This window comes from uncultured Shewanella sp. (assembly GCF_947497935.1).
Classification (GTDB): Bacteria; Pseudomonadota; Gammaproteobacteria; order Enterobacterales; family Shewanellaceae; genus Shewanella.
The window spans coordinates 460,576-508,521 of the sequence record NZ_CANMIO010000001.1; the positions used below are offsets into that span (position 1 = coordinate 460,576).

Annotated in this window: 39 protein-coding genes (1 of these 39 only partly in view); 28 read left to right on the forward strand and 11 right to left on the reverse strand. The window is 43.5% G+C overall.

Annotation, left to right across the window (positions count from 1 at the left end):
* The 3 genes from thrB to Q1A86_RS02000 all read left to right on the forward strand — a co-directional run.
* Positions 1-647, forward strand: partial view of a homoserine kinase gene (thrB, locus tag Q1A86_RS01990; RefSeq protein WP_299802164.1) — the 3' portion only. The gene continues 289 nt to the left of window position 1, outside the view; only the last 647 of its 936 coding nucleotides appear in the window; its start codon lies beyond the left edge, outside the window; it ends in the stop codon at positions 645-647.
* 34 nt (positions 648-681) lie between these two features.
* A complete protein-coding gene (thrC, locus tag Q1A86_RS01995; protein ID WP_299802165.1) occupies positions 682-1,968 on the forward strand; it encodes a threonine synthase in 1,287 nt (428 codons plus the stop codon).
* A 296-nt stretch (positions 1,969-2,264) separates the two neighbouring features.
* Complete coding sequence (locus Q1A86_RS02000) at positions 2,265-2,540, forward strand: hypothetical protein (RefSeq protein WP_299802247.1); 276 nt, start codon at positions 2,265-2,267, stop codon at positions 2,538-2,540.
* A gap of 78 nt (positions 2,541-2,618) precedes the next feature.
* Here Q1A86_RS02000 and nfo read toward each other — a convergent pair whose 3' ends face one another.
* Positions 2,619-3,473: a deoxyribonuclease IV gene (nfo, locus tag Q1A86_RS02005; protein ID WP_299802166.1), complete on the reverse strand. Its 855-nt coding sequence runs from the start codon at positions 3,471-3,473 to the stop codon at positions 2,619-2,621.
* Positions 3,474-3,710: 237 nt separating this feature from the next.
* On the opposite strand from nfo, the gene Q1A86_RS02010 reads away from it, so the two are divergent.
* Positions 3,711-4,250 carry a hemerythrin domain-containing protein gene (locus tag Q1A86_RS02010; RefSeq protein ID WP_299802168.1) on the forward strand — a complete coding sequence of 180 codons (540 nt, stop codon included), beginning with the start codon at positions 3,711-3,713 and terminating at the stop codon, positions 4,248-4,250.
* Between the two features lie 61 nt (positions 4,251-4,311).
* Here Q1A86_RS02010 and Q1A86_RS02015 read toward each other — a convergent pair whose 3' ends face one another.
* The 5 genes from Q1A86_RS02015 to Q1A86_RS02035 form a co-directional block, all read right to left on the reverse strand.
* Positions 4,312-4,497: a DUF3545 family protein gene (locus Q1A86_RS02015; RefSeq protein ID WP_012154330.1), complete on the reverse strand. Its 186-nt coding sequence runs from the start codon at positions 4,495-4,497 to the stop codon at positions 4,312-4,314.
* Positions 4,498-4,721: 224 nt separating this feature from the next.
* On the reverse strand, positions 4,722-6,359 hold the full coding sequence (pgi, locus tag Q1A86_RS02020; RefSeq protein ID WP_299802171.1) for a glucose-6-phosphate isomerase: 1,638 nt from the start codon (positions 6,357-6,359) through the stop codon (positions 4,722-4,724).
* A 17-nt stretch (positions 6,360-6,376) separates the two neighbouring features.
* Positions 6,377-7,333, reverse strand: a complete 957-nt coding sequence (gene tal / locus Q1A86_RS02025) for a transaldolase (protein ID WP_299802173.1) — start codon at positions 7,331-7,333, stop codon at positions 6,377-6,379.
* Between the two features lie 283 nt (positions 7,334-7,616).
* Complete coding sequence (locus Q1A86_RS02030) at positions 7,617-8,714, reverse strand: OmpA family protein (protein WP_299802175.1); 1,098 nt, start codon at positions 8,712-8,714, stop codon at positions 7,617-7,619.
* Between the two features lie 236 nt (positions 8,715-8,950).
* Positions 8,951-11,317, reverse strand: coding sequence for a phosphoketolase family protein (locus Q1A86_RS02035; protein ID WP_299802176.1), 2,367 nt, complete (start codon positions 11,315-11,317; stop codon positions 8,951-8,953).
* A gap of 421 nt (positions 11,318-11,738) precedes the next feature.
* Here Q1A86_RS02035 and Q1A86_RS02040 point away from each other — a divergent pair, with 421 nt between their 5' ends.
* The 4 genes from Q1A86_RS02040 (at position 11,739) to Q1A86_RS02055 (ending at position 15,721) form a co-directional block, all read left to right on the forward strand.
* Positions 11,739-13,226, forward strand: coding sequence for a sodium:alanine symporter family protein (locus Q1A86_RS02040; protein WP_299802177.1), 1,488 nt, complete (start codon positions 11,739-11,741; stop codon positions 13,224-13,226).
* Positions 13,227-13,512: 286 nt separating this feature from the next.
* Positions 13,513-14,286: a peroxide stress protein YaaA gene (gene yaaA / locus Q1A86_RS02045; protein ID WP_299802178.1), complete on the forward strand. Its 774-nt coding sequence runs from the start codon at positions 13,513-13,515 to the stop codon at positions 14,284-14,286.
* An 851-nt stretch (positions 14,287-15,137) separates the two neighbouring features.
* On the forward strand, positions 15,138-15,452 hold the full coding sequence (locus tag Q1A86_RS02050) for a metalloregulator ArsR/SmtB family transcription factor (protein WP_202720391.1): 315 nt from the start codon (positions 15,138-15,140) through the stop codon (positions 15,450-15,452).
* 80 nt (positions 15,453-15,532) lie between these two features.
* On the forward strand, positions 15,533-15,721 hold the full coding sequence (locus tag Q1A86_RS02055) for a hypothetical protein (RefSeq protein WP_299802181.1): 189 nt from the start codon (positions 15,533-15,535) through the stop codon (positions 15,719-15,721).
* Between the two features lie 94 nt (positions 15,722-15,815).
* Here Q1A86_RS02055 and rpsT read toward each other — a convergent pair whose 3' ends face one another.
* Positions 15,816-16,082 carry a 30S ribosomal protein S20 gene (gene rpsT, locus Q1A86_RS02060; protein WP_220759688.1) on the reverse strand — a complete coding sequence of 89 codons (267 nt, stop codon included), beginning with the start codon at positions 16,080-16,082 and terminating at the stop codon, positions 15,816-15,818.
* Positions 16,083-16,337: 255 nt separating this feature from the next.
* On the opposite strand from rpsT, the gene murJ reads away from it, so the two are divergent.
* The 12 genes from murJ to Q1A86_RS02120 all read left to right on the forward strand — a co-directional run bounded on the left by murJ (position 16,338) and on the right by Q1A86_RS02120 (position 30,260).
* Entirely contained in the window at positions 16,338-17,897 is a 1,560-nt protein-coding gene (gene murJ / locus Q1A86_RS02065) for a murein biosynthesis integral membrane protein MurJ (protein WP_299802185.1), read from the forward strand.
* 65 nt (positions 17,898-17,962) lie between these two features.
* A complete protein-coding gene (gene ribF / locus Q1A86_RS02070; RefSeq protein ID WP_299802187.1) occupies positions 17,963-18,898 on the forward strand; it encodes a bifunctional riboflavin kinase/FAD synthetase in 936 nt (311 codons plus the stop codon).
* Positions 18,899-18,929: 31 nt separating this feature from the next.
* The gene (gene ileS, locus Q1A86_RS02075; protein ID WP_299802189.1) at positions 18,930-21,752 is read left to right on the forward strand and encodes an isoleucine--tRNA ligase; all 2,823 of its coding nucleotides are present in this window, start codon (positions 18,930-18,932) and stop codon (positions 21,750-21,752) included.
* Between the two features lie 118 nt (positions 21,753-21,870).
* Positions 21,871-22,383: a signal peptidase II gene (lspA, locus tag Q1A86_RS02080; protein WP_299802191.1), complete on the forward strand. Its 513-nt coding sequence runs from the start codon at positions 21,871-21,873 to the stop codon at positions 22,381-22,383.
* Positions 22,384-22,388: 5 nt separating this feature from the next.
* Positions 22,389-22,811 (forward strand): FKBP-type peptidyl-prolyl cis-trans isomerase, encoded by a 423-nt coding sequence (fkpB, locus tag Q1A86_RS02085; protein ID WP_299802192.1) that lies wholly within the window; start codon positions 22,389-22,391, stop codon positions 22,809-22,811.
* Between the two features lie 2 nt (positions 22,812-22,813).
* Complete coding sequence (gene ispH / locus Q1A86_RS02090; protein ID WP_299802194.1) at positions 22,814-23,743, forward strand: 4-hydroxy-3-methylbut-2-enyl diphosphate reductase; 930 nt, start codon at positions 22,814-22,816, stop codon at positions 23,741-23,743.
* A gap of 237 nt (positions 23,744-23,980) precedes the next feature.
* Positions 23,981-24,538, forward strand: coding sequence for a type IV pilus modification protein PilV (pilV, locus tag Q1A86_RS02095; protein ID WP_299802195.1), 558 nt, complete (start codon positions 23,981-23,983; stop codon positions 24,536-24,538).
* Between the two features lie 3 nt (positions 24,539-24,541).
* Positions 24,542-25,531: a PilW family protein gene (locus Q1A86_RS02100; RefSeq protein ID WP_299802196.1), complete on the forward strand. Its 990-nt coding sequence runs from the start codon at positions 24,542-24,544 to the stop codon at positions 25,529-25,531.
* A 16-nt stretch (positions 25,532-25,547) separates the two neighbouring features.
* Positions 25,548-25,979 carry a pilus assembly PilX N-terminal domain-containing protein gene (locus Q1A86_RS02105; protein ID WP_299802249.1) on the forward strand — a complete coding sequence of 144 codons (432 nt, stop codon included), beginning with the start codon at positions 25,548-25,550 and terminating at the stop codon, positions 25,977-25,979.
* A gap of 2 nt (positions 25,980-25,981) precedes the next feature.
* The gene (locus Q1A86_RS02110) at positions 25,982-29,563 is read left to right on the forward strand and encodes a PilC/PilY family type IV pilus protein (RefSeq protein ID WP_299802197.1); all 3,582 of its coding nucleotides are present in this window, start codon (positions 25,982-25,984) and stop codon (positions 29,561-29,563) included.
* An 8-nt stretch (positions 29,564-29,571) separates the two neighbouring features.
* Complete coding sequence (locus Q1A86_RS02115; protein WP_299802199.1) at positions 29,572-29,964, forward strand: type IV pilin protein; 393 nt, start codon at positions 29,572-29,574, stop codon at positions 29,962-29,964.
* Positions 29,964-30,260: a TapY2 family type IVa secretion system protein gene (locus Q1A86_RS02120; protein WP_299802201.1), complete on the forward strand. Its 297-nt coding sequence runs from the start codon at positions 29,964-29,966 to the stop codon at positions 30,258-30,260. The genes Q1A86_RS02115 and Q1A86_RS02120 overlap by 1 nt, the downstream gene beginning before the upstream one ends.
* Before the next feature lie 45 nt (positions 30,261-30,305).
* Here Q1A86_RS02120 and Q1A86_RS02125 read toward each other — a convergent pair whose 3' ends face one another.
* Together Q1A86_RS02125 and Q1A86_RS02130 are read right to left on the reverse strand one after the other, a co-directional pair.
* A complete protein-coding gene (locus Q1A86_RS02125) occupies positions 30,306-30,842 on the reverse strand; it encodes a GspH/FimT family pseudopilin (protein ID WP_299802202.1) in 537 nt (178 codons plus the stop codon).
* Positions 30,843-31,003: 161 nt separating this feature from the next.
* Positions 31,004-31,516, reverse strand: a complete 513-nt coding sequence (locus tag Q1A86_RS02130) for a GspH/FimT family pseudopilin (RefSeq protein ID WP_299802204.1) — start codon at positions 31,514-31,516, stop codon at positions 31,004-31,006.
* A gap of 243 nt (positions 31,517-31,759) precedes the next feature.
* Here Q1A86_RS02130 and Q1A86_RS02135 point away from each other — a divergent pair, with 243 nt between their 5' ends.
* Positions 31,760-32,098, forward strand: coding sequence for a P-II family nitrogen regulator (locus Q1A86_RS02135; RefSeq protein WP_012154353.1), 339 nt, complete (start codon positions 31,760-31,762; stop codon positions 32,096-32,098).
* A gap of 132 nt (positions 32,099-32,230) precedes the next feature.
* Here Q1A86_RS02135 and Q1A86_RS02140 read toward each other — a convergent pair whose 3' ends face one another.
* Positions 32,231-33,247: a LacI family DNA-binding transcriptional regulator gene (locus tag Q1A86_RS02140; protein WP_299802223.1), complete on the reverse strand. Its 1,017-nt coding sequence runs from the start codon at positions 33,245-33,247 to the stop codon at positions 32,231-32,233.
* Between the two features lie 420 nt (positions 33,248-33,667).
* Between Q1A86_RS02140 and Q1A86_RS02145 the strand changes: the two genes are divergently transcribed.
* Together Q1A86_RS02145 and Q1A86_RS02150 are read left to right on the forward strand one after the other, a co-directional pair.
* The gene (locus Q1A86_RS02145) at positions 33,668-36,277 is read left to right on the forward strand and encodes a TonB-dependent receptor (RefSeq protein WP_299802225.1); all 2,610 of its coding nucleotides are present in this window, start codon (positions 33,668-33,670) and stop codon (positions 36,275-36,277) included.
* 152 nt (positions 36,278-36,429) lie between these two features.
* Entirely contained in the window at positions 36,430-37,956 is a 1,527-nt protein-coding gene (locus tag Q1A86_RS02150; RefSeq protein WP_299802227.1) for a tryptophan halogenase family protein, read from the forward strand.
* A gap of 69 nt (positions 37,957-38,025) precedes the next feature.
* Here the strand turns inward: Q1A86_RS02150 and Q1A86_RS02155 are convergent, their stop codons facing one another.
* The gene (locus Q1A86_RS02155; protein ID WP_299802229.1) at positions 38,026-38,754 is read right to left on the reverse strand and encodes a SapC family protein; all 729 of its coding nucleotides are present in this window, start codon (positions 38,752-38,754) and stop codon (positions 38,026-38,028) included.
* Between the two features lie 780 nt (positions 38,755-39,534).
* On the opposite strand from Q1A86_RS02155, the gene Q1A86_RS02160 reads away from it, so the two are divergent.
* The 5 genes from Q1A86_RS02160 (at position 39,535) to Q1A86_RS02180 (ending at position 47,515) form a co-directional block, all read left to right on the forward strand.
* The gene (locus Q1A86_RS02160; protein WP_299802231.1) at positions 39,535-42,261 is read left to right on the forward strand and encodes a family 20 glycosylhydrolase; all 2,727 of its coding nucleotides are present in this window, start codon (positions 39,535-39,537) and stop codon (positions 42,259-42,261) included.
* A gap of 236 nt (positions 42,262-42,497) precedes the next feature.
* Positions 42,498-43,394 carry an N-acetylglucosamine kinase gene (gene nagK, locus Q1A86_RS02165; protein WP_299802233.1) on the forward strand — a complete coding sequence of 299 codons (897 nt, stop codon included), beginning with the start codon at positions 42,498-42,500 and terminating at the stop codon, positions 43,392-43,394.
* Between the two features lie 30 nt (positions 43,395-43,424).
* The gene (nagA, locus tag Q1A86_RS02170) at positions 43,425-44,558 is read left to right on the forward strand and encodes an N-acetylglucosamine-6-phosphate deacetylase (protein ID WP_299802235.1); all 1,134 of its coding nucleotides are present in this window, start codon (positions 43,425-43,427) and stop codon (positions 44,556-44,558) included.
* 116 nt (positions 44,559-44,674) lie between these two features.
* A complete protein-coding gene (nagX, locus tag Q1A86_RS02175; RefSeq protein ID WP_299802236.1) occupies positions 44,675-45,916 on the forward strand; it encodes a transmembrane glucosamine N-acetyltransferase NagX in 1,242 nt (413 codons plus the stop codon).
* 285 nt (positions 45,917-46,201) lie between these two features.
* Positions 46,202-47,515 (forward strand): sugar MFS transporter, encoded by a 1,314-nt coding sequence (locus tag Q1A86_RS02180; protein WP_299802237.1) that lies wholly within the window; start codon positions 46,202-46,204, stop codon positions 47,513-47,515.
* The last annotated feature ends 431 nt before the right edge of the window (positions 47,516-47,946 follow it).

Below are 47,946 nucleotides of genomic sequence, written 5' to 3' on the forward strand. Positions count from 1 at the left end.
GACTCGGCTCGAGTGCAAGTTCTGTGGTTGCCGCCTTGGCTGCTTTGAACGACTTCTTCGATAAGGCTTTCTCTGAGCAAGACCTGCTACGTTTAATGGGCGAATTTGAAGGCAAGATCAGTGGTTCAATTCATTATGATAATGTCGCGCCTTGCTATTTAGGTGGTATGCAGTTGATGCTAGATACCCCTAAGACAGTTTGCGAAGCTATCCCAGATTTTAAACAATGGTACTGGGTCGTGGCGTATCCAGGGATCTCCCTATCGACCTCTAGAATGCGTCAGTTGATGCCGAATGAGTTTGATAAACAGACCACCATTGATTTTGGGCGTTACTTAAGTGCATTTGTGCATGCTTCATATAAGCAAGATGCTGAGCTCGCGATTTCGGTATTGAAGGATGTGTTGGCCGAACCTTATCGTGCGCCGGAAATTCCAAATTATCAAAAGGCGAAAGCTGCTTTAGCCCAATTAGGCATGCTAACAACAGGGATCTCTGGCAGTGGCCCCACGCTGTTTAGTATTACCGACGATCTTGATGTGGCCAAACAAGCGCAGCAATGGCTGGACGCGAACTATGTTGAGTCTGGAAAAGGCTTCACTCATATTTGCAGAATCGATAATCAAGGGACTCGTCGAGTCGATTAAGCCTCTTAATAAACAGAATTTTAAGGAAGTCGTCATGGAGTTGTATAATCTAAAGCATCCATCTCAGGTGGTGAGTTTTACACAAGCGGTTAAGTTAGGCCTTGGAAAGGACAGGGGCTTATTCTTCCCGAAAGTCATCCCAGAGTTGCAAGATGTGGATAGCTTATTGGCATTGCCATTCGTTGAGAGAAGTAAAAAAGTCATTGGTGCTTGGTTAGCATCAGAGCTTGGTCAAGATACCGTCGATAGATTGGTAGAGCGTGCCTTTAATTTTGAGCTTCCTTTAGTAAAGGCGGATACTAATCTTTATAGCCTAGAGCTATTTCATGGGCCAACCCTTGCCTTTAAGGATTTTGGCGCACGCTTTATGGCGCAATGTTTAAATGAGTTGGCAAAGTCGGAGAAGATTAACATCCTCACAGCTACCTCCGGTGATACTGGCGCTGCGGTAGCTGATGCCTTCTATGGCTTAGACAATATCAATGTGGTTGTCTTATATCCTAAAGGCAAGATAAGCGTGCTGCAGGAAAAGATGTTCACCACTTTAGGGGATAATATTCATACGGTAGCGGTAGAGTCTGACTTTGATGCGTGCCAAAGCCTAGTGAAGCAATCTTTTGAAGATCTGGATATTCGAGATGGCTTGCACCTAAACTCGGCAAACTCAATCAATATTAGCCGATTACTAGCTCAGATCTGTTATTACTTCGAGGCCGTTGCTCAATTTAAACAGCACAATGAAGGCGAGCCTGTCATTGCAGTCCCGAGTGGAAACTTCGGCAACTTAACTGCGGGTCTATTTGCTAAGGCGATGGGGCTACCTGTAAAACGTTTTGTGGCTGCAACAAACAGCAACGATACCGTACCTCGCTATTTAGATAGCGGTGATTGGCAGCCTGAAGTCACTGTTGCCACTATGTCTAATGCTATGGATGTGGCAGAGCCGAGCAATTGGCCACGTGTAGAGGCAATCGTTGAGGCGATGGACTGGTCATTAGCTGATATCATTGGACTAGGAGTCTCTGAGGCTGATACTGCAGAGTCTGTAAAAGCCTTGAACAGTGCTGGATATTTGTCTGAGCCCCATGCGGCCATTGCTGCCCTAGCATTAAAGCAAACCATGTCTGCAGATGAGAAAGGCATTTTCTTAGCGACAGCGCACCCTGCAAAATTTAATGAGGTGGTGGAAGATATTCTCAATATTGATCTTGCTCTACCAGAACCTTTAGCCCAGGTTGTGCCAAAGAAAATTTTATCGGCAGAGTTACCAGCCGATTTTGGCTTATTAAAACAGCATCTCTTTAAGGTGTTAGCCGACTAAAGTTACTATAAAAGTAGCCATAAACATCGCTACAAACGATAGTCATTACCTAAATAAGGAAGCTGTTAATGCTTCCTTTTTTTTGTTGGTTAATTGTGGGTATTCATTTAAATATACACTTGTATTTGCTCATGCATTTCATGGGGTTGACACTTGATGTTAGTTTTTAACATTTGATACCAAATGTGCAGTCCAAACCTAGTGCTGTGTGATATGTATCACAATTATTGACTAGGAATTTTTATATCTTGCGCCGCAGATTTTAAAAGGCGGGAGTCATTGTGTTACGTTTTGTCATGGGTGTTCTATTAGTAAGCCTATTAAATGGCTGTGCAACAGAAGATTTTGAGCTGTACCATCGAATTAACGAGGCCTATGACTTTGAGGTGACACACTGCGATAGCTTTGCGATGGTCACGGGCTTTGGCCGTGGCGATAATGCATTAGCCGATGCCAGATTAAGTGCCATTAAGCAGGGCGAGGAGCTTAAAGGCACTCATATCGTATGGTTGCAATCTGACTTAGGTGAACCAACAAAAGTGGTCGCAGTGATCTATAAGTGTTTGCTCTAGTCCGTTAGCGCTGCCTTATACCAATCAGCATCAAGATTTGGTCGGTCTGAGTCGATCAACTTCTTATACTGATTGGTATTACTGTTTTGCAAGGTAGCGTAACCAGTTAATCTCCTCTTGCCAGATCTCTGGTCGTACCGTCTCTAAAATGAGCGGGATCCCCTTTACCGCCTCTAACTTCATTAGGCTGGCAAACGCCTCTTGGCCAATTTCGCCTTGTCCTAAAGATTCATGACGGTCAACTCGGCTGTTTAGCGGCGTCTTACTATCATTCAGATGCATAGCCTTTAGGTATCGATTGCCGACGATGTTATCAAATAGCTCAAAAGTCTGCTCACAGCTGGCTTGAGTTCGAATATCATAGCCTGCAGCAAATAGGTGACAGGTATCGATACAGACACCGACTCTCGATTTATCCTCAACCCCATCGATAATTTGCGCTAGTTGCTCGAAGCTATGGCCAAGGTTTGAGCCTTGACCTGCGGTATTCTCGATAACAGCGGTCACACTAGATGTACGTTCCAAGGCTAAATTAATCGATTCACTAATATTGGCTAAGCAGGTGTCGATTGGAATTTTACGCAAATGGCTACCTGGATGAAAATTGAGCAGCTTCAATCCAATCTCTTCACAGCGCTGCATCTCATCATAAAAGGCTTCTCGTGATTTATTGAGTAACTCAGGATCGGGGTGGCCAAGGTTTATAAGGTAGCTGTCATGGGGCAAAATAGCCTCAAAAGCAATGTCGGCTTCGACACAATGCTGCTGAAACAGCGCTACCTGCTTAGGATCTAATGGGGCTGCTTGCCATCTACGTTGGTTTTTAGTGAATAGGGCAAAAGCATTTGCGCCAATTGCTGCCGCGTTAAGGGGCGCATTTGCTATGCCTCCAGCCGAGCTGACATGTGCTCCAATAAGGTGAGGGACGTGCATTTTTATGTATCCTTGTGAGCCTAAGTTTCTTTTTTGACTATTATGCCATGCTAGATTAACCCTGTAGTGGCCATATTTATTTTTAGTCAGTCCAATATCTACAAGCTCTTGTTAGTTATTCCAAAATTCGTTGATCTCTATCATTAACCCCATAGTAAGCAGCTTGTTATATTGGGCGTTATTTATACGGTTTACTAATATAAAAGATAGTGGGTGCGAATTAGGATGGAGATGACTATGCTAGCGAGACTCATGCACGACCATAAGCATATTGCTATTTTGCTTAAGGTTTTAAAGGCTAAATATACGAAGTTGGCCGCAGGTGAAGCGATAAACTATAACGTGGTACGAGATATAGTGGAATATATGCAAAGTTACGCTGAGCATAGCCACCATCCATTAGAAGAAGTTATCTCAGAGTTTTACTGGACCAAACTTGGCCGATCACACATTAATGAAAAGCTAACTTCTGAGCACTTAAAATTAGGTGAAGCCTCAACTTCTCTCATGGCGACATTAAACCTGATTTTAAATGATATTGTGGTATCGAAAGAGCAACTGGTTGCCGATCTAGAAAGTTATGTACGGATGCAGCAGTCCCATATGGAATATGAAGAGTCAACGGTATTTCCCAAGTGGAATGAAGTCATTACCGATGAAGATTGGAAAAAAGTCGCGGTTCTGTGCGACGCGCGTTTGATTGACGATCCTTTGTTTAATGAAAATGATAGAGCGTTATTTGAAGAGCTAAGGGAATACTTAGAAACCGCAGATTAGCTAATCGCAAGTTTTAACAAAAACTAAAAAAGAGCGCTTCAGCGCTCTTTTTGTTTTGTTATCACATCAGGAGGGTATCTAGCTCGCCACTGAAATTATTATCCATTTCTTGAAGCTCCTTAAGTAAGCGGTGCTTCTCTTTTAGAGCTTCAATCTCACGCCACTTCCGCTTTTTATTGGAGCTTCTTGAGCGGCTTGGCTTTTCTACTATACTATCTAGCGCACTACCATAATCGAGTCGATTCATGGCAACCTCCTGTTTTTTATTTTGTCTTCAATTTAATAGCATGATTTTTGCTCATGTTGCAACTAATATGTTTCAAAAATGTTAATTCAGGGTGAAGTTTTAATGTTTTAGTTTAAGCGAGTGGAGGTTGAATATGAATGTGTTTCAAGTTGTAGCGGAATACTCAGCTACTGGAAAACAAAAAAGCCAGTAGAAACTGGCTTTTTTAGGGTAAAACAATCGGCTTAGATATTTCCCTGTCTAAATAGGTTAATTAATCCATTGCTCGATGAGTCGAGCTCTTTGGCGTCAACATCAGCGACTAGGCGTTCGAGCACATCATTGCCTAGTTGCTTGCCCAGCTCTACACCCCATTGGTCGAAAGAATTTATCTGCCAAATAGCGCCCTGAACAAAGGTTCTGTGCTCATAAAGGGCAATAAGTGAACCTAAGGTCGACGGTGTTAGCTTGTCCATCAAGATAGTATTACTTGGCTTATTACCCGGCATCACTTTGTGCTGAGCGATAAGCTGCTTCTGCTCTTCACCCAGATCACTTTTCTTAAGCTCTGCTAATGCCTCATCGAATGTTCTTCCCTGCATCAATGCTTGGGTTTGACCAAAGCAGTTTGAAGCAAGTTGTACATGATGTTCACCCACTGGGTTGTGGCTATTGAGTGGCATGATAAAGTCAGCAGGAACAAGTGCAGTACCTTGATGCAGTAGCTGGTGGTATGCATGTTGTCCGTTGGTGCCTTCACCTCCCCAAATAATTGGACCTGTGCTGTAATCAACATCAGTACCGTTTAGGGTGACAGATTTACCATTACTTTCCATATCGAGTTGTTGGAAGTAAGCAGGTAGCCCTCTCAGGTAATGATCATAGGTCAGCACGACATGAGACTGTGCATTGAAAAAGTTGCCATACCAAAGCGAGAACATACCCATAATCACCGGCATATTGTTCTCTAATGGGGTGTTGGCAAAATGTTCATCCATCTCATGAGCGCCAGCCAATAACGCTTTGAAGTTATCCATACCGATTAGCAGAGCGATAGGTAAGCCAATAGCAGACCATAATGAGTAGCGGCCACCAACCCAGTCCCACATTGGGAAGATGTTGCTGGCATCGATACCAAACTCTGTTGCCTTAGAGACGTTCGAACTTACGGCGACAAAATGTTTTGCCACATCAGACTGCGAAGCGCCTTGGCTTAAAAACCACTCTTTAGCGGTTAGGGTATTAGTGAGGGTTTCTTGTGTGCCGAAAGACTTAGAAGACATCACAAACAGGGTGGTTTGTGGATCGAGCCCTTTGAGCTTTTCAGTGATAGAAGTACCGTCTACGTTTGCCACAAAGTGACAATTTAGCTCTCCCGTCCAGTAAGGGCGCAGGGCTTGAGAAACGATTTTAGGGCCCAAGAAGGAGCCGCCAATACCAATACTCACCACATCGGTAATAGTTTTACCTGTGTAACCTTTCCACTGACCAGAAGTCAGAGACTCGACGAACTCACCCATTTTTGCCAATGTCTGCTGAACTTCGGCGACAATATTATTGCCATCGACATTAATGACTTTGTTAGCAGGGGCACGCAGGGCCGTGTGCAATACTGCACGATGCTCTGTATTGTTTATCGCCTGTCCTGCAAACATGGCCTTTATTTTCGATTCAAGCTGAGAGTCTTTGGCTAAATTAAACAGTAATGACATTGTCTCTTGTGAGGCACGATTTTTAGAGAAATCTAAAAATAGGCCACATGCTTGAGTCGACATATTACTGAAGCGTTCAGGTTCAGAAGAAAAGAGTTCGCGCATATGAGGAAGCGATTTACTGTGCTTCTCAAGTGCCTGCCAGCTAGCTTGTTGAGTGAGTTCTGTCATTGTCTTGTCCTATTCCGTTAAGACGAAAGCTTTTCTTTAAGCATAACTTCAAGCTTGCCCTGATCGATGGCGAAGTTACGAATACCTTCGGCTAGCTTTTCTACTGCCATTGGGTCTTCGTTAAACTCCCAACGGAACTGGGCTTCAGTCATGCTAGCTTCTGGTGCAATCACTTCGGTTGCTGGTAGTAGCTTCTGTACGATAGGAGTCTTGCTATTTTGTAGCTCTTCCAATAGTGCAGGGCCGATGGTTAGTCTGTCACAACCTGCAAGTTCAATGATCTCGCCTGTGTTACGGAAGCTTGCGCCCATAACAACAGTATTAAAACCATGACGTTTGTAGTAGTCGTAGATACTCGTTACTGATACGACACCTGGGTCTTCAGCGGCGCTGTATTCAAGACCTGTGTCTTTCTTGTACCAGTCAAGGATACGACCAACGAAAGGAGAGATTAGGTAAACCCCTGCTTCTGCACATGCTCGTGCCTGAGCGAAGCTAAATAGCAAGGTTAAGTTACAGTTAATCCCTTCTTGCTCAAGTTGCTTAGCTGCACAAATTCCTTCCCAAGTAGACGCTAGCTTAATAAGGATACGAGACTTGTCGATCCCAGCTGCTTGGTAAAGGTTGATAAGCTTGTGGGCTTTTGCAATAGAGCCTTCTTTATCGAATGAAAGGCGGGCATCGACTTCAGTTGAAATGCGACCCGGAACAATTTTTAAGATCTCAAGACCAATATTGACAGCAAGTTTATCACCTGCATCTTCAATCTGTTGCGCTAGTACGTCACTCTGGCCTTTGGCCCAGTCGATGGCGTTTTCAATCAGTGCGCTGTATTCAGGAATTTCAGATGCTTTTAAAATAAGAGAGGGGTTGGTCGTGGCGTCTTCTGGCTGGTAACGTTTTATGGCTTCAATATCACCGGTATCGGCAACAATTGTTGTATAAGCTTTAAGTTGTTCTAATGTGTTGGCCATGGGTTTTACATCCTTACTCTATGAGCAGCATCGATTGGACAATAAATTTAGCAGCTATTAAAAGCCATTTTAATGAACATTCCAACTATATATGAAAAAAAATTACATAAAAGTTGCTAAAAGTCATTTTAAAGGCTCTATTTAGTAATCTAACTACGTGTTCTAGTTTACTGCTGCGGCTTAATAAAAGTCTAATCAAGAAGTATAGCTTTTTTATGAATGCATAAAATTAAAAAAGCCCATGGCTGTGATAACCATAGGCTTTTGTTAAATTGTGTCAGCTTTACTTAAGTACTGGCACTTTTTCAGTACCCGTTACATGGGCTTCGATTCGGCGGTTAGCTTCGTTTGCTTCTGCAGAGCTTCCCTCAATCAGTGGCTGCGTTATACCGTAGCCTTTTGACGACACCTTAGCTGGCGCAACGCCATATTCATTGATAAGGATATCGGCAACCGCTGCGGCGCGGCGCTCTGAAAGTGCCATGTTGTAATCGGCTTTGCCTGTATTTGAAGCATGACCAGAGATAGTCACTTCGGCATTAGGGTGCTGGCTCATATACTCAGCAAGTTCTTTGATATCACCGTATGATGACTTTTGTACCGTGGCGGAGTTGGTAGCGAACTTCGCTTCGATATCGAACTTATCTTCAGCTTCTTGATAAATAGTACAACCGTTAGCATCCACTTTGTGAGTAGATGGCGTATTAGGGCATTGATCCAAATCATCGGTAACGCCATCATTATCAGAGTCTGCGACTATTACTGGTGCAACAATCGGAGCAGGTTTAGCTTTACTGCCAAAGCGGTAACTTAGTTCAAGTCCCCAGTAGTTGCTCTCCATCTCTAGGGTTTTCCACTTATCTTCGTCTAGGTTTTCATAACGACGGTATTTAGCTTGGATCTTAAGGTTATCGGTAATGTTATAACCGATACCTGCACCAACATACGGAGCGACGCCACTGTCGCTGTAGTATTCACTGCCATAGTTCTTGTTGTTAGAGATCAGGTAGTTAAAGGCACCGGCTTCTGCCGATAGGCTCCAATCACCAGCGAAAGGCCAAAATGCCACTAGGCCAAGGTTCATCCCTTTAGCGCCAACGTCATTTAGTTTGTTTGAGTAGTCGACCCACTCGGCTCGACCTAAGTCACGATAACCTAGCTCTGCACCAAAGTAGTCATTAAATAAATAACCCGCGAATACGTCCCATGCATAAGGATCGTCCTTACCACAGCTCTTCATGGTTTTTTGGTCGCAATTGGGTTCATAGTTGTTGATGCCGACACCGCCACCTACATACCAGGGGCTCATGCCATCAGCCGCGCTAGCAGCAAGGGGTAACATCGAAGTAAGCAGAACTGCTTTTAGTGTGTTGTTCATCATTCAAAATCCTTATGTGTTATAAAAACCTCTCCGACTGCCATTATTCAATGTAAGCAGCGCTAGCACTTATCACGGAGCTCCCTTTATGTTTTAGCTAGCTGACACTATTATCTGCTGTAAATGTAATATTTTCCACTTCGATTGTTAAATTGTATGGGTAATTGTAGGTTGTAAAAAAAGGGCGCTTTAAAAAGCGCCCTTAAATTAGCAGTGAAACAAGCTTTCAGGTGAGACTATTATCGTGTCCAGACCCAGTTTTCAATGCTTTCTGGGTCAACCCCGTTGGCTTTGATATAGTTTCTGTGGTCGACTAAGCGTTGAAGCATATCTGTGGTGATAGCGACATGTTGAGTTTCATCAATAACGCTTTGCTGGAATAGCTTGTACGCCATATCGATGACAAGGTGGTAACGTGATGTACCATTACGCACACCCATATCGAATGGTGTTGTTGTTGAGCCTTCCTCTTCATAGCCTTTAATTCTGAAACGATCGCTACCCTTATAGTCAAACACCAGTTTCTTAATGGTGTTTGGATAACCATGATAGTTAAATACCACGCCTTTATCGGCGGTAAAGACTTCATCCATTAACCAAGGCTTACTTTGGAACTCTAGGCTACCTAGGCCACTGCTTGTTAGTTCGGTAACACTCACAAAACGAATGCGTACACGTGGTAAGAGCTCGCGAATGAGTACTAATGCTGCCATTGCTTCTTGAGTGACGTAGTCACCACAACCCACAAGAACTACATCTGGATTTTCATCTGATGCAAAATCCCAAACCATGACACCGTCTTTGGTTTGTTTTCGGGCTTCATCGAGCGTTAGCCATTGTGGCAGATCTTTCTTACCAGCAACTAAGATATTTAACTTGTCTCGATCGGCATAGGCGCGCTCGGTATAAACCAGCGTACTGTTACCGTCTGCAGGTAGATAAGCCGAAATGATCTTAGGGTGCTTCTCTAGCATCGCACCTAGGAAAGACGGATTTTGATGTGAGTAACCGTTGTGATCTTGGCGCTCAAGTAGTGATGACAATACGACGTTACAAGCAGGCACTGGTTTACGGAAGTGCACACCTTGGCTAGCGTAAACGTATTTACAGTATTGGTCAGCCATCGATGAGACAACTTGTGAGAACGCCTCATAAGTTGGGAACATCGCATGGCGGCCCGTTACGGTATAACCGTGTAACATACCGAACAATAGGTTCTCTGACAGTAGCTCGATGACTCTGCCGTCACGGGACATGTCTTCATCCCAGCTTTCGATAGGCCACTGCCATGCTCGGCTTGTTTCTTCAAATACAGCTTGTAGCTGATTTGAGTAGGTTTCGTCCGGGCAGAAAATACGTAGATTGCGTTGGTCGCGGTTGAGTTTAAATGCGTCTCGCATCCACTCCCCCATCTTATACATAGATAAGCCGCGATGACCGCGTGGGGTTTCTGGACCGTAGGCAAGCTTTTCAAGATCAGGTTGTGCCAATGCTCGAACGACTTCACCACCGTAGCTTAAATGTTGGCGACCACAAGTCAGCTCTTTAGGCGGCAGTAGTGATTGAATATCTTGGTCGAAGATCAGCTCACCTTTATTGTTGATACTATATAGTTCGCTAAATTTGTAGCTGGCTAACCATGTATTAAGCGCATCTAGGTGAGCCTTGTCACTAGCACACTTATTAACGATAACTTGGTGAGATTCGCAGTTGCCCTCTAGCTTCTTGCCGTTAAACTCAGCCGTACCCGTCCAGCCTTTTGCCGTACGCATCAAAATCACTGGCCAGCGAGGCTTAACAATGTCTTCGCCTGCGCGAGCTCGGGTCTGGATGTCATTGATCATTTCATATGATTTATCCATTGCCGCAGCCATTTGAACGTAAACGTCTTCCTCTAGCTGATCATCAACAATGATTGGGTGATAACCTAAGCCTCTAAACTCAAGGTCAAGTTCTTCATGGCTCATACGACCCATACGAGTTGGACCAGAGATTTTGTAGCCGTTGATGTGTACGATAGGCAGCACCGCACCATTGTTCTTTGGTGAAACAAGGCGGTTAGCGTACCAAGAGGCTGCAAGTGGCCCAGTTTCAGACTCACCGTCACCAATTAAACAGGCGGCGATCAGATCGGGATTATCTAACACGGCGCCCCAAGCAACAGAGAGCGAATAACCTAATTCGCCACCTTCTAGGATTTGACCTGGCGCTTCTGGGTTTGCATGAGATGGGTAGCCATAGGCTGCTGAGAACTTCTGGCAAATATCGGTAATACCGTCCTCGTTATATGGAATGATATCTGGGTAGAAGTGGCTCAAGGAGCCTTCCATAAATAGGTTTGCTTGAACGGCTGGGAAGCCATGTCCTGGGCCGACCAAGTAAACGAAGGAGCGATTGTGCTTTGTGATAAGCCTGTTGACGTTGGCATACACAAAGTTGATACCTGGGCAGGTTCCCCAGTGGCCAAGTAGCCTTGGCTTGATATCGCTATGTTCGAGTGCGCGTTTATGCAGCACGTTTTTCTTTAAGTAAATTTGTGATGTCGCTAGAAAGTTAGTTGCTCGAACAAATTTCTTTAGTGCGACAATTTCTTGCTGATGTGCCATAAATATCCCCATTTACGTAATCATAAAGTTAAACAAATTTCATAATAGTCACTATATTTGTAATTTTATTACAAAAACGTGGTCTAGCTCCGATTTTTTGAAAGCAATTTGTACAAAAAGTATAGTCATTTGCATGTGAATGTTGTGTTAATTTGGTTATTTTGGGTCGCGTTGTTTGTGTGGAGGTGTGACGCTGATGTCAGGTAAGTGCTTAACTGTGATCTATATCGCTCGGGATTGAAGCAATGCTATGCTATTTTGCTGCGCGTAATACAGCAGGCGTGATGTAGTTTTTTCACGTTTAAGACAATTTGAAAATAAAATCTGCTGTTATTTAAATACTTAGGAAGGTTTAATACAGGGTAGATACCATCGGGGGCAGGATTGGCCCGAATGGGTTTGTCATGGGGATTGAAATAATATGATAGAAACAACGGTTAATTTTCTCAATGCGCTGCTTTGGGGAAAGCTATTAGTATACGGACTGGTTGGTGCCGGACTGTATTTTACAGTTCGACTGGCATTTATTCAGCTTACTCATTTTAAGCATTCTGGTGAAATAATGCTTAAAAGCCGACAAGGCGGAGGCCGACAAGGCCTTTCATCTTTCCAGGTTTTCTGTACCAGTATGGCGGCTCGTGTCGGCGCTGGTAATATGGCTGGTGTGGCGGTTGCGATTACGGCGGCAGGCCCTGGCGCTGTATTCTGGATGTGGCTTATTGCCATTCTAGGTATGGCTACCGCAATGATTGAGTCAACATTGGCACAGGTTTATAAAGTGCGCGATCAAGACGGTCTATTCCGCGGTGGTCCGTCCTATTATATGGAAAAGGGCCTTGGTCAGCGTTGGATGGGAATTTTATTCTCAATCTTCCTGATTATCGCCTTCGGTCTGGTATTTAACGCTGTTCAAGCCAATACCATCACTGGTGCTATGACGCAGGTCTTTAATTTAGATGCGACTTACGTCGGTATCGGGATTGTGATCGCCAGTGCCTTTGTGATTGTGGGTGGCTTGAATAAAGTGGCTAAGATTTCGGAAATTGTTGTTCCGATTATGGCTATAGCCTATATCTTGATTGCTTTTGTCGTTGTTGCTATGAACATCGAGAAGCTACCTGACGTATTTATGTTGGTGATTAAGAGTGCATTTGGCCTGCAAGAAGCCGTTGCTGGTGGTGTGGCTTATACCATTGCTCAAGCTATGCAAGCAGGTATCGCTCGCGGACTATTCTCTAACGAAGCGGGTATGGGTAGTGCGGCGAACGTTGCTGCGAGTGCATCACCAAATCCTAATCATCCAGCATCGCAAGGCTTTGTACAGATGATGGGCGTGTTTGTCGATACTATCGTTATCTGTACTGCGACTGCGGCAATCATTTTGTTAGCAGGCGACTTAGGCTCAGATGGTGATGGCATCAAGCTAACCATCGAGGCATTGACTCAACATGTTGGTCCATGGGGAGGCGGGTTCGTAGCATTAGCAATTTTGTTATTCTGCTTCACCTCAATTATTGCTAACTACTCATACGCTGAAACCAACGTGATTTTCTTATCGGGTAACAGTAAGAAAGCGCTGCCTATCTTTAGAGTGTGTGTATTAGGTATGGTGATGTTTGGTGCTGTAGCTAAGATTGGCTTAGTGTGGAACTTAGCCGACGTGTCAATGGGCTTAATGGCAACTGTAAACATTATCGCCTTACTGCTGCTGTCTGGTTTAGCTATTCGAGTGATTAACGATTATCGCCAACAATTAAAGAATGGTGAAACTCCAACCTTCGATGCTAGCAAGTTCCCTGAGTTGTCTAACTTAGAAGGCGGGATCTGGACGAGTAAAACAGTTGAAGAAGAAGCTAAGGCTCAGGCCAAAGCAGAAGCTCAAGCTGAAGCGGATGCGACTCGTGCTTAATCTATAAGCTTTATCAGTACAATCTAAAAACCACACCGTTAAAGTGTGGTTTTTTTGTTTTTGTTCAGTATGATTGTCTAAACCAATCAATATAAAGACTTGATCGCTAAAACTCACTTTTTAAGAGTGTATTGGCTAGCTACTTCTGTGTTGAATGAACTCATAAGGGAATAACCTTTATCTCATTCACTCGCCTTGAATTAGTCACCAAAAAGCACTCTGAGTAGCTCAACTTCCGATAATGATTGGTATTAGTTTAAGAATTTATCTTTTAGGGACTTAATGCATGCTGATCTTGATCTCTCCAGCCAAAACACTAGATTTTGACAATCCTCCTGGCAGCGAAAACTATTCAATGCCAACCTTACTCGATCAAAGTGAACAGCTGATTGAGGTTTGCCGCAAACTAACACCGACTGATGTGGCAACACTGATGAAGGTTAGCGATAAAATTGCAGGTTTAAACGTAGCAAGATTTAGCTCTTGGCAGAAAGATTTTACGCCGACTAACGCCAAGCAAGCCGTATTCGCTTTTCGTGGTGATGTATACACGGGACTAGATGCAGATACACTTTCCCCTCAGGCGCTAGATAAGGCTCAGCAGCAGTTGAGGATCCTTTCAGGCCTATACGGTTTGCTTAAGCCTCTGGATTTAATGCAGCCTTATCGTTTGGAGATGGGGACGCGTTTAGCCAACGAGCGAGGAACTAATCTCTATCAATTCTGGGGTGATATCATCACCGATGAGTTAAATCAAACAACATCAGAGCAGGGTAGTGAGCTTATTATCAACCTAGCGTCAAATGAATACTTTAAAGCGGTTAAGCCTAAGAAGTTAAACGCAGGCTTGATAACTCCAGTGTTTAAAGACTGTAAAAACGGTCAGTACAAGGTGATTAGCTTCTTTGCCAAAAAAGCTCGTGGCATGATGGTACGTTATATCCTAGATAATAATATTGATTCGTTAGAGGCGTTAACCAAGTTCGATACCGCAGGTTATTACTACAGTGAGAAAGACTCGACAGTAAACGAGCCGGTCTTTCTGCGCGAAGAGCAATAATACTTAAGTTTCGCGAGTCGCAAAAGAAAAGCAGCCAGATGGCTGCTTTTCTTTTTGTAAGGCGATAAAGTTTACTCATCTTCGCTATCAAGCGAAGATTCATTTTGGATTGTCCCACTAGCTTGCTATGACGCGATAAAGCAGATAAACAACGCATAAGCGGAATGTTTTGTTTGAGTGCTGGATTCTCGACCTTGTCTAGCGTGACTTAGTATGTCGTTAGCCTGTGGTGATAATCAAAGTAATGAGTTATCTCTTATTTGAGCGATACAGCCTGATGGCCCTGTCTGATGGAATAGCCGCATCTGAGTCAACAGAAGCTATGTTCTAGGCCATTACTATCTCATTTGCTATCACATCCGTGATCAGCTCTATTAATCTCTTAAATCCTGTCTCACAGGTTCTAAGGCCTACCTGAATGATGGTTTAATACCAAAATCAGCTTTAGTCGAAATACTCGTATTTGTTATAAAGCCATCAAAATGTGGAGGTAATAAATCAGCTGAGCGCTTATACGAGCCATACAGTCCTTTGACTTTTGGAGTCGACTCAACAGGTAAAGATTCAACACGTTCGTCTGTGTAATTAGAGTAAAAGGCTTTTTGTTGTCATTTCGTTGCAACTGGATTGTCGCTATAGTCTGTATAGATGTTTTGATAGCCCTTTAAGCAGAGACAAACTGACCCTAAGAGCGTGTTGAGATAGATGTTTATTAAGAGTTTTCTCTGTTTTTATTACTTATATCCCACTTTTAAAAACAATCTAGCAAAAAGTGTGCTTTACCTCCCGACTATATCTGTAAGGCAACGCTATATTAGGGCGTCGGTTTGTTTTAGGAGAAATGGCTCGTAATGAATATAGAATTAATGCAGCAACGAGCAGACCATGCCGTTGTATTGTTGAAAGCGTTAGCCAATGAACGTCGTTTATTTATCTTATGTTACCTTCTTAATGAAGGCGAGATGTGCGTTGGTGAAATGAACAAGAAATTGGGTTTAAGCCAATCAGCTCTGTCCCAGCATTTAGCTTGGTTACGTAAAGATAATTTAGTAGAAACACGCAAGGAAGCTCAAACGGTTTATTATTCGTTAAAGAGCGATGAAGTTGCTGAGATCATTAAATTACTGAACAACATCTATTGCGATAGCTTAAAGACGGTAGCTTAATTAAAGCTAGGTTCAGTTTTTAGCGGAGGTGGTTTATTTGCTAAGAACTGGTTTCAGCCTGAAAGCTGTCAGCACAGTAGATGAAATATAGAGAGGCTTGCCTCTCTATTTTTTTATCTGCAGATTTTAAAACTATAGGTCTAAAGGCTTTGAGTTTTGAGGCTTTGGATGAGTTAGAGGTGTTTGGGCTGGATTGGATTGGTTTGAAGGGGTTTGAAGGGATTTATCGCACTCAAGCAGAGCACTGTTACTTGTTTGGCTTATATTAGAGCCTTTATTATCTATGATGATGCTGCAGTAGTGAAAATTAGATATAAAAAAACCGGCCAAGGCCGGTTTTTTTCATTTGCTTTAAAACTAAAATTAAGCTGCTAGAGCTTTGATTTTAGCGTTCAAGCGTGACTTATAACGAGCAGCCTTATTCTTGTGAATAAGACCTTTAGTCGCCATACGGTCAACAATTGGTTGTGCTACAGCGAAAGCAGCAGTAGCTGTCGCGTGGTCACCTGCATTGATTGCAGCAATTACTTTTTTAACGTAAGTACGTAACATTGAGCTACGGCTAGCGTTGTGTTGGCGACGCTTTTCAGATTGAAGCGCGCGCTTCTTTGCAGACTTGCTATTAGCCAAGGTGCAACTCCTAAAACTGGGATTGGTATTTTTAAGGTCGAGGAATATGCCCTATTTTTGCCACTTTGTCAATGACAATGATCGAATCAATCTGATTAACTCAAAATAATCCAACCAGCTTGGCTATCTTCAACCTAACTCGTGTAATATGTGGCCCAATTCTAGCAGGTATTACCATGAGACAATAGAGGCAATACCAATTTTTACGTGATATTGCCTAAAGTAATTTAGCTCTATTTCGGAGCAGGGGGCGTTTTGAGCAAGAAGTTAGTGAAGTCAGGCATTATTGTGAGTGCTATGACGTTGATTTCCCGTGTTTTAGGTTTGGTTCGAGATGTTGTTATTGCAAACCTTATGGGAGCGGGAAGCAGTGCGGATGTATTCTTCTTCGCCAATAAAATACCCAATTTTTTAAGACGCCTGTTTGCCGAGGGCGCTTTTGCGCAAGCATTTGTTCCTGTTTTAACTGAATACCAAGAAAAAAACACCAGTGAAGAGGTCAGGGAACTGATCTCCAAAGTTGCAGGTACCCTCGGCATACTCGTTACTATCGTGACATTAGTCGGGGTCATAGCCTCTCCGGTCTTAGCTGCACTGTTCGGCGGCGGCTGGTTTTTAGCCTGGGTGAATGACGAGCCGAATGGGGCAAAGTTTGAACTGGCTTCCTTGATGCTGAAGATTACCTTTCCCTATCTGTGGTTTATCACTTTTACAGCGTTAGCGGGATCGATTTTAAATACCCGTGGTCGTTTTGCTGTCTCAGCCTTTACTCCGGTGTTTTTAAACATCGCCATTATCGCGGCGGCGATCTATCTCGCGCCAAATCTAAGTCAGCCAGAAATCGGCTTGGCTTGCGGCGTGTTTCTAGGCGGTCTAATTCAGTTTTTATTTCAAATTCCTTTCTTGATAAAAGAAAGGGCGATGGTCAAGCCGAGTTGGGGCTGGAGCCACCCTGGGGTGACGAAAATTCGCACATTAATGATCCCCGCACTGTTTGGTGTGTCGGTCTCGCAAATAAACCTCCTACTCGACACGTTTATTGCAAGCTTCTTGATGACGGGCTCAATTAGTTGGCTATATTACTCAGACCGATTACTTGAGTTCCCACTTGGTTTATTTGGTATTGCTATCGCAACGGTTATTTTGCCTGCGTTATCTAAGCGTCATGTGAATGCTGAAAGTCGTGAGTTTGCCAAAACCATGGACTGGGGGGTAAAAGCGATAATCTTGTTAGGCCTACCTGCAATGTGTGGGCTTATCATGTTGGCTAAGCCAATGTTGATGGTGTTATTTATGCGCGGCGCATTCAGTTATAACGATGTTGAAATGGCATCATATAGCTTGATGGCATATGGCAGCGGTCTACTCAGCTTTATGTTGATAAAAATCTTGGCTCCAGGCTATTACTCCAGACAAGATACTAGAACGCCTGTTCGCTACGGAATCATTGCCATGGTCAGTAATATGGTATTTAACCTTATTTTTGCGATTCCATTCGGTTATGTGGGCCTGGCTATGGCGACGTCTATGTCGGCACTGCTTAACGCTGGCCTATTGTATCGAGGGCTGCATAAGGCAAATGTCTATCGAGTCAACAAGGCTACGGTAATGTTTTTAGTTAAATCGGCAATCGCAGCAAGTGTGATGTTACTGGTATTGTTCCAATTTGAACCGACAACACCTCAATGGCTTGACTTCTCTTTTGTCGAACGCAGTTATACCTTGGCAAAATTGATTGTATTTGCAGCAGTCGCTTACTTTATTTGCCTAGTTTGCCTTGGAATTCGCCCTTGGAAGATGAAAGCTGCTGTTTGATTGCTGATTATAAAGACTAGCTGGTATATAATCCGCCCATTTACTCTCATGTGTCGTGTAAGATAATGGAATTAATCCGCGGTATTCATAATATTTTGCCGAAACATCGAGGTTGCGTATTAAGCATAGGCAACTTTGATGGTGTTCACCGTGGTCATGCGGAAGTGATTAATCGGTTAGTCAAGAAAGCAGAGCACCTAGGTTTGCCTGCCGCAGTGATGACCTTTGAGCCGCAACCGCGAGAGTTATTTCAGGGTGAAAGTGCACCGGCTCGTTTAAGTTTGTTGCGAGACAAGATAGTCTTGCTCAACGAACTAAAGATCGATCGCTTATTGTGTGTAAACTTTAATAATAAGTTTTCCAGTTATAGTGCCGAAGATTTTATTGAGGAGCTACTGGTTAAGGCCTTAGGTGTTAAGTACCTAGTTGTTGGTGATGATTTTTGCTTTGGTAAACAGCGCCAAGGTGATTTTAATATGCTGCGCAAAGCGGGTGAAAAACACGGTTTTGCAGTGGTTAGCACACAAAGCTTTATTTTGGGTGATAAGCGCGTAAGCTCTACTGAAATAAGGCAGTTGCTTGCCAAAGGTAATTTAGAGCAAGCAAGACGTTTGCTTGGTCATCCGTTTACCTTGAGTGGCAAAGTCGCTCATGGTGAAAAAATTGGCAGAACAATAGGCTTTCCTACTGCTAATATTGCCTTAAAACGCAAAGTAACGCCAGTTCGGGGCGTGTTTGCGGTCAAGCTATATTGGGATAATAGCGATATCTATGAAGGTGTCGCGAATGTTGGTTTTAGACCCACGGTAAATGGGCAAGTATGTCAGTTAGAAGTCCATTTATTTGATTTTGATGGCGACCTTTATGGGAAAGCTGTTGAAGTTGAATTAGTGGCAAAGATCAGAGACGAGCAGCCATTTGGATCGTTAGATGCGCTGAAAAAACAAATTAAAGATGATGCCAATAGAGCGAAAGCTCTACTTGGTAGCGATGCAGGCTAATTAGCTTAGCGAACAAAACGGTAAAGGATCAATGAGCGACTATAAATCTACTTTGAATTTGCCGGAAACAGAGTTTCCGATGCGTGGTAATTTGGCTAATCGTGAGCCTGAGATGTTAAAATCTTGGACCGAAAATGGACTGTATCAACAGATCCGTGAAAGCCGTAAAGATGCTAAACCGTTTATTTTGCATGATGGCCCTCCATATGCGAACGGTGACATTCATATTGGCCACTCAGTAAACAAAATTCTTAAAGATATTATTATTAAGTCAAAGACCATGTCTGGTTTTGACGCGCCATACATTCCTGGTTGGGACTGTCATGGTCTGCCTATTGAGCTTAAAGTTGAGCAAAAAGTGGGTAAGCCTGGTCATAAGGTTACTGCGGCTGAATTCCGTCAGAAATGTCGTGAATATGCGGCTAAGCAAGTTGATGGTCAGCGTGATGACTTTATCCGTTTAGGTGTATTTGCTGATTGGCAAAACCCATACCTAACGATGGATTACAGCACAGAAGCTAATATCGTACGCTCACTTTCTAAGGTAATTGATAGTGGCCACCTACATAAAGGTGTTAAGCCTGTTCATTGGTGTACCGATTGTGGTTCTGCTTTGGCTGAAGCTGAAGTTGAATATGAAGACAAGATGTCACCAGCCATTGATGTTGCTTTCTCTGTTGTCGATAAGCCAGCTTTACTAGCTAAGTTTGGTCTAAGCGAATACCCACATAACATCTCTATGGTTATCTGGACGACAACACCTTGGACTCTGCCAGCTAACCGCGCGTTATCTGTTGGGGCTAATGTTGAGTACACCTTAGTCGAAATGGTTAAAGAAGGTCAGGCGCAAGCATTAGTATTAGCGACTGACTTATATGAATCATGTGTAGAACGTTTTGGTGCTGAGTCACACACGGTTCTGGGTACGGTTGCGGGTAGCGATTTAGAACTCCTTCGTTTTAACCACCCATTCTATGATTTCGATGTACCGGTTATTTTAGGCGATCATGTAACAGTAGATTCAGGTACTGGTGTGGTACATACCGCTCCTGGTCACGGTCAAGACGATTTCGTGGTTGGTCAGAAATACGGCCTAGAAGTGGCTAACCCTGTTGGTGACAACGGCGTTTACAAGCCAGATACAGAGATCTTCGCAGGTTTACATGTATTTAAAGCTAACAAGAACGTTGTTGAGCTATTAGAAGAGAAGGGCGCGCTACTTAATCATGTACAGATTAAGCACAGCTACCCACATTGTTGGCGTCACAAGACACCAATTATCTTCCGTGCAACGCCGCAGTGGTTCATCTCTATGGATCAAAAAGGTTTACGCCAGCAAGCTCTTGGTGAAATAGAACAAACTCAGTGGATCCCAGACTGGGGCCAAAGCCGCATCGAGAAGATGGTCGAGAACCGTCCTGATTGGTGTATTTCGCGTCAACGTACTTGGGGTGTGCCTATCACCTTGTTTGTACACCGTGAAACAGAAGAGTTACACCCAGATAGCGTGTCTTTGATGGAGCGCGTTGCGGCTCGTATCGAGCAAGAAGGCATCCAAGCTTGGTGGGATCTAGACGCATCTGAGCTATTGGGTGATGAAGCTGACCAGTACCGCAAAGTAACTGATACCTTAGACGTTTGGTACGACTCAGGTTCAACTTTCTCGTCGGTTGTAGCTGCACGTCCAGAGTTTAACGGTCACCCAATTGATCTGTACCTTGAAGGTAGTGATCAACACCGTGGTTGGTTTATGTCATCACTGATGATTTCGACAGCGATGAACGGTAAAGCACCTTATAAGCAAGTGCTTACTCACGGTTTTACCGTTGATGGGCAAGGCCGTAAGATGTCTAAGTCTGTGGGTAACGTAATTGCACCACAGCATGTGACTAACAAGCTAGGTGCAGACATTCTACGTCTTTGGGTTGCGGCAACAGACTACAGCGGTGAGATGACAGTTTCTGATCAGATCCTAAACCGTAGTGCTGATGCATATCGCCGTATCCGTAACACGGCTCGATTCCTATTGGCTAACATCAATGGCTTTAACCCTGAAACCGATATGGTTGCAGTTGAAGACATGGTTGCCTTGGACCGTTGGGTTGTTCGCCGCGCAGCAGCATTGCAACAAGAGCTATTAGAAGCGTACGAACAGTACAATTTCCACTTAGTGACGCAAAAGTTAATGCAGTTCTGCTCTGTTGAGCTAGGTAGCTTCTACTTAGATATCATTAAAGACAGACAGTACACTGCCAAAGAAGACAGCAATGCACGTCGTAGCTGTCAGTCTGCACTGTACCTTATCTCTGAAGCTATGGTTCGCTGGATTGCACCAATTCTAAGCTTTACAGCGGATGAAATCTGGAAGTTACTTCCAGGTGAGCGCGGTGAATACGTATTTACCGAAACTTGGTATGAAGGACTTAAGTCTGTCACACTTGAATCTGACTTAAGCGACGAGTACTGGGATCAATTGCTTGCTGTTCGCGCAGAAGTAAACAAAGTGATTGAGAACGCACGCCGTGAGAAGCAAGTAGGTGGTTCACTAGAAGCTGAAGTGACCTTGTACGCTGATGAAGCGCTTCAAGTAGCTCTTGAGAACTTAGGTGATGAGCTACGTTTCGTATTGCTAACCTCTAAGACTGAAGTTGTTGCTCTAACATCTGCTCCAAGTGATGCAATCGAGACTGAGCTTGCTTCATTGAAGTTAAGCTTGAAGAAGTCAGAAGCAGAGAAGTGTGAACGCTGCTGGCACCATAGAGAAGATGTTGGCGCCGTTGCCGAGCATCCAACACTATGTACTCGCTGCGTAACAAACATTGAAGGCGATGGCGAAACCCGTCAGTTTGCTTAATAAATGATAGCAACGGCTCTTTTATAGGGCCGTTGTTTTTTTATCAGTTAATTTTGTGTTGTTTATCATTCTTTCAAAATAATACGAGTTGATGCTCTCTATGGAAAAGGAACAATTAATGCCAACTAACTGGAAAAACAGTGGTCTGCGTTGGTATTGGGTTGTTGTGTTGGTGTTTTTTGCCGATCAACTATCTAAGCAATGGGTATTGTCGAATTTTGACCTATATGAGTCGATTCAGTTACTGCCGGTGTTTAATTTTACCTATGTACGTAACTATGGCGCTGCATTTAGCTTTTTAAGTGATGCAGGTGGTTGGCAACGTTGGTTATTTACCTTTGTTGCAGTTGGCTTTAGCGTATTGTTATCGGTTTGGCTGCGTCAGCAACCAAGCAAGATGTGGCGCTTAAACCTTGCATACACCTTAGTTATAGGTGGTGCATTAGGTAACTTAATTGATCGCCTACAACATGGTTACGTAGTCGACTTTTTAGATTTCTATTGGAATACTAGTCATTTTCCTGCATTTAATATTGCTGACTCGGCAATTTGTGTTGGGGCTGGACTTATTATTTTAGATTCTTTTGTTGCTGGAAAAGACGACAAAAAATCAGATGGTATAAAGGAGTAACTTAAGTGTCAGAGATGCATTCAGTTTTATGTCATATGAATATCGTACTTGAGGATGGTTCAACTGCAGAGAGCACTCGCTCAAGTGGTAAGCCTGCAAGATTCAACGTGGGCGATGAGAGTTTAAGTCCGGCGTTTGAAGCTGAAATTGTTAACCTTAAAGAGGGTGACAAGCACAGTTTTACACTGCAACCTGCCGATACATTTGGTGAGTCGAATCCGGATGCTGTACATCATATGGACAGGAGTCGTTTTCCTGCAGACATGAAACTGGAACCTGGCGTGATAGTGAGTTTTGCAGGCCCTGGTGGCAGTGAAATTCCAGGCATGGTGAGAGATGTGGTCGCTGATTCAGTCACCATAGATCTGAACCATCCACTAGCAGGTCAAGTGCTAACCTTTGAGCTTGAAGTGGTGCAGGTACTGTAATTATGAATATTCTTCTAGCAAACCCTCGTGGTTTCTGTGCTGGTGTCGATCGTGCGATTAGCATTGTTGAGCGCGCATTAGAGCTGTTCTCTCCACCAATTTATGTTCGTCACGAAGTGGTTCATAACCGTTATGTGGTGCAGAACTTAAAAGATCGTGGCGCCGTGTTTGTCGAAGAGTTGGATCAAGTACCAGACAATAGCATCGTTATCTTTAGTGCTCATGGTGTGTCTCAAGCAGTGCGAGCGGAAGCGAAGAAACGTGGCCTTAAGGTATTTGATGCGACTTGTCCTCTGGTCACTAAGGTGCACCTACAAGTTGCTCGTGCAAGCCGTAAAGGTATTGAGTGTATCTTAATTGGTCATGCTGGACACCCTGAAGTTGAAGGTACCATGGGCCAATACGACAACTCTGCAGGTGGCGTGCATTTAGTTGAATCTCCAGAAGATGTAGCAAAGCTTGTGGTCAAAGATCCTGATAACCTTTGTTTTGTGACTCAAACAACCTTATCTATGGACGATACCGCGGATGTGATCGCATCTTTACAGAAAAAGTACCCTTCAATCGAGGGACCACGTAAGGATGATATCTGCTACGCCACTCAGAACCGTCAAGATGCGGTTCGCAATGTGGCTGAAGAAGTGGAATTGTTTATCGTTGTTGGCTCCAAGAACAGTTCTAACTCAAACCGTCTGCGTGAGTTAGCGGAGAAGAAAGGTACACAGGCTTTCTTAGTTGATAATGCCGATGATGTTGATGCTACATGGTTTAATGGTATTAAACATGTGGCGGTAACTGCCGGAGCTTCCGCTCCAGAAGTATTGGTTAAACAAGTTGTCGATGCGATTGCGAATATGGCGCCTAGCGTAATAACAGAGGTCGAAGGTCAACTCGAAGATACTGTTTTTGCGGTTCCGGCGGAGCTTCGCTAACAAAAAATCGATACGAATTGTGACAAATAATAAAAGAGGCTTAGGCCTCTTTTTTATTGCCTGAAATTTAAGCAGGTTTGGGTGTTAAATATAATATTTCCCTGCTTACTACTAGCTAACATTCGACTAAAGTGCTATTAATCTGTATGCTGTTATGTTGTCATAAGCTACCAATTTTAAACGGTAAAACAACAATCTAGGCGTCAACAATATGGCGTATGCAGGGGAATTGACGGAATGCAAACCAGAGAGAAAGGACTTTCATTAATCGAAGTGTTAGTTGCTTTGGTTATTTTAACCGTCGGCTTGATTGGTGTTTTCAATCTCCACGTGATTTCTAAGCGTGGTAGCTTCGAGTCTTTTCAACAAACACAGGCTGCTTACTTAGCCAACGATATTATTAGTCGTATCAAGTTAAATCGCTCTGAACTTACAGAATATAGCGGAACCTACAGTGGAACGTTATCTATTCCGGGAAAACGTTGTGACGTTTCTGTGGGGCAACCTATTGATACCTGCAATACATTTGAGACTCGATTATGGGATCTTTATCAATTGGATCAGCAAATTTTAGGCTCCTCAGAAGTGCTTGATGGCAAAAGTATAGGGGGCTTGGATAATGTCACTGTTTGTGTTGATGCAAAGGTGAATGGTGAAGTCACTGTTGCACTTAGTTGGCGCGGAATGCATAAAGTCTTGATAGGTGCCACTCAGCCCACTTTTGTACGTAACTGTGGTGGTGCTGAAAACAATAGCCGACGTCGAGTTTACTTCATTAATACGGTAATTCTATAGCTTATGAGTATTCTTAAGAAGTTAAGTAATGGCCAGTCAGGATTTTCGCTTGTAGAGCTTATGATCGCGATGGTCGTCAGTTTATTTTTGACCCTTGGTATTTTTTCAATGTTCGCAATGTCTTCTACGAACGTGACAACAACAAGTCAGTTTAATCAATTGCAAGAGAGTGGAAGAATTGCACTTGCTCTAATTGAAAGAGATATTAGTCAAGTCGGCTTTATGGGGGACATGACTGGGACTGACTTTGTGCTCGGGACTAACACCACTATTAACGCCCCCGCTATTGCTGCTGCCAATGATTGTATTGGTGGCGGAGCTAATAATGCTAGCTTTCCAAATGATGAAACGGCTCATTTTAGACGTATTTGGGGTTATGAACATAGTGCTGGCGGAGGAGGCATGGAATGTATTCCGGATGCTTTGGACGAGACAGATGTACTGCAAGTTAAAAGGCTAATAGGTCCATCAGTAGCGCCAACCACATTGAATTCAAATCGTTATTATATGGCGACAACGTCTAGCCAAGCCGTTATTTTTACGGGAGAACAAGCTGTACCGCCACTAACTAATTCCCGTCTTTGGGAGCTACAACATCATGTGTATTTTATACAAACTGATAATGATGTGCCCGTACTAATGCGCCGAGTATTAGGTAAAGGTGGAATGAACTCTGGAAGTAGTTATGAACAACTCGTTGAGGGAATTGAGAATATCAGGATTATGTATGGTTTTGATAGTAACGGCGATAAGAGTGCGGATAGTTTTAGGCCTGCACAAAACACAACAAGTTTTATGTGGGATAACACCACTTTACAGCGTTTAGTCGCAGTTCGTATTTATGTATTAGTGCGCTCTCTTGAAGAAGATAATAATTATACAAACAACACCGTTTATAAGCTTGGTGACAAAGAAATTTCGGCAAATGGTGATGGTTTTCGTCGCAAGGTTGTTATGACCACCGTTGTGCTTGAAAATCCAATTTTGCTTTAGGACATAATGTATGAAAATCAAAAAACAAAAGGGAGTTGTACTTTTCTTCTCTCTTATTATTTTGCTGATTATGACTGTTATTGGTGTTGCTTTAGCCGTTAATTCGAATCAGTCGATAAAAATGGCTGGTGCAGGCTCAGAAAGAGTAGAAGCGATGATTGAAGCCCATGGCGCATTGGATAAAGTCTTAGCGGCAAAAGCAGGAACTTCTTTAGCAAATATTAATGCTTTGCAAACAGTAGTTGACGATACATTTAATGCATCTAGTACTTTAGCACCTATGGCTGATGGTGATGTGGCTTGTCAAAGGAGTTCGGCGGCAAGTGGCGCAAATTTAATTAGCTGTAGGCGAGTCGAGGTTTCTACAGAAGCAAGCTTCGGGCGTAATAATATGGGGCGGGTCAGTATAGTCACTGGCGTAGAGCAAGAAGTGTTAACAGGGAGTTAGTAATGTTGAAGCAAATTTTAACCTCAATAGCTTTTGCTGTCGTCGTGTTCTCTGGCGCAAGCCATAGTGATGATACTGAGCTCTATGTTTATGAGTCGTCAGCGCGCACAGGGGCAAGACCCCAAGTGCTCATTATCTTTGATAACTCTGGAAGTATGGGGAATATGGTAGAGGATGCTGAGGCATTTTATGATCCAGATATTACTTACCCAGCAGTAGGAAGCGATAATTCTTTACAAGAACGAATGGTCTATTTTACCAAAGGTGGTATTGATAATACTGCAATGCCAGTGCCTGATAGTCCATCAGAAAGCCGCCGTTTTTTATCAGAGATAAACGGTTGTGAGACCTCTTGGGATTACTTGGAAAAGTATGGTGTCTTTACGGGTTTTTTCCGAGAGTATGGCTTTTCGGGACAAAATGGAACATGGCAGGAAGTACCTGATAATAATGGTGCCAACATTACTCATATTGATTGTTTTGATGATATTGAAGGTAAAAAATGGCGTAATGCTCCTAATCAACCTTCAGGGTTTCCAATCGATAGTGCAGGTAAAAAACAAAACCCAATTCGCTATGCAGAAGTTAATGGTAGCTCTAGTCAAGCAGAAATAGATGCCGCTTATGAAAAAGCAAAGCAAACGGCATTTGGCACAGGTCAACCAATTACTCTTTATACGGATAATTACTTGCGTTGGTATCATGGCGACCAAGAGAGTGTGCCCAAGACGCGCTTAGCAATAGCGAAAGAGGTGATTAAAAATACCATTGTCACGACGCCGAGTGTTGATTTCGGCCTAGCTATTTTCAATATTAACTATCCATATGAAGGGGATGGTGATGGAGGTCGGATTATCTCTGGTATTAAAGAGATGAACGAAGCGAATAAAATCTCCTTACTGGATACTATTGATAACTTACCTGCGTCGACCAATACTCCGTTGTGTGAAACATTATATGAAGCTTATCGCTATTTTTCAGGTCAAGGCGTTTATTTCGGTGACAATGATATTAATGTCAATAGCTTAGGCTATAAAAAGGACAACCCTCCTCGTGACACGGACGAGAAGGTAGAGTATGAAGGAAAATATGTTTCGCCATTTAAAGAGTGTCAGAATCGAGCTTATGTTGTCTATATTACCGATGGCGTACCGACATTAGATCAAAATGCTAATCACAAAGTACTAGATTTACCAGGTGTGAGCTCTAGCGATAAATTTATAAACACTGAGCCTCATTTTACCAGTTACCTGCCAGCCCTTGCTGGTTGGATGAATACCAATGATGTCAATACATCGGCTGAATACCCTGATGACCAAAATGTTACGACTTTCACGATAGGTTTTAGCGAAGGCGCGGATGCGGCTGCAGCGCTCCTTAATCAAACGGCAGAGAGGGGCGGAGGGGAATACTTTCCCGCAGCTGATGCATCAGCCTTACAGTCAGCCTTGCAACAAGTCTTTTCACAAATTTTAGAAGTTAATGCAAGCTTTACCTCTCCAGCTATAGCAAGCAATAACTTTGACAGAACTCGCACCTTTGACTCTGTTTACTATGCAATGTTTTTACCTAATAAAGGACCTAGATGGTCGGGTAATTTGAAGAAGTTTAGAGTTACGGGCGATGGTGATATCGTTGATAAAAATGGCGCTAATGCGATAGGGGAAGATGGTAACTTAGTCTCTTCGGCATGCTCCTATTGGACTCCTGATCTAGTTTGTGACGCAGCCAGTGATGGTGGTGACGGTAACGATGTTAGGGTCGGTGGTGCTGCAGAAGCTTTACGAAAAGTCCCACAGAGAACCATTTTAAGTAATATTGGCTCAAATGGCGGCATGGCGACATTTAATAAGTCGAATGCATCTAGCTATGCGGGAGGAGATGGCCAACTTGCACTGCATATGGGCGTGGATGAAACCCAATTACAAGAGGTGTTCAATTGGGCCAAAGGTTACGATACTGATGATGATAATGGCAACTCAGAGACTGAAGATGTCCGGAACCAACTGATGGGAGACCCACTTCATTCTCGGCCACTAGCGATTAACTTTGGTACAGCTAACACTCCTGATATTCGCATCCTAATGGGAACCAATCATGGTTTTTTACATATGTTTAAGGATGAAGGTGCAACCGTGAGCGAATCTTGGGCTTTTATACCCTATGAGTTGTTGCCTAATATTAGGGAGTTGAAGGCAAATGTGCCAACAGGAGTGCATTCTGTTTACGGCCTCGATAGCTCTCCTGTTAGTTACGTCAAGACTGGGAGCTCCGGATTAGAGAAAGCATGGGTGTTTATTGGGATGCGCCGTGGTGGTAAGTCATACTATGCTTTCGATGTTACGAGTCCCGATTCCCCTAGGTTTATGTGGAAAATTGATTCAAATAGTCCGGGAATGGCTGAGTTAGCACAAACTTGGTCTGAACCTGTCGTTACCCATATTCCTGGTTGGCCTACAGGCAATACAGAGCCTAGTAAGGCAAAGCCAGTACTGATCTTCGGTGCTGGTTATTCTCCGTCTACAAAAGATGGCGCCTCTGTGGGGATGAATGATTCAGAAGGTCGTGGAGTTTATATTGTTGATGCTGAAACTGGCACTTTAGTGCATACATTTGGGCCCGACTCATCATCAAGTGCGACTCAACTCCCAGGAATAACAGATAGTATTCCAAACTCTGTAGCAGTGTTAGACAGTAACAGCGATAAATTAACGGATAGGATTTATGCATCTGATACTGGCGGTAATATTTGGCGATTAGATTTACCAAGTGCTAACCCTAAAGATTCAACCAACCCTTGGACTGCATTTAAATTTGCTGATTTAGGAGGGAGCTCTTTAACAAGCGATAGACGCTTCTTTGCTGAGCCGGTTGTTGCTCAAACTGTTTTTACTAACTTAGCCGAAGTGGACGTCACATATGGTGATACAACAACGACGATAAAAACTTATCAAGATATACCTTATGATGCAGTGGCTATTGGAACAGGGCATAGACCGCATCCTTCAGACAAGACTCGTCAGGATAAGCTATTTACTCTACAAGATCGTAATGTGGTTACACGCTCTTTTAATGGAGCCAACGGAAATGAGGTTCCTGAGCCAATAACGTTGGTGGATCTTTATGACATCACGAATAAAGCACCCTCAACAGAATCAGAGAATATTGCCTTTGGCAAAAAGTTTGGCTGGTATTATAGCCTAGGAGCTACAGGTGAAAAAAGTCTAGCGGGCGCATCGATTATTCAGGGCAGGGTGTATTTTACCTCATATGTACCCGGTGATACCTCTTCTACCAACCAGTGTTTGATCGCAGGAATGGGGCGCCTATATCCTTTTGCTCTACACAAGGGAACTCGTACATACACCCAAGAGTATATTGAGTTAGGGGAAAGAGTACCGGATACACCTCCTCCCCTAATTCCTGAAGGGGATATCTATTTCCCTATTCCTGATGCCCCAAGACTACCTTGCGTAGAGGGAGATATTAACTGTCCTAAACCACCAGAGTGTCAAAATGGTGATGATAGATGTGTAGGCTCGGCGCTTGGAATAAACCGAATTTACTACCATGCGAATGACTAAGGTATTTTATGCTTAATGCTAAAGGTTTTACACTTATTGAGTTAATGATTACGGTTGCGATAATAGGGATCCTAGCATCAATCGCCTATCCCTCTTATATTGATTATGTTAATCAATCCGCACGTTCCGATGCGAAAGTACTATTAATAGAAGCGGCCAATAAACAGGAGCAGCTATATTTAGATAGTCGAACTTACACTGCTAATATGACAACCTTAGGTTACTCTGGAAGTCCTACTTTAAGTGAAAATGGTTACTTTAAAATAAGTAGTGAAGTTCCAGCCAAAGGGCAGTTTAAACTGACTGCTACGGCGACTGGAGACCATGCTTATAGAGATCAAGTCTGTAATTCAATGACCATTAATGAGTCAGGAGTGAAGACTCCATTGGAGTGTTGGTAATGAAGAAAATTGTATGTTGCTTGTCTTTAATTTTGTTGTCGAGTTCAGCTGTGATGGCAAAAGAGATGAAAGATTATAAATGCTTTCTTAAAACAACCACGGTTGATCAAATAGGTTTCTATTCTTGGCCCGTTAATAAGTTACAGTTAAGGATGGCAAAGTTACCCGCGAGAAAGGTTCCTGACAGAAATGATGGTAAGCGAGCTTACATTAAAGAGGTTGTCGAGTGTGTCGGACTACATGAAACTTTTGATACGGCTGCTGGTAAAAAGCTAGATAGTGTAACGGTTCGATAACCGTTTTATTTAAAGCAGTAATTTAATTAATTACTGCTTTGTTGTTTAGCTACAGCTTGTCGTTGCTGTTGAAAATCGACTTTTACCCGCTCGACCAACCTCTATGGCTCTCGAATTATCATTGGTTTTACTCGAAGGGCAGTATGACAGAATACCAGAAGTAAACTTTCCAGTTATTAGACCATCAGATGAAAAACTAATAGAATTTTCATCATAAGAAATAAAATCCTTTGAATTAAAACCGTCTATGACTCTGATCACCTTATCGTCAATGCCATTAGTACTATCAAGTGTTCCAAGTGTTCCATTATCGATAAAAACGCTAAAGCCATTTTGCCAGTCTGTTCCACATGACCCCTCTCTTAGTGGGCAAACTGTAACAGTAGAGCCGTAGCTTACAGCTTGGCTTCTGGCTAACTGCAATGATTGCTGAATATTTCTAATGGCTGAATCACTACGAGAGTTTTCATAAAAAGAATTGAAAGAGGGCGCAGCGACTGAAATGAGTATAGCTGCAACAGCAATGGTCACCATTAGCTCTACAAGAGTGAAAGCGCGTATTGTTTTTTTATAGTCTTTCATGGCGATATCCTTTGCCCAATAACATCTGCAGTATATTACAAAACTTACTGATTTTCAGCAGATAAATAGGGCGGAAAACACGCCAATATATTGGCATATAGGCACTTTTGACTTTTTAAACCATTCGAGATTTAGTATAGCCTAACCGCTTCTATTCAATACTATTCGCAACTAATGTTGTTTTTCTGAGAGAATCTAACTCTCCCTGATTGACTCACAATGATGGCTCGAGATTCAGAGTGATTGATTGTATCCGGGCAGTAACTCAATGTTCCATTGGTACCAGAGGCGAGACCATCAGGTAGGAATCTAATCGCTGCACGGTTGTACCCAACATAGTCTTTACTGTTGAATGGGCCGATTTGATAAATTACTTGGTCATTACCGTCAATCAAGTTGGGCTGACCTGAATCGCTGAAAACGGTAATGTTATTGTGCCAGTTTTCGCTGCAATCTAATCCAGTTACAGGGCAAACCGTCACTCTTGAGCCATAGGCTACGGCATGGTTTCTTGCCAATTGTATCGATTGTTGAATTTTTCTTATGCTTGAATCGGCACGTGCGTGAGCATAAAAACTCTTGAACGATGGAATCGCGATCACGATTAAAGTGGTTGCTACTACGAGCGTAACCATAAGTTCAATTAAGGTAAAACCTGCAGTTCTATTTAGCATATTAACTCTTCCTTGAGTTGGTTTATGTATTTACATCCTGTAAATATTGCGGGGGGAAAAGCAAAGTGTAGCTTACAGATGTCTATTGTAAGTGCTCATTGATATATTGTTCGGTTATATGAAGACTGCGTTTAGTTTTGTGCTAAGCCATAAATCACTTTTGGCTTCATAGTTTTACTAGTGCGTGATAAGCTAGCGCGCAGCCAAATTGAGCCTTTCAGCAAGTTTTTAGGGAGTTTTACAATGAAAAAAGTCGAAGCCATTATTAAACCATTTAAGTTGGATGATGTGCGCGAATCACTTGCTGATATAGGTATTACCGGTATGACGGTCTCTGAAGTGAAAGGTTTTGGTCGTCAAAAAGGACATACCGAGCTTTATCGTGGCGCTGAGTATATGGTTGACTTTTTGCCTAAGGTCAAAATTGAGTTAGTGATCCAAGATGAACTTTTAGAGCAGGCATTAGAAGTTATTGTTGATACTGCCCGTACAGGTAAAATTGGTGACGGCAAGATTTTTGTCACTGATATTGAGCGTGTTATTCGTATCCGTACCGGTGAAGAGAATGAAGAAGCGGTATAGCGATTAACGACTTTTTCGCATTATCTGTTCTGACAAATAATGCGAAAAAGTTAGAGCTGTACTAGAAGCCGTACTACGGGCTGGATTAGAAGCTTTACAAGTAGTTGTACATTAAGTTCAATTAAAGCCTAATTAAGCTCTTGGTTTAGCGGAAGAGTCTCTAATTACAGGCTCAGGCTGGAATATTTTAGCCAGATCTGATTTTTCCTCTCTACGTTTCGCAATCAATAATTCAGTCGCAATATGCGCGATCTCTTCATTGGGCTGATGCACAGTTGTCAGCTTAGGCCAAGTCTGACGTGAAAATGGGCTATCCTCGAAACCAACAATAGAGATCTCCGAAGGAATATCGACCCCCTCTAATCTTGCTGCAAACAAAGCTCCCGCCGCGATTTCATCGTTACAGGCGACAATGGCTGTTGGTCGAACACTTTGACTCAATAATTGCTTTGCACCTTGAACTCCAGATTCGAAAGAATATTTTCCATCGATGATATGTTCTTGGTTAACTGAGATCTTGTTGTCTTTTAATGCCTGTTTAAATCCAGCTAAACGTTCTTTGGTTGACTCATGTTCATGATCGCCACTTAAGAAAGCGATATCTCGATGGCCTAAGTCGATAAGATGCTGAGTTATCGATATCGCACCGGATCTGTCATTGACCAAAACGGCTAAACCAGAGCCTTTGTCGGCTTTTTCGCCCGCGATAATCCGTACATAATTCGCCTCGATGTTATCAAGTGCAGCCAAGATCACCGGATCTTCTGACAGGGGGGGTGTTAGCACCAAACCTGATAAACGGTTGTGCTTAACTAGCTTTGTCAGCTCTTCACAGATGTTCTCGGCTCTTGAGTTACAAGGGTGAATTAACAATTCGTAGCCTAGGCCTTTGCAGGCGGACAGGATACCGTTTTGCATATCGATGATGTAATAAGCATTTGGGTTATCATAAATAAAACCAATCACATAGGATGTAGTGCCTGCTAAGTTTCTTGCCGCCAAATTAGGCTGATAGTTCAGCTCGTTAATAGCAGTATTGACTTTATCTATTGTGGCCTGTTTTACCGACGGTTCATTATTGGTAACCCGTGACACTGTTTTAATCGATACGCCAGCATGTTTGGCAACATCATTTATGGTGACTTTCATTAAGCGATATTCTCGTTAGTTACACACTTTGTGCTGCCAAAAGATGGTAACACAAGATTAACAAACAGCGCAGGCAAGGTGCAATTTGTCCGGAAATTTAGCGGTATAGTGCGAAGTTTTAGTCTATTTAGCAATGATAACTAGCCATCTTTTTGCGTTTTCTCACCCTAAAGTAAAAAAGTTCACTTTTTAAACAGTTTGTTTGTTCGTAGTTAACTGTCTGTATTTAAAGGGCAAAAGTATAAGTGTTTTTGCGGTATTGTTATTGAATGCAATTATAATGAGCGCGCTGGTTATTTTGTTGTGGCGCAGCTGTTAATAATTGTGTAATGTTTGCTCTAGACATGACAGCGTTGTCATTCCGCTTCTGGAATGGTTATGGATATAAAAAAAGATAATAAGTTATGGAAGGGAAACGAGATGCGACCATCTACCTTTAAGAAAAGTGTACTAGCTACAAATATCGCGCTGCTGATGAGTGGTGCTATGTCTGTTTCTGCTGTGGCAGCAGAGGCTGATGCGAAAAGCGCAGCAGCAGACGAAAACATTGAGAAGATTGAAGTTCGCGGTATGCGCGCCTCTATGAAAGCCTCAATCAATGCTAAAAGATTCTCAGATTCAGTGGTTGATGCTGTAACCGCTGAAGATATTGGTAAGTTTCCCGATAGTGACGTAGGTGAGTCACTAGGCCGTATTCCGGGTGTTGCCGTTAACCGTCAGTTTGGCCAAGGCCAGCAGGTTTCTATTCGAGGTGCATCAAGCCAGTTAACTCGCACCTTACTTAACGGACATTCAGTTGCATCGACGGGGTGGTACGACCAACAGGCCATCGACCGTAGCTTTAACTACTCTTTACTTCCACCAGAAATGGTAGGCGCAATCGAGGTTTATAAGTCATCACAAGCGGATATTCCTGAAGGCGGTATCGGTGGAACGGTAATCGTTAAGACCCGTAAGCCACTAGATTTGGATGCAAACTCAGTATTTATCAGCGCTAAGGGCGACTACGGAACAATCTCTGAAGAGGTCGATCCAGAGCTTTCTGGTTTATACAGCTGGAAAAATGAAGATGAAAACTTCGGTTTCCTACTATCAGCAGCGGCTTCTGAAACTAACTACCAGCGTAACGGTATTGAATCCCTAGTCGGTTGGGGTGATATCGTTCCAACAACGTTCGAACAAGAACGTGAACGCACAGCTATTAACGGTGCCTTGCAATACCGCCCGACAGATAATCTAGAGTTTGGCTTGAATATCATGAGTCTTGATATGAAAGCTAATAACGCTAATACCTCACTGTTTACCATGTTCCCTGATGATAAAGAAGCGGCTTGTGAGCAAACGAATGCTTCAGGTACTTGTACCTTCTATCGTCGCGATGGTAAGGGTGAGAATCCAGGTTGGGCGCAAACTTGGGCTCGTAAAGCGAGCATGGATTCAAATACTTACGATTTGGATTTCAAATATGAAGCAGATAGCTACACCTTAGAAGGCCGAGTGGGTAACACTAAGTCTGAAGGTGGTACAGACATGACTGCTAACTATGGTTTCTGGTTAGGTCAGCCTGGTGATTATGCCGGAACTTATGATGCGACCGGTGAACAGATAAAAATCGATATCGCTAATAAGTCATTCGGTGCAGAAGATTTTGGTGGCCCACTCTCGCCAGCAGGTTGGTCTCTTAAGAAGCAGCCAAATTCAGATGAAGAGACTTACGCACAGTTTGACGTGACAGTACCAGTAGACCTAGGGGCTATCACCTCATTTAAGACCGGTGTGCGTTGGGCAGACCATGATGTAAAGCAGGAAACTTTCCCTGCTATCGTTAACGCTGATGTGACAGCTAAAGATGCGTCAGCATACTACTCAGGTACAGTCTCTTCAGGTGCTGGTTTCACTCTACCTAAGCCTAATCTTGACGCAATGCTTGCAGATGCAAACGCGGCAATTGGTGACTTTAGTAAAGAAGGTCCTGTTTATAAGTCTGGTTACGGTACAATTAGCGAAGAGAATCTAGCCCTATACCTAATGGCTAGCTTCGAGTCAGATGGTGTTCGCGGTAACTTCGGTCTGCGTTATATCTCAACCGATGCCTCTTCTGATTACTATAAGCTGCAATCTGATGGGTCTTACGCTGACAACCTAAGCACAATGGACGCTAGCTATAGCGATGTGTTACCGAGCGTGAACGTAGCGTTTGATGTGACTAGCGATGTGATTATTCGTACTTCGGCTTCACAAGTTATTTCACGTCCTAACTATGGCGATATGTTTGCTTCTTCAGCATTAGCGGGATATAAGGACGATGTTGTAGGTAACGAAGTGGTCAATACGGGTAACATTGCACTTGAGCCATTTAAAGCGACACAAGCAGATTTAGGTGTTGAATGGTACTTCAGCCCAGACGGGTTAGTTGCGGCGACATACTTTATTAAAGATATCAGTTCGTTCGTTACTTCAGATCAAATCTTAAATCAAAGCATCGGAATTATTGACCCAGGTTCGGGAGAAGACAACTGGACTAAGTCGACTAAGAAGAACGGCACTGGTGGCCAAATTCAAGGTGTTGAGCTTCAGTTACAAGATTCATTTGAAAACGGTCTAGGTTACTCTGCTAACTATACGTTTGCAGATTCAGATGCTCCTGCTGATAACTATCCTGATGAAGTGAGTGTATTCTCTGATTCATCTAAGCATACGGTCAACCTAGTGGGTTACTACGAGATGGAAGACTTTTCTGCTCGTGTAGCTTATAACTGGCGCAGTGAATACATGATCCGTGAGCTTCCTGGTTTCTACGGTAACCGTGAGCACCAAGACTACGGAACAGTTGATTTAAGTGCTAACTACAACATTACTGATTACCTATCTGTGACTTTTGAAGTGGTTAATTTACTTGAAGAAGACAGTGTACAGCTTGGTGTCGCTCCAGACTCTGCCGAAGTTAAGCCTGAGCTTAAGAATGGTTACCCAGCATGGAGCTTCGAAGGTGAAGCGCGTTATAAGCTAGGTGTTGCACTACGCTTCTAAGCTAATAGATAAATGAGTACAACTTAAAGCCCAGCATTTGCTGGGCTTTTTATTGAAAAGATAAAATCAGTTAAAGCTAATTAAACGTTGTTGTTCCTTTCGAAAAAACTATGGTGCATAAGCGCTAGAGCTTGCTGTTTATTGGAGATGAGATGGATATAAAAAGAATAGCGATTGTAGGTGGTGGCACTGCGGGCTGGCTAACGGCAAACCATCTTGGTAAAGCGCTGCTAGCGAATGAACAGCTTTCTATTACTTTAATCGAGTCTCCAGATATCCCTACCATTGGGGTCGGGGAGGGCACCGTACCCGCTATACGTCAGTCACTGCAAAGCTTTGGGATCAGTGAGACCGAGTTTATTCGCCGTTGTGATGTTACCTTTAAGCAATCAATAAAGTTCGTTAACTGGCTGGATAAAGACAAGCATGGCCTGCAGAACTTTTATCATCACTTATTCGATATGCCTGGCTCAGTACTGCAAGAGTTAACTGCGCGCTGGTTAGCGAATAAAGAGAGCCACTACGCCAGATCTGTGTCACCGCAGCATGATGTTTGTGAGGCTTTTAGGGCGCCGAAATCCATTAGCGATCCAGAATATAAAGGAAAGCTTGGTTACGCTTATCACCTCAATGCGGCTAAGTTTGCCGAGTTACTCGGTGAAAACGCCAAAGAGCGATTTCGAGTTGAGCACCTTTGGGCTAATGTGCAGGAAGTTATTCTTGGGCAAGATGGTGAAATAGCATCTCTAGTCACAGATAGTGCTGGTAAGCTGGATTTTGATTTCTATATCGATTGCAGCGGCTTTGCCTCATTATTGATAGATAAAGCGCTCAAGGTGCCTTTTATTAATAAAGCTGAGCAGTTGTTTGTCGACAAAGCCGTTGTCGTACAAGTTCCAACGGTTAATGACGATATTATTCCCCCCTTCACCATTTCAACGGCCCATCAGGCAGGATGGATTTGGGATATCGCTTTGAGCAACCGCCGTGGTGTGGGCTTTGTCTACTCCTCGAAATATATGGATGATGAGACTGCAATCGACAAACTAGATACTTATCTTGAGGGGAAGTTAGCAGGGCATAAATATAGAATTATCCCTATGACAGTCGGCTTTCGAGAGCGTTCTTGGGAGAAAAACTGTGTGGCATTGGGTTTAGCTCAAGGCTTTTTAGAGCCATTAGAGGCAACGTCGATTCTTTTAACTGATTTTGCAGCTGGATTTTTAGCTCAACGCTTCCCAACCTCGACTTGTCAGTTAGCCGCAATACAGCAGCGTTTTAATCATGTGATGGGTTATGCCTGGGAGCGAGTCGTAGACTTTATTAAACTACATTATTGCCTATCCGATCGCGACGATTCACAATTTTGGATAGATAATCGTGACCCGGCAACTATGTCTGACGAGCTAATTAATCGCTTAGCGCAATGGCAAGATTTTGTGCCCAGTAGAGAAGATTTTTTCAGTAAGTTCGAGGTATTTGATTTAGAAAATTACCTCTATGTTCTATACGGCATGCAGCATACCCCTGAGCTGAGGCAAATGAACGCTGAGCTAGGGCCTGAATCGAGTGCTTTACAACACAGGCTCAATACTGTGGCCAAACAACTTGCCGGCGAGTTGCCGCAGCATAGAGAACTGTTAGAGAAGATAAAGCGTTACGGTTTACAGAAGCTATAGTGGCTTAAGATATTTTAGCCAAGTTCGGTAATGCTGAACTTGGCTAATTGAGTGCTGGGGCTGATTGAATTAATGATTCAAATTGTAGTTGTTCTGCTTTTCAATCAGGCGTGAGATCTGTTGTAGCGATACGAGGTGAGCGTAGATTAATGGCAGTAAGCCGTTTTCTTTTAAAGATAAGAACTCTTCATTGCTTAGCTGGTTTAAAGCCTGCTCATCAACCACATATATCCCGTCGATGTTAATTGGCTGCTGACTTTCGGCTAACTTAACTGTCAGCTGTTTTGCGGTGAATAAACTCTTCGATGCTAACAATTGACATATATTGCCTGTTTGTTCATTAAATGCGGCAATTTCTAGCAGCGCTTGAGTTCGTTTCTTAAGATATTCACTCTGCTCTTTGTCATCGTTAAATAAGCGCTGTGCATTCTCGCTTGTTTCAGTCACTAATGGACTCTCTGTATCAACGCAGATAAGCACGTTATCACTTTCTTGGTTGGTTTTAACTAGAGATAAGGGGGCGTTATTAAAGCCTCTTGGCTTTACCATTGCTGGCCAATCACTCGTTTGGCAGTAGAGATTGAGGCTGTTTTTAATTCCCATCATGGCAACAGGAATAAACTGCCCTGTTTCGCTGTTCTTAACAAAGACCAGTGGAAACTCTGTAGCTAATTGATGAAATTCGTGGAACACGACAGGAATAAGTTGTTGCTCGGCAAAACGACGATAGTCTTGAGACTCGGTAACACACATTTGAAGATGGTTATCAGAGTTAAGTGGGACAATTTTATTATTCATTGTTATAGGGTCCTTGAACGTAATCTTGTTTAAACATAAGTAGGCGAACACTTGCATTCATTGTCAATGAATGTTGCAAGCGTGTGTCATTGTTGTGTTTAGATATACGTTTAAGTGACAGCGTTGTCAATTAAAGCCAGCTCGTAATATTTTCGCAGAGTTGAGCCCTATGAATGATTTCCGCGGTTAGTTGATGGCTAGTTGGTAACTGGCTGTTTTTAAAGGCTAAGTAGTTTGGGGTTTAATGCCTTTTAATGTGAGATGTAAAAGGGTCAGAAGTAAAGACAGGCGTATGGGGAAACTTGATTCATAGCGTAATCATATGGATCTCGTGTTTACATTGTTGTTTTGGCTGGTTTTTTTGCTTTTACTGCCTGAGGGTCTGAAATATAAAAAGCCTAAATGTCAGATAAATGTAGCAGTTTTGTACGGAGTTATGTATATTTCAAATGACAGCGTTGTCATCTGCTTGTGTGACAGCTTGTTTGTAAGGTCTACATGGACGGGAAGAGGTCTCCCGTCTCATGTTTTTGGCAAACAGTTATGTTTGTTACTCCTATATAGTCTCTCCCCAGAAACTAGCGTGGGCCGAGTACTTTAAGAGTACTCGGCCATTTTTTTATCTGGCACAATTAGGATAGGTGATAAACGCTTATCTAAGCTATTGAGAGGCAAGAGTGTTTGGACCTAAGATAGAGTTCTCGTTTATTTCCATAAGGGGGAGAAATAACGAGTCAGAGTTCTTCACCTTAGAAAATAATATAAATCAAAGGGAATATAATGAAGATTAAAGTAATAGCCTCAGCTGTAGCGTTAGCATTGACTCTTGGTGCTTGCTCAGAGCAAAAGCGGGTCGAAGAGGTGGCAAATGTCATGTCCCCCATAGAGCAAGGGTCACAAACTCCTGGTCCAATGGCTAACGAAGCTGGTTTGGAACAGGCTTCACTGACTCAAGCTTCATTAACTCAAACTTCACTGAATCGGATTGGTGAAACGCTCGATATTCGTTACCGTGTGGTGACTAACGCTCCCGATGAACACTGCGATCAAGACGCTGCAGATGGCCGCTGTTTCTTGGCTGAAATAGACCTGACTTCTCCCATTGATATCGACAGTAAAGCTTGGTCTATCTACTACTCTCAAATGCGTCCGATTCAAAGCATTGAAGGCGATGAGTTCAGTATTACTCGAATACAAGGTGATTTACACCGAATCGCTCCTGCAGCAGGCTTTGATGGGATTAAAAAGGGCCAAACTAAAACGATTCAATTTCGCGGCGAGCTGTGGCAGTTATCCGAAACTGACGCTATGCCAAACTATTACATAGTTGCAGACGGTCTCGAACCTGTTGTTATCCGCAGCACACAGTTATCGCTTGATCCTGAAACGGGAATGGAAGTACGCCCCTACGTAAGCGATTTTACCGACAGCGAAACTCAATATAAGCGACGTGAGACCGATAAGCTTGAGTGGGCGACAACCCAAGTCTTGTATCGCAGTAACTTAAGTACACCTAGCAACGCAGAGTTAGCCGAAAATACGATTTTGCCGACACCAACCAAGGTTTCTTTAAAGAGTGATGCTAAGTCTGTTTCACTCAAAGGCGGACTAAAGCTCAGCCTCAACGGAGTAGGGGCTGAGGTAGTCGATGCCGCGCTACAGCGCCTAGCTCGACTCGGTGTTGACCAAAGTGATAAGGGGATTAAAACGGTATTACTACCTTTATCAGCCTCCGGAACTCTGGGAGAGTATCATCTCGATATCGCGAGCGATGAGATTAAAATTTTCGCCGCTGATGATGCAGGATTCTCCTACGGTTTAGCCTCATTGGCAGCATTGGTCGATGTCAAAACACTAACCGTTAACCCTATGCTGGTAGAAGATGCACCGCGCTATGATTTTCGTGGCATGCATATCGATGTATCGCGTAACTTCCATAGTAAACAGTTGATTTTAGATCTGTTAGATCAGATGGCAGCATATAAGTTAAATAAATTACACCTGCATATGGCCGACGATGAAGGTTGGCGTTTAGAGATCGTAGGGTTACCTGAGTTAACTGAGGTAGGAAGTAAACGCTGTCATGATCTTAATGAAGATACTTGTCTATTACCTCAGTTAGGGAGTGGTCCTTTTAGCGATACCAACGTGAATGGCTACTATAGCAAGGCTGACTATATTGAGATTTTACAGTACGCGGCAGCAAGGCAGATCCAGGTGATCCCATCGATGGATATGCCAGGGCATTCTCGCGCTGCAATAAAGTCGATGGAAGCGAGATCTCGCAAGCTAATCGCTCAAGGGAAGCTCGAAGAGGCCAAGCAATATCAGCTCTCTGACAGTGAAGATAAAACCATTTACTCATCGATTCAGTACTATAACGATAACACTTTAAATGTGTGCATGGAGTCGACCTTTACCTTTATCGATAAGGTTATCGACGAAATTGCCAAGATGCATAAAGATGCTGGGATACCACTGAATCTTTACCATATCGGCGCCGATGAAACCGCTGGCGCTTGGTTAGAGTCGCCTGTTTGTAAATCTTTCATTGCTAACAATGATAAAGGCGTAACGAACATGGAAGAGCTTGGCGCTTACTTTATCGAAAGAACTGCAAAAATGCTGGCAGATAAAGGCATAGAGGCCGCAGGCTGGAGCGATGGTATGAGCCATACTCGTGCGCATAATATGCCGAAGCAGGCACAGTCTAATATCTGGGATGTCATCGCACATGGTGGACATAAGCGCGCACACCAACAGGCGAATCTCGGTTGGCAGGCGGTGCTCGGGCAACCTGAAGTCCTGTATTTCGATTTCCCTTATGAGGCTGACCCTAAAGAACATGGTTACTACTGGGCTAGCCGTAATACTAACTCTAAAAAAATCCATAGTTTTATGCCAGGTAACTTACCCGCCAATGCCGAGCAGTGGACAGATATCGAAGCCCTGCCATTTGAAGCCGATGATACCCTGAAAGTAGATGAAACTGGCAAGACTACAAGTGGGCCTTTAAAAGCATCATTCAGCTTTGCGGGTATTCAAGGTCAGCTGTGGAGTGAAACAGTACGCAGTGATGAAGTTGCTGAATACATGATGTTTCCTCGACTTATGATGCTTGCCGAGCGTGCATGGCATCAGCCAAACTGGGAAGTGCCTTATCAATACCAAGGCGCTGTCTATAATCAAAATAGTGGCTATTTCACCAAAGAGATGCGCCAAGCTCAAGCCACAGATTGGCAGCGAATGGCTAATACCTTAGGGGCTAAAGAGTTACTTAAACTCGATAAAGCCAATATTGCTTACCGAGTGCCGACACCTGGCGCAGTCATTAAAGAGGGGAAGCTGTTTGCCAATGTTATTTTCCCTGGCCTCGATATTGAATATCGAGACGCTTCAGGGCTGTGGAAGGCCTACACCGAGGGCGTAAAGGTGACTGCGCCAGTTGAAGTACGCGTTATTGCCGCCGATGGCAAACGTAAAGGACGTACCTTAGTTGTTAATTAACAAGTGGTTAACGTGTCTGAGCGCTAACCATGTAAGTGACAACTAAGCCTGAACGTAGCATTGCTCATGGTGTTGCTACGTTTTTTCTGTTTTATTGGTAAGTTAAAAAAACAAATGACAACGCTGTCATTGTTATTGTAACATGAAGTTAACTTAGTGGGCTTTGGTGGCGAATTTAAGCATAAAGTCCAGACCCATTCTGAATTAAAAGAATGAGAACGATAAAGAGGTCTGTCATGGGCATGAGCCAGACGAAAGAAGAGTCCCTATATATTGGAATCGATGGTGGCGGCAGTAAGTGTCGTGCAACAATCTACACTCACGATTATTGCATTCTAGGCACTGGAGTTGCCGGCCGTGCAAATCCACTTCATGGTTTAGCTCAAACGTTCCAGTCAATTGAAGAGTCGACTCAATTGGCGCTTAGCGACGCTGGACTTAAGCCTGCTGATAGTAGACGTTTAATTGCCGGTCTTGGCCTCGCAGGGGTCAACGTTCCTCGTCTCTATCAAGACATTGCTAAGTGGCAGCACCCATTTGCCAGCATGCACTTAACCACAGATCTGCATACGGCGTGTATTGGCGCCCATCAAGGGGAAGAGGGCGCGGTGACTATTACTGGCACAGGCTCTTGTGGTTATGCTCGAGTGGGCGATAAAGAGTTATTTCTCGGTGGGCATGGGTTTGCTTTAGGTGATAAGGGCAGTGGTGCCTGGCTGGGTTTAAAGGCGAGTGAGTCAGTCTTATTAGACTTAGATGGTTTCGGAGAGAAAACCATGTTGACGCAGCGAATACTGCAGCACCTTGAGGTGAACTGTGCGCTCGGTATTGTTGAAAATCTTGCTGGTCAATCTTCTAGTACCTATGCCAAGCTTGCCCACATTGTATTTGAGTGTGCAGAGCTTGAAGACGGCGTAGCATTAGATATTGTTCGTGAAGGCGCTAACTATATCAGCGAGCTGGCGAGAAAGTTATTTGCAATCAACCCGCCTCGATTTTCTATGATAGGTGGCTTAGCTGAACCATTAGCCCCTTGGTTAGCTGAAGACGTACTCACGAAGGTATCTCCAAGCTTGCAGCCACCTGAGTGGGGCGCTGCATTCTTCGCTCAGCAGCAGTACACAAGAGCATAGCTGGTCACTATTTTACTAAGTGGGAATAAGATGAAGCAGACGATAATTGCCGACCGCGTATTCGATGGACAGACATTTCATTCAGATTTAGCCATCACTTTTGAAGATGGTCATATCCTTTCATTCGACACAGCTCAAGGCGTGAGTGAATCTCGCGTTAGTGGCCTAATTGCACCAGGATTTATCGATGTGCAAGTTAATGGTGGAGGAGGAGTCTTGTTTAACGCTTCGCCGAGTGTTGAGGGCATCGAAGCAATAGGTAAAGCCCATGCTAAGTTTGGCACAACAGCTTACTTACCGACACTCATCACTGATGATGTCGATGTGATGCACAAGGCGGCCGACGCTGTAGCATTAGCGGTTGATTCAAACAGTGCTGGCGTGGTGGGAGTTCACTTTGAAGGGCCTCATCTCAGCGTGCCTAAAAAAGGTGTGCATCCACAATCTTATATCAGGCGCATCTCCGATGCCGAGCTGGCAATTTTCAGTCGACAAGACATAGGTATAAAAGTGGTAACCCTTGCACCTGAAAATGTCTCTCCAGATGTGATTCAAGCCTTAGTAAACGCGGGTGTAAAGGTATGCCTAGGTCACTCCAATGCTGATTATGACACGGTCAAAACGGCGCTTGCTGCGGGGGCGACAGGCTTTACCCATCTCTATAATGCGATGTCAGCTCTGGACTCTAGAAACCCCGGCATGGTGGGAGCCGCGCTCGAAAGTACACAAGCTTGGTGTGGCTTGATTGTCGATGGGCATCACGTTCATCCCGCTTCTGCACGAGTCGCTATCAATGCCAAACCTAAGGGGAAAGTCATGCTAGTGACCGACGCAATGCCTCCGGTAGGCGTCGATGAAGAGGTGAGTTTTGAGTTATTTGGCACACAGGTATTAAGGGTCGGTGATAGACTGAATGCGGTCACTGGCGAGCTTGCGGGTTGTGTGTTGGATATGGCGGGAGCCGTGGCTAACACGGTCAATATGTTAGGCCTTGCACCGGATGAGGCGTTGAGAATGGCCTCTTTGTATCCTGCCGAGTTTCTTGGGCTAAGTGATAAAATGGGCAGGCTTCAGGTTGGTGGGCGTGCCGATATGGTGCTACTCGATGACAAATATCGGGTTGAGCAAACCTACATTAGTGGTGAATTGGTTTTTAAAGGCTAACCATCAGTGCTTGTTCTAACTCAAACAGAGCCTCTGCAGTGAATACTAATTTAAAAGACTGTGGAGGCTTTGCTTTATATAAGCTGAGTTAAAAAGTGATAGAAAGGGCTGTTTAGATGACAACAATAATAGATAAACCCCAATCCAACATAGAAAGAATTAACATAGCAAGAGCTGCGGCAGAATCGGGAGCCAAACCTAAAGCTGCAGTTGAGCCCGCAGCTAAAGCCTCAACAAAAGCGGTAGCAAAACCTAGGCTTAAGTCATTAGATGCACTGCGTGGCTTCGATATGTTTTGGATCCTAGGAGGCGAAGCCATATTTGCTGCTTTGCTACTTATATCTGGCTGGGCGGGGTTTATGTGGCTCGATGGCCAGATGCATCATAGTGCTTGGCATGGTTTTACTTTCTACGATCTAATTTTCCCGCTGTTTATTTTCCTTTCTGGCGTAGCCTTAGGCTTATCACCCAAGCGCTTAGACAAGTTACCTCTGCCTGAGCGCATGCCGCTATACCAACATGCAATAAAACGACTGTTACTATTACTGTTATTTGGGGTTATCTATAACCATGGTTGGGGCACTGGCGCACCGTTTGCGCTAGGTGATATTCGCTATGCCAGTGTGCTAGGTAGAATTGCCTTTGCATGGTTTTTCTGCGCCTTGTTAGTGTGGCACACCAGTTTAAGAACCCAGATAGTTACCGCCATAGTGATATTAGTCGGTTACGCCTTACTGCAAACTTTCCCTTTTATGACGCTAGATAATAGCGGCGCTTTTAGTACTACTGGATCAATTAATGCCGCAGTCGATACACGGTTATTACCCGGCATTACTTATCAAAATGCTGCTGTAGATCCAGAGGGGATACTGTCGACGATTCCTGCCGTTGTAAATGGCTTATTTGGTGTGTTTGTCGGACATTTTATTGTAAAGCCACAAGTAAAAGGCGAGTGGTTTAAAGTTGCGATTTTGGCATTATCAGGCTTAGGTTTATTGGTATTAGGTTGGGCGATTTCTCCATGGAATCCCGTGAATAAAACCTTGTGGACCAGTAGCTTTACCTTAGTGACTTCAGGCTGGAGCATACTTTTCTTAGCCTTGTTTTACGCCATTATCGATGTGTTAAAAGTGCAGAAGTGGGCGTTTTTCTTTACGGTTATCGGCTGTAATTCAATCGTTATCTACATTGCAACTAGCATAGTCAATTGGAAGTACACTGCAATGAGTCTGTTTGGTGGGGCTATTTCAAGCCTACCCAATCATGCTCAGGCACTTGGTAGCGTTATTGCTCTGTTGTTGGTGCAGTGGCTAGTGTTGTACTGGATGTATAAGCGAAATATCTTCATTAAGGTTTAAGCTGGCAAGTTTACACTTGGATTAAAGCTCTACGACTTACAGTCGACGGGGGGATAACTTTGCCCCAAATGAGCTGCAAAAGTAAAAATGACAGCGTTGTCTTTTTCGCCATAATGTTTTAACATCGGTGAAACATTAGGCTTAAAATGAGCCTGAGATAGAAAGTGAAGGTCGAGAATATAAGCAGACAGTCGTCTGTATAAGCTAAGAGCTAACAATGAAGGATGGGGTAGCAGTTTAATCTGGTATCATAAAATTAATTACTATAAGAAGCAGGTTTAATACATGACAGCAACGACTCAGGCTCAAGCTGGCCCCAAGAGCAGTTTACTGCCTATGACCATTATTGGTGTGTTATTTTTCATCTTCGGATTTGTGACTTGGCTTAACGGCTCGCTGATCCCATTCCTTAAAATTATCTGTGAGCTAAACGAATTCCAAGCTTTGTTTGTGACGTTTGCTTTCTATATTGCCTATACGGTGATGGCGCTGCCCATGTCATCGATACTCAAGAAAACAGGTTATAAGAATGGTATGGCAATTGGCCTAGCGATTATGGTGGCCGGCTCTTTGCTGTTTATTCCTGCCGCCCAAAGCGCTAACTACACTCTGTTCTTAGGTGCGTTATTTGTATTGGGTACGGGCTTGACCATTTTGCAAACAGCCTCAAATCCTTATGTTGTGCACATTGGCCCCAAAGAAAGTGCCGCGATGCGTATTAGTATCATGGGGCTTATCAATAAAGGCGCTGGTGTTATAGTGCCTATCTTGTTTACCGCATTGGTACTTTCAGGCTTTGAAAACTTCACCGCCGATCACCTAGCGGCATTAAGTGAAGCAGACCGATTAGCACAAATTAATGAATTGTCTTCAAGACTGGTTATGCCATACATCTATATGGCTGTCGCGCTGACTTTCCTTATTGGTTTAGTTAAGTTTTCGTCACTTCCAGAATTAGAGTTTGAAGCTGCTGAAGAACACCAGGAAAAGGGCAGTATTACCCATTTTCCTCAAGTCGTACTGGGCGCAGTTGCTTTGTTTGCCTATGTTGGTGTCGAGGTGATTGCTGGTGACACCATTGGTTTGTATGGTGAAAGCTTAGGTGTTCATAATTTTGCGTCGCTTACTTCTTACACCATGGTGTTTATGGTACTGGGCTACATTATTGGCGTGACCTGTATTCCTAAGTTTATTAGCCAAGAAAAGGCGTTACTAGCTTCGGCGCTTGCCGGTATTGCATGCATTATTGGTGCGGCTTTAGGCTCTCGAGAAAGTACAATGATTGCCGATATTTTATGGGGCTGGAGTGGTATTCCTGTGATCCCTGATACAGTGACTTTCGTGGCTATGATGGGTCTCGCTCATGCACTTGTATGGCCATCAATCTGGCCATTAGCACTAGAAGGTTTAGGTAAGTATACGGCTCAAGGTTCGGCACTGCTTATTATGGGGATCTCGGGCGGCGCCATCTTGCCACTCGTATTTGGTAAGGTCGCTCATTTTGCTGACAATACTCAGGTTGCTTATTGGGTTGGTCTACCTTGCTACCTATTCATCTTATTTTACGCCCTCAAAGGCCATAAGATGCGTAGCTGGTAGAACCCGTTAACGGAAGCTCCTGCTAGGCGGGAGTCGCTATAAGGGAGCCTCAGGGCTCCTTTTTTGTTTTCAGTATTTAGGTCGGATAGACGCGGAGAAAAGCTAATACGGAAAAGCTGAAAAACTAAGACGGTAAAGCGAAGACGGAAAAACCGAAAGAGCAAAGTCGAAAAGATTAAGAACCGTAGGTCGGCATTTATGCCGTCATGATTCTAAAGGATATAGTCGTAGTTATATCTCTTATTTAGGCTGGAGGAGTAATTTACAGATATAGAGAAGCGACTCGAATATGAATGAGACTCTATTGTTGTCGATATAAAATGATATTAATTACAGATACAAAAAAGCCACTCTATTGAGTGGCTTTTTTGTTTTTATGGTGCCGGCACCAAGAGTCGAACTCGGGACCTACTGATTACAAGTCAGTTGCT

Coding starts and splice junctions, on each gene's coding strand:
- Q1A86_RS02155 (WP_299802229.1), bottom strand. CDS start 38,754: ATGAATAATAAAATTGTCCCACTTAACTCTGATAACCATCTTCAAATG.
- Q1A86_RS02145 (WP_299802225.1), top strand. CDS start 33,668: ATGCGACCATCTACCTTTAAGAAAAGTGTACTAGCTACAAATATCGCG.
- Q1A86_RS02100 (WP_299802196.1), top strand. CDS start 24,542: ATGAGTATTCTTAAGAAGTTAAGTAATGGCCAGTCAGGATTTTCGCTT.
- Q1A86_RS02055 (WP_299802181.1), top strand. CDS start 15,533: ATGAAATATAGAGAGGCTTGCCTCTCTATTTTTTTATCTGCAGATTTT.
- nfo (WP_299802166.1), bottom strand. CDS start 3,473: ATGCACGTCCCTCACCTTATTGGAGCACATGTCAGCTCGGCTGGAGGC.
- Q1A86_RS02000 (WP_299802247.1), top strand. CDS start 2,265: ATGGGTGTTCTATTAGTAAGCCTATTAAATGGCTGTGCAACAGAAGAT.
- yaaA (WP_299802178.1), top strand. CDS start 13,513: ATGCTGATCTTGATCTCTCCAGCCAAAACACTAGATTTTGACAATCCT.
- Q1A86_RS02150 (WP_299802227.1), top strand. CDS start 36,430: ATGGATATAAAAAGAATAGCGATTGTAGGTGGTGGCACTGCGGGCTGG.
- ileS (WP_299802189.1), top strand. CDS start 18,930: ATGAGCGACTATAAATCTACTTTGAATTTGCCGGAAACAGAGTTTCCG.
- tal (WP_299802173.1), bottom strand. CDS start 7,333: ATGGCCAACACATTAGAACAACTTAAAGCTTATACAACAATTGTTGCC.
- nagX (WP_299802236.1), top strand. CDS start 44,675: ATGACAACAATAATAGATAAACCCCAATCCAACATAGAAAGAATTAAC.
- Q1A86_RS02140 (WP_299802223.1), bottom strand. CDS start 33,247: ATGAAAGTCACCATAAATGATGTTGCCAAACATGCTGGCGTATCGATT.
- Q1A86_RS02050 (WP_202720391.1), top strand. CDS start 15,138: ATGAATATAGAATTAATGCAGCAACGAGCAGACCATGCCGTTGTATTG.
- Q1A86_RS02180 (WP_299802237.1), top strand. CDS start 46,202: ATGACAGCAACGACTCAGGCTCAAGCTGGCCCCAAGAGCAGTTTACTG.
- nagA (WP_299802235.1), top strand. CDS start 43,425: ATGAAGCAGACGATAATTGCCGACCGCGTATTCGATGGACAGACATTT.
- pgi (WP_299802171.1), bottom strand. CDS start 6,359: ATGACAGAACTCACTCAACAAGCTAGCTGGCAGGCACTTGAGAAGCAC.
- nagK (WP_299802233.1), top strand. CDS start 42,498: ATGGGCATGAGCCAGACGAAAGAAGAGTCCCTATATATTGGAATCGAT.
- lspA (WP_299802191.1), top strand. CDS start 21,871: ATGCCAACTAACTGGAAAAACAGTGGTCTGCGTTGGTATTGGGTTGTT.
- Q1A86_RS02035 (WP_299802176.1), bottom strand. CDS start 11,317: ATGGCACATCAGCAAGAAATTGTCGCACTAAAGAAATTTGTTCGAGCA.
- Q1A86_RS02120 (WP_299802201.1), top strand. CDS start 29,964: ATGAAGAAAATTGTATGTTGCTTGTCTTTAATTTTGTTGTCGAGTTCA.
- Q1A86_RS02130 (WP_299802204.1), bottom strand. CDS start 31,516: ATGCTAAATAGAACTGCAGGTTTTACCTTAATTGAACTTATGGTTACG.
- Q1A86_RS02015 (WP_012154330.1), bottom strand. CDS start 4,497: ATGAATCGACTCGATTATGGTAGTGCGCTAGATAGTATAGTAGAAAAG.
- Q1A86_RS02125 (WP_299802202.1), bottom strand. CDS start 30,842: ATGAAAGACTATAAAAAAACAATACGCGCTTTCACTCTTGTAGAGCTA.
- Q1A86_RS02160 (WP_299802231.1), top strand. CDS start 39,535: ATGAAGATTAAAGTAATAGCCTCAGCTGTAGCGTTAGCATTGACTCTT.
- Q1A86_RS02115 (WP_299802199.1), top strand. CDS start 29,572: ATGCTTAATGCTAAAGGTTTTACACTTATTGAGTTAATGATTACGGTT.
- Q1A86_RS02030 (WP_299802175.1), bottom strand. CDS start 8,714: ATGATGAACAACACACTAAAAGCAGTTCTGCTTACTTCGATGTTACCC.
- ispH (WP_299802194.1), top strand. CDS start 22,814: ATGAATATTCTTCTAGCAAACCCTCGTGGTTTCTGTGCTGGTGTCGAT.
- pilV (WP_299802195.1), top strand. CDS start 23,981: ATGCAAACCAGAGAGAAAGGACTTTCATTAATCGAAGTGTTAGTTGCT.
- Q1A86_RS02010 (WP_299802168.1), top strand. CDS start 3,711: ATGCTAGCGAGACTCATGCACGACCATAAGCATATTGCTATTTTGCTT.
- thrC (WP_299802165.1), top strand. CDS start 682: ATGGAGTTGTATAATCTAAAGCATCCATCTCAGGTGGTGAGTTTTACA.
- Q1A86_RS02040 (WP_299802177.1), top strand. CDS start 11,739: ATGATAGAAACAACGGTTAATTTTCTCAATGCGCTGCTTTGGGGAAAG.
- Q1A86_RS02135 (WP_012154353.1), top strand. CDS start 31,760: ATGAAAAAAGTCGAAGCCATTATTAAACCATTTAAGTTGGATGATGTG.
- Q1A86_RS02110 (WP_299802197.1), top strand. CDS start 25,982: ATGTTGAAGCAAATTTTAACCTCAATAGCTTTTGCTGTCGTCGTGTTC.
- ribF (WP_299802187.1), top strand. CDS start 17,963: ATGGAATTAATCCGCGGTATTCATAATATTTTGCCGAAACATCGAGGT.